We start from the raw sequence: 55,961 nt of genomic DNA on the forward strand, positions 1-55,961 counted from the left end.
CACCGCCGACAAGATCGCGCTGGTGGACCTGCTGTCGGATTGCGGCCTGCGCCGGATCGAGGTGACGAGCTTCGTCAGCCCGAAATGGGTGCCCCAGATGGCCGATGCCGCCGAGGTGCTGGCCGGGATCGTGCGGCGGCCCGGCGTGTCGTATGCCGCGCTGACCCCGAACCTGAAGGGGTTCGAGGCGGCGCTGGCGGCGGGGGTGGACGAGGTGGCGGTGTTCGCATCGGCGTCCGAGGGGTTCTCGCAGGCCAACATCAACTGCTCCATCGCGGAAAGTCTGGAGAGGTTTGCCCCGGTGCTGGCGGCGGCGCGGGTGGCGGGGATGCCGGTGCGCGGCTATGTTTCCTGCGTCACCGATTGCCCGTTCGACGGGCCGGTGCCGCCTGCCGCAGTCGTGCGGGTGGCGGTGGCGCTGCGCGACATGGGCTGTTTCGAGGTGGCTTTGGGCGACACCATCGGCCACGGCACGCCCGACAGCATCGTCCGGATGCTGGATGCGGTGCTGGAAGCCCTGCCCGCCGGGCAGTTGGCCGGGCATTACCACGACACGCAAGGCCGGGCGCTGGACAACATCGCGGTGTCGCTGGACCGGGGCTTGCGGGTGTTCGATGCCGCCGTGGGCGGGCTGGGCGGCTGCCCCTATGCGCCGGGGGCGGCGGGCAATGTGGCGACCGAGGCGGTGGTGGCGATGCTGGAGGCGCGCGGCCATGCCACCGGGATCAACCGCGCGAAACTGGCAAGGGCCGCCGCCTTTGCAAAGACGTTGAGGACAGCATGAGCGGGTATGAAACCCTGTCGGTCCGGCAGGATGACCGGGGCGTGGCCTATGTCGCGCTGAACCTGCCCGACCGGCGCAACGCGCTGTCGGCGCAGATGATTGCCGACCTGACCGACATGGCGCGCACGCTGGGCGCCTCGCCCGACACGCGGGCGGTGGTGCTGTCGGGCGCGGGCAAGGTGTTCTGCGCGGGTGGCGATCTGGGCTGGATGCAGGCGCAGATTGCCGCCGACCGCGCGGGGCGGATGGCGGCGGCGCGCACCCTTGCCATGATGCTGCACGCGCTGAACGAGATGCCCCGGCCGCTGATCGGGCGGCTGCATGGCGGGGCGTTCGGCGGCGGTGTGGGCCTTGCCTGCGTCTGCGACGTGGCTGTGGCCGGGGCGGGCACGCAGTTCGGGCTGACCGAAACCCGGCTGGGGCTGATACCGGCCACCATCGGCCCCTATGTGCTGGCGCGGATGGGCGAAGGCCACGCGCGGCGGGTGTTCATGTCGGCGCGGATATTCGGGGCCGACGAGGCACGCGCGCTGGGCATTGTGGCGCGCGTGGTGGCGGACGACGCGCTGGATGCCGCCGTCGAGGCCGAGGTGCTGCCCTATCTGTCGGTTGCGCCGCAGGCTGTGGGGGCCGCCAAGGCGCTGGCCCGCGCGCTGGGGCCGCGGATCGACGCGGGCGTGATCGACGACACCATCCGCCGACTGGCCGACACCTGGGATGGCGAAGAGGCCGCGCATGGCATCGCAGCCTTTCTGGGCAGGACCCCGCCGCGCTGGGCTTGAGCGCCGGTCAGGCGGGCAGGATCAGGATGGCGCGGAAATCGTTGACGTTGGTCAGCGTCGGCCCGGTGATCACCTGTCCGCCGATGGCGGCGAAAAATCCGTGTGCGTCATTCGCGGCCAGGGCCGCATCGGGGTCGCGGCCAACGGCACGGGCGGCGGCCAGCGTTTCCGGGCCGATGCACGCGCCCGCAACTTCGGCGGCACCATCGACGCCGTCGGTGTCGCAGGCCAGCGCGTGGATGCCGGGGGCGCCCTGCAAGGCCAGCGCCAGCGCCAGGCAGTATTCGGCGTTCGGCCCGCCGATGCCGCTGCCCCGCCGCGTCACGGTCAGCTCGCCGCCCGAGAGCAGCAGCAGCGGGGCGTCGCCGGGGCGCATTCCGGCCTGAAGGCGCAGGGCTTCCGCGCCGTGACGGGCGGCGACCGCGCGCGCCTCGCCTTCCAGCGCGTCGCCCAGCAGGCGGACCTCGCAACCCGCGTCGCGCGCGAGGTCCGCCGCGGCGGCCAGCGATTGCGCGGGGGCGGCGATGATGCGGTTTTCCGTCCGGCTCAGCCGCAGGTCGTCGGGCGGGATGACCGACGATCCCGCCGCCAGCGCGGCGCGCACCGCATCGGGCACCGGCACCTGCCACTGGTCCAGGATCGCCGCAGCCTCGGCCGGGGTCGAGCCTTCGCCCACCGTGGGGCCCGAGCCGATGAAGGCCGGGTCGTCGCCCGGCACGTCGGAAATCAGCAGCGTCACGAGCCGCGCGGGCCAGGCCGCCGCCGCAAGCTGGCCGCCCTTGACGCGCGACAGGTGCTTGCGCACCGTGTTCATCCTGTCGATCGGCGCGCCAGAGGCCAGCAACCCGGCATTCAGCGCCTGCTTTTCGGCCAGGCTGACGCCCGGAGCCGGTGCCACCAGCAGCGCCGATGCCCCGCCCGAAATCAGCGCCAGCACGAAATCATCCTGATCCAGCCCCGCCAGCAGCGCCAGCATCTGCGCCGTGGCGGCGAGCCCCGCGGCATCGGGCACCGGGTGCGCCGCCTCGACGATCCTGATCCCGCGGCAGGGGCGGCCGTAGCCGTAGCGGGTGATCACCAGCCCCTCGCAGGGGCCCCAGGCGGCCTCGACCGCCTCGGCCATCCGGGCCGATGCCTTGCCGGCACCCACGACCACCACCCGCCGGTCGGGCCGGGGCGGCAGATGCTGCGCCAGCATCTGCATCGGGTCGGCCACCGCAACTGCCCGGTCGAACAGTGCGCGCAGGAAGGGTGCGGGGGTCCGGGGTGTCAGCATGGGCTGCCCCGGAGGCCGGAGACGCGACCCACCTTCGCAGGACCGGTGAACCGCGGCACGGCGCGGCGAACCAGTCCCGCCCCCACCGGCCCGGTCTCGCGCGCCCGCAGCGTTTCGGCGTGTCCGGCCTTGCCCCGACCGGCCTTCGCCTGTCGGGGGATCGGGCGGATTTCCATCCGGGCCGGCGGGCTGGTCCGCGACAGCAGGCCGAGGGCGGTCAGCGAAACCCCGGCCTTGCGCGTCACGTCGATGATGGTCGGTCTGCGGCTCATGTCTCATCCCCCGATCAGGCAAGCCCTATGCCGTGCAAGGTCGGCAGCCGCCGCTTCCGCGCCCCGGCCGCGCGTCCCGGTCGGCATAGCAGAATCCGCCGGTCCCGAACAGTGACGCGGCCAACGCGGGCCAAAAGGTATCGTGCCACCGGCGGAATGGTCTTGCCAGGCTTGCCGCGCGCGAATGGTGGCGCAAGCGTGAAGGTTCGCGACTGCGGGCGTCGGCCCCGGTTCGCCGTGACCGTCCCGCCCTGGGTCAGGCCAAGGGGTCCGGCTGCGCCGCCAGAGCGAACAGGTCGAGAAACGCCTGCGCGGCGGCCAGGTCGCCCTCGGCCCGGACGACCCCCTGTGCGGCCAGAAACGACAGGGGCGCGGGGCCGTAAACCGCCCTCGCCAGCGCGTTGCCGCTGCCCGACAGGACAAAGGGCGCCTGCGGGCGCAGGACGGCCGCGGTTTCCACCCGCCGCCCCCGCACCTGCATCTCGAAGGCCTCGCTGCCGAAATCGAAGCCTGCCACCCGGTCGCCCCCCAGGGCACGGCCGCGCACCAGGGTCACGCCCATCGAGATCATCAGCGCCGAAGGGCTGATGTGCCGGACGGGGTCGTGCCCCGGCACCGTCAAGGCCCAGCGGCACAGGGATTCCAGCACCGGCAGCAGCCCCCGCCCGGCATCGGTCAGCGCATAGATGCCAAGCCTTTCGTCATGCCCGACGACCGCCGCAAGCTGCAACTGCGTCAGCCGCCCGTTCAGCACGCTGGCCGTGATGCCGGGCAGACCGGCGCGGATCATCTGGAACCGCTTTGGTGTGAACATCAGTTCGCGCACCACCAGCAGCGCCCAGCGGTCACCGATCAGGTTCAGCGCATGTGCCGCCAGGCAACCTTCGTCATAGCGAATGCGCGGGGATCTGCCTTTGTCTTTCATGTTTTCCTACTATCAGTTGTAATTTGCTACTGCAATCGGCAAGATCGGACCGGGGGCGGGATTCGCTCCTCAGGGGCCCGCAGGGGAGGAAAATGCGAGATGTCCTATTACACCGGTTCGATCGCGGCGGTTCCGACCGCAAACAGGCAGGAATACATCGACCACCTGTCGGCCGTCTGGCCGCTGTTGCGGTCCTGCGGTGCGTCGCGCATGGTCGAGACCTCGGGCGTGGACGTGCCGCGGGGCAAGGTGACCGATTTCTATCGCGCCGTGGATGCGAAGGATGCGGAAACCATCGTCTTTTCGTGGATCGCCTGGCCTGACAAGGCGACCGCCGACGCCGCCTGGGAAAAGCTGCAGCGCGACCCGGCGATGCAAGCGGCGCCGGCGCTGCCCTTCGACGGGGCACGGATGATCCATGGCGGGTTCTCGCCGGTCTTCGCGCAGGGCACCGACGACGGCGCGGGGTATTTTCAGGGGTTCGCGCTGGCTGTGCCCGAAGGAAACAAGGGTGCCTATGCCACCATGGCCGCCGAGGGATGGCAGATGTTCCACAAGCGCGGCGCGCTCGGGATGATCGAGGGCTGGGGCGTGGACGTGCCGCGGGGCAAGCAGACCGACTTCTACCGCGCCACCGGGGCGCTGGACGGCGAAACCCCGGTTTTCAGCTGGATCGCCTGGCCGGACCGGACCACCTGCGACGCGGCCGCCCTGGCGATGCAGGCCGACTTCGGCGACATGGACATGTCGGCCATGCCGTTCGACGGAAAGCGGGTGATGTGGGCGGGGTTCGAGCCGATCTTCGACCCCAAGGCCGCGTGACCCGCGCGGCGTGCCGGTGGCGTTCCGCCTGCACCGAGCACCTGCCGACATCCCGCAAAGCGGACGCTGTGCCCTGCTGGCCGACCTGCAGGGCACGGGGCTGGGCATACTCCGACCCGACATGAGCGCCACGTCGGCGGCCGAGAGTGCCAGGGCCGAGGTCGGCGAAGGCGCAGCCAGTGGCAGGCGAGGCATGGCAACTGGCGCGAGCTGATGTCCACGACCCCGAAGCGGGTTCGCCGCCCATTCGGCGCCGGTCGGCTGCGCCCTTGGCTACGTGATGGATATGGTCGCAATGGGCACCTGCCAGCTTTCCCGCCGCAAGGGTGTCTTCACCGGCGGCATGACCGGCCTTGGCAATGCCCCGGCGCCGCACTGGCTGCCCTGTTTCGGCATGGACGGCAGCTTTTATAACGAGATCGTCGCGATGAAAGCACTGGCCGAATGCGGTGCGAAGGATTACCTCCACATTGGCAGGCAGACAGGACGAAGATGCAGAAAGTTCACCTTCCCGAACGCCCCGACTGGCGCAAGCAGGCGGCAGACGTGGGTTTCACATTCGCGGACATGCACGGCGAGCCCTATTGGGACGAAACCTCGGCCTATCAGTTCACGTTGCACCAGATCGAGGACGACATCGAAGACCCCGCGACCGAGCTGCACGCGATGTGCCGCGAGGCGGTGGCGACCATCGTCGCCAGCGAAGACCTGATGACCCGCCTTGCGATTCCGCCCGGGCATCACGATCTGGTCGCGGCAAGCTGGCAGCGCGGCGACCCCGAGATCTACGGGCGGTTCGATCTGGCCTATGACGGCGGCGGCCCGGCCAAGCTGCTGGAATACAACGCCGACACCCCGACCTCGCTTTACGAAAGCGCGTCGTTCCAGTGGCAGTGGCTGGAGGATCAGATCGGTCTGGGCGCGCTGGCCCCCGATGACGATCAGTTCAATGGCATCCACGAGGCCCTGGTGGAACGGTTCCGCGCGCTGTTCGCGCCCGACACCGACCTGCATTTTGCCGCCGTGGCCGGGAACCCCGAAGACTATGCCACTGTCGAGGCGATGGCCTGGGCCGCGCGCGCGGCCGGGCTTGGCGCGCATTACACCGACCTGGACAAGATCGGCATCAGCGAGGACGGCCAGTTCACCGACGCCGAAGACCGGGTGATCGGCATCCTCGTCAAGCTTTACCCGTGGGAAGACCTGCTGCGCGACGATTTCGCGCGCCACCTGAAAACCGCGGGCTGCCTGTTCCTTGAACCGGCCTGGAAGGCGGTGCTGTCGAACAAGGGGCTGCTGCCCGTGCTGTGGCAGATGTTCGAAGGCCACCCCAACCTGCTGCCTGCCTTTTTTGAAAGCGACGTGCGCGACGCCCTTGCGGGGCATGGCCCGGCGGCGGGGGGCGTTGCAGCCGCCTTCGACCGGGCGGCGCCGCTGCTGCGGCAGGGGCATGTGGTCAAGCCGCTGTTCTCGCGCGAGGGGGCCTCGATCACCATCCACGAGAACGGCCGCATCACCGAAACCTCGCCCAGCAACGCCTATGCCGACCACCCGAAGATCGTGCAGGCCTATCACCCCCTGCCGGTGTTCGACGGTTTCCGCCCGGTGATCGGCGCCTGGATCGTCGGGCAGACCTGCGCGGGCATCGGCATCCGCGACGACCGCTCGCGCATCACGCAGGACCTGTCGCGCTTCAAACCCCATTTCATCCGAGACTGACCGGAAGGCCGCAACATGACCAAACGCTCCCGCACCGTTGCCCTGTTCATCCTTGGGGCCGCCGCCTTCGCCCTCGCGGGCTGCCGCGAGGAGGAGATCGACGCCCAGGCATTTCCCGATGCCCAAAGCTGCAAGAACGCTGCCAATGCCACCGGAGCCTTTTCGTCGTCGGACTGCGACACGGCCTTTGCCGCCGCGCAGCAGTTGCAGGCCGAAAGTGCCCCGCGCTACGACAGCCTTGAGGTCTGCGAAGAACAGCACGGGGTTGGCGAATGCGGCGACGAAGCGCAGGTCACCGGCGCATCGGGCGGGGGCAGCATCTTCATGCCGCTGCTGGCGGGCTACCTGATCGGCAACATGCTGGCGCGCGGAGCCGCCCCTGCGGCGGTGCAGCCGCTTTACAAGACGCCGGACGGCAAGTTCACCAATGCCACCGGCTCCAGCACCTACCAGACCAACTCGGGTCAGGGAAAGCTGGCCCCGTCGCATTTCGCCAAGGCCCCCTCCACGATCGGCAAGGCCCCGATGACCAAGGCGACCGTCGCCTCGCGCGGCGGCTTCGGCGGCGCCGCCACCGGCCGCACCAGCACCGGCGGCTGATCGCCCCGCCCGCCTCGTGCGGCGGGCGTGGTCGATTTCCGGCCCGGGCCCGGCGTAGCGACCGCCGGGGCCAAGTTTCTGACAAACCCCGCAGATTTCCGTCGATGACACCGCCCCGCTTCGCCGATCGCAAAGGGTGGGGCCGCAAACCGGCCTCACCCCCTCACGAGAACGGTCCGGTTCAGCGCGACACTAGGCCGTCTTTCCGCCCGGGATGCGCAACACCTGCCCGGGGTAGATCTTGTCGGGGTGGCTCAGCATCGGCTTGTTGGCCTCGAAGATCTCGCCGTAGCGGTTTGCATTGCCCAGTGTCTTCTTGGCGATACCTGACAGGGTGTCGCCCTTCTCGACCGTGTGGAACATGGCCTCTTGCGTCAGATCGTCCTCGACTTCGGCCACGCCCACCACGTTGCCCACGGCCAGAATGACCTTTTCGCGTTCTTCCGCGTTCATGCTGCCGCCGGAGATCGTGACCTTGTCACCTTCGACGGTGATCTCGGCGCCTTTGGTATCAAGCCCCAGGTCTGACACTTCCTTCTGGAGTGCAACCGCCGTCGGTGCGCGTTCCTCGTCGTCGGAGATCGTCTTGCCGGATTTCTTCCAGAAATTGAAAAGTCCCATGTGCTCGTCCTTGTTGTCGTCAGCCCCAGGTGGACTGCCGAAGTACAACCTTGTTGCCCGGTAGCGAGTTCCGGGCAGGAATGCCAAGACATTCTGCCGATTGCGTGGCCGGACCGTTCGGCGGCATCGGCGGCAGGCGCGGGCCAGCCTCGCCGGGCCGCATCGTCCTGGACGATTTCCGGGTGCCCCCGGCCCGTTCAACGGCCGAAGGGCGCGGAAATCCCCTGGAAAACGAGGCCGACCCCGGCGGGGGCGCAAACGAATGATTTCATCTGCTTGACGCCTGCGAAGATCACATGCATCCAGATGCCACGCGCAGGACCACCGGACATCCGAGGTCACGGTCAGAACGTGCGGTTTTCCACGAAACAGTCGATCCTCGCGAACCAGTCGGTTGCCAGGCGCCAGTAGGAGTACACCTTGAGGGTCTTCATGCGTTCCATCTTGTCCTGCGTTCTTCTTCTGGCAAGCAGCCCGGCATTTGCCCTTTCACCCGATCAGATCGAAAGCGCGACTTTCGATGGTTCAGACTTGCCGGACGGGCAGTCCGGGCTGACGGTAAAGCTGCAGGTCCTGCTTGATCGTGCGGGCATTTCTCCGGGAATTCTGGACGGCTACAAAGGCGAGATGAGCGAAAGCGCGCTGCGCGGATTTGAAGAGCGTCATGGCCTGCCAGTCGATGGCATTCTGGATGCTCAGGTGTGGTCTGCGCTGATCGGCATCGACGCGATGCCAATTCTCGCTCCCTATACGGTCAGCGCCGAAGATGTCTCCGACCTGACCGAGTCGATACCCGACCACGTGGCCGAAAAGGCCAAACTGGAAAAGCTCGGCTATCTGCGCGTGACCGAGCGTCTGGCCGAACGCTTTCACATGGATGAGGACTTTCTGAAGGCCCTGAACCCGGATGCCACATTCCAGGAGGGCGGCTCGATCTGGGTTGCCGCCCCCGGTGGCCGGATGGAGGCCGAGGTGGCGCGGATCGAAATCCGCAAGTCGCAACGCCGCGCCGTGGCGTTCGACGCGGAGGGGCGCATGGTCAGCAATTATCCGGTCGCGATCGGTTCGACACAGACACCGTCGCCCGAAGGCCTTGTCGAAGTGGTCGCCATCGCGATGGACCCGACCTACAGCTATCTGCCGGAAACCAATTTCGTCGTGGATGGCGTGACGGAGTCCCTGATCCTGCCCGCCGGGCCGAATGGCCCCGTGGGATCGGTATGGATCGACCTGTCCCGGCCGACCTACGGGTTGCACGGCACCGATACGCCGGCAGCCCTGTTCCAGACTGTAAGCCGCGGCTGCGTGCGCTTCACCAACTGGGACGTGGAAGAACTGGCCCATCTGGTGAAGCCGGGCGTGACGGTGGAATTTCTGGAATGATCCGCGCTGCGGCGATGGCGCTGGCGATGGCCATCGCCCTGCCCGCGGCCGCACAGGATGCGGCACCGCTGGCATCCGAACGGCCGAAACCAAGACCTGAACCCGGGCCGGACGTTGAAGCCCCCCGGCAGGCATCCCCCGAGGAGGCCGCTGACAATGGCACCGGCACGGCTGATCCGCCCACCGAAGCCAGGGAGGCAGGACGGCGGGACGTGCTGCGCCTTGACGATGCAAGCCAGGCATCATGCCTTGCCGCGCTGCGCGATCTGGGAGTCGTCTTCCAGGAGGTCGCGGCGGTCGTGCCGGACGACGATGCCGACTGCGGCATCCTGCAACCCGTCAAGGTCAGCGACATCGCGCCGGGTATCACCCTGATCCCCGAAGCCGTCGTGCGCTGTCCGACGGCGCAGGCCATGGCGGCCTGGGTGCAGGACTTCGTTCTGCCCGCCGCCGCCCGGCTGGCTGATCGCGGCGCGCTTGTCGCGATCGAAACCGGCACCGGCTACGACTGCCGCCGGCGCAACGATCAGGCCGACGGAGACCTGTCGGAACACGCCTTCGGCAACGCCTTCGACGTGATGGGCTTTCGGTTCGAACAGGGTCCGCCCTTGAGGATCGAGCCCCGCGCCGCGCAGGGCGACATGGCCGAAGCCTTTCAGGCTGCGGTGCGCGCCTCGGCATGTCTCGATTTCGCGACGGTGCTGGGGCCGGGGTCGAACGCCTTTCACGATGATCATCTGCACCTCGATATCCTGGTGCGAACCAACGGATTCCGGCTTTGCGAGTAGGCACGGAAGACCCGCGCTGAAACCCGGCCCCGATTCCCCCCCCCGCTGCGGCTGCGCAGGACCAACGGCGCCCGTGCCTGTGACCACGGGCGGACACATGTCGCCGGGCGGCATGGCGATACGCTGGGTGGGGCCATCGTTGCGACGACAGCGGGCGATGTTTCGGCATGGGGTTCGGACAAAGGAAACGCCCCCCGTGCAGGCGGGGGCGCCTAGCGCTTCTTGCCCTTGTCCTTCTTGCCGGATCCGCGGCCTTTCTTGCCCCGGCCCTTGCCGGCACCAGGGTTTGCGCGGTCGATACGCAGTGGAGCGCGGTTGATCACCAGAGGCGGGGCTGCGACCGCGTCCTGCAGACTGGTCGCCCCGATGTCGAGAGGGGCGAGTCCGGTTTCCTCTGCCATGAAGGCCTGCCAGATCCGCGCCGGAAGGTCACCCCCCGTCACGCCGGGCATGGGCGTGTCGTCGTCGTTGCCCACCCAGACCCCGACCACAAGCTGATCCGAAAAACCGACAAACCATGCATCTCGGTGGCCCTGGCTGGTGCCCGTCTTGCCCGCGGCAAAGCCATCAAGTGCGGCCTTGCGCCCGGTGCCCTTGCGCACGACGCCCTCAAGCAGCCTGACAAGGTCTGCATGATGATCGAGAGGCTGCGTGGCCTGATGCGGAAGCGCGGCAAGCAGCCCGCCCTTGCCCGTCGTCGGTGCAAGGCTGGAGATTGCCCAGGGCTGAATCGGCATCCGGCCCGCAGCGACCGAGGCGAACGCACCGGTGAGGTCCAGCAGACCGACGCCGGATGTGCCAAGCGACAGGCTGAGATTGCGCTCCAGTTCGGCATCGATGCCAAGGTCACGTGCTGCCGTGATGATGTCGTCGATGCCAACGTCCTGCGCCAGACGCACGGTCGCCGCGTTGAGCGACCGCGCAAACGCCTGATCCATCCGCACCCGGCCGGCGTAGGCCCCACCGTAGTTTTCGGGCCGCCAGTCGCCGATCTCGATCGGGGTGTCGAGCAGAACACTGTCGAGCGTCCAGCCGTTTCGGAGTGCTGCCAGATAGACGAACAGTTTGAACGTCGATCCGGGCTGGCGCCGCGCCTGAACCGCCCGGTTGTACTGGCTGGTCGCATAGTCCCGGCCGCCGACCATCGCCACCACCGCACCGTCCAGTGTCATCGCAACCAGCGCCACCTCTATCGGGCTGCCGTCCGTCGTGTCGGCCAGCTTCTCGGCAATCACGCGTTCTGCCGAAGCCTGCGATTCCGGGCGGAGCGTTGTCTTGGCGCGGACCGACCCCAGAGCGGGCCCGACCATCGCCGATGCCTCGCTCAGGATCCAGTCGGAAAACCAGCTTCCGCCGTCCCGGCGGGGAGCATTGGTGTTGGGCGTCGCGGGCGAAGTTCGCGCGGCCAATGCCTCGGCTTCCGTCAGCACGCCGGAATCGACCATGGCACCCAGCACCACACTGGCGCGTGTCTGCGCGTCTTCCAGGTTGTGCAGCGCATTGGCCTTTGACGGCGCGCGGATGATGCCGGCCAGCATGGCGGACTCGGCAAGGGTCAGATCGCTGACCGATTTGTCGAAATAGGCGAGCGCCGCCGCCCCGATGCCGACAGCGCCGCCGCCGAAATACACGGTGTTCAGATAGCGCGTCAGGATCTCGTCCTTGGACAGCCGCGCTTCCAGCCGCAGCGCGATCAGCGCCTCATCCGCCTTGCGCTTCATCGTGCGTTCACTGGTCAGAAACTCGATCTTGGCAAGTTGCTGGGTGATCGTGCTGCCGCCCTCGACCACGCCATTGGCGCGGACATTCCGCCAGGCCGCGCGCGCCACCCCGCGAAGGTCGATGCCCCCATGATCGAAGAAGCGCCGGTCCTCGATGGCCACGATGGCCTTGACAAGGTGATCGGGAAGGTCCGCCCTGCCCGCCGGGGTGCCCCTCAACTCGCCGCGCAGCCCGATCAGGGTGCCGTCGGCGGCTTCGACGATGACCGCCGGTGCGGCTTCGGTTCGATCGGTGGCAAGATCAAGCGGCACGGCATAGACCAGCCACGCCAGGGTGCCCCCGCAGACAAGCGCCGCGACCAAGGTCAGAGCCAGGGCAGCTTTCAGAACCTGTCGGGCACGACGCCGCACGGGGCGCAAGGCGGCGGGAGGCGGATCTTCGGTCATGTCACCCTTGCCCTGAAAGCGGCGCGCTCGTTTGGTACGAACGTCTGATGTGCCGGATTTCTTCATGTTGCGTGAAGAACTGACAGAGCAACCCCGCAGACGCGGCGGGCCCGCTGGTCGCTCCGCGCGAGCCGTCCGCCCTTTGGCCCCGCAAGTCAACGCGAAGTTCTTGCCGGGATTGTCCACCGCCCGTGGATGCAATCACGACTTCGTTTTTTCTTCATTCACGAGCGTTGCGAAGGCGCCCGATCCGCCGTGAGGGTGGCGCTTTTCCCGGCACCGGGCGGCAGACCTTGTTCGGCGCGGCACCGAAGGCTGCAACGCCTGTTCAAGGCGGATCGGCCGAACCTGCTCCGGGGTTTCGCGCTTCGCCTGAGTGCCTGCCTGGCCAGGCAGCTGCCGGTTCGCCGGGGCGGTTCACGTCAGACGGTCACGCCCAGAAGACTCGCGTGGGCGGAAACGATCCGCCAGCCGTCCGGCGTGCGCAACAGGGTCTTGGTCTCGCGGCCGGGACGGTCCTCGCCGTCGCGCTGGTATTCGGCATTGGCCGTGGCGAAATCGTCGCCGTAAGTGGTGATGATCACGTTCAGGAGCCTGCGTCGGAACGGGCCAAGCCGGCCGCTGCGGCGAAAGTCGGAAATCGCCTGCCAGCCGCGCAGGTTCTCTCCGACGCCGTAGCGGGTCGTGCAGGCGTGGTTCCAGAACAGCTCATCCATCACCGGAATGTCGCAGGCCTGAAGGGCCGCTTCGTAGCGTTCGAACACGGCCAGCACTTCCGCCTGAACCTCGGGCCGGTTGATCTCCATGATGCCTCCTGCGGGTGCGAAAGGCCGGGGGCGATGCCGTGCGCCGCCCCCGGTGCTGCGGTCAGGTGAAGCTGGCGAATTGCAGGCGCAGCGCCCCGTCAGGATACTGGACCCAGTCGAGGTTTGCGGTCGAGGCTTGCAGGGTTGCCGGATGGGCCAGGAACAGCATCGGCGCCTCGTCGACGATCAGGCGCTGGATTTTGCCGTAAAGCTCCGCCCGGGTGGCTGGATCGCCGGACGCACGCGCCTCGTTCAGCATCTGGTCGGCCTCGGCGCTTTGCCAGCCGGCAAAGTTGTTCGGCCCGTCCTGCGTGAAGTAGTTGAACATGTTGCCGTCCGGGTCGGACCGTCCCGACCAGGGCGACATGCACAGGTCGAACTCCCGCCCGCGCAGCACGGTGATCAGGCTGGTCGCGTCGATCTGGTTGATGGTCACCTCGAAGCCTGCTTCCGCGACCTGCGCCTGAAGGATTTCTGCGATCCGCACGAAGATCGGCGAATTGGTGACCGTGATCGACACCGCGACCGGCATCGCGACGCCGGCCTCCCCCAGCAGCGCCTTGGCCGCCGCAACATCGCCGCGCACATCACACCCAGCGAGGCTGCGATCTGGATGGTGTCCTCAGCGCGGAAATCCTCGATTTCGTCACGACCGGCCGTGAAGATGAACAGATCGGCCCCGGCCCCGCCCGTCAGCGTGTCGTTGCCGGCGCCCCCGTCCAGCGTGTCGTTGCCGGCCCCGCCGTAAAGATCGTCACGCCCGGCACCATCCAGAAGCCGGTCGTTGCCTTCGCCACCGTAGAGATCATCGCTCCCGCCGTCGCCGCTCAAACGGTCATCGCCGTCGCCGCCCTCGAGATCGTCATTCCCGGCGCCGCCGAACAGCGTATCGTTGCCGACACCTCCATAAAGATCGTCGTTCCCGCCCAGACCGCGGATCAGATCGTTGCCCCCCAGACCGGCGATCCGGTCGATGCCGCCGTTACCGGTCAGCACGTCATCGCCCCGGGTCGCACCGCCCGGTGCGGGTGGAGGGGGAACGGGCGGGGCCGCGGCGAAGCCGAACTGGGCGGCGCTCAGCTGGCCCATCCGGACATCCTCGAGCAGAAGCATGTTGCCGCCGCCAAAATCGAACAGCGTGCTGTCGCCACGCTCGGCGGGCCGCGCCAGCGCCATAAGCGCCGAGAAGCTCGTGATCCCGAGCGCGGGGTCCATTTCGATCCGGTCCTCTGCCCGCAGACCCTCGATCCGATCCTGACCGGCACCATAGCGGAACACGTCGGCCCCAGCCCCGCCGTTCAGCTCGTCGTCCCCCGCGCCGCCGTCGAGGATGTCGTTTCCGTCACCGCCATACAGATCATCGTTGCCGCCCATTCCCAGCAGGGTATCGTTGCCTGCCCGACCCTCGATATCGTTGCGGGCGTCGTTGCCGGTCAGCATGTCGTTTCCGGGCGTGCCATAGATTTCCATCTGACTGTTGCCTCCTCTGGTCATCGTTGCCTGACCGGAAGGAATCACCTCTCCGGCCATGACCAGACTGATGCCCGACTCGTCTGACCGCAGTCTGACGAGGTTGCCGCGTCAGGCCGCCGGAAAGCCTAGCTGAAAGATCGCGCCCTGACCGGGTGCCGGACCAGCCGTGACCGTGCCGCCATGGGCCCGCTGGATGCGCGCGACAATGGCAAGGCCAGGCCCTGCCCCACCCCGGGCTGCGCCCTTGCCGCGGCGGAAGGGTTCGAACAGATCACCCGCCCCGTCCGGCAGGCCCGGGCCATGGTCGCGCACCGCAATGTCGGGCCCCGGGCCGACCCTTACCTCGATGCGGCCGGGCGCATGGATGATCGCGTTCTCGATCAGATTGGTGAGCGCCAACCCGATGGCGCTGCCAGACCCGCGCACGAGCAGCGGTCCTTCGGCCGGAAACAGGTCGATCTCGGCCCCGTTTGCATCCGCATAGGGCACAAGCTCGGTCACGACACGGCGCGCCACGGCATTCAGATCGGCGCGCTGGTCGTCGGTGATCTCGAGCCTGTCGGCACCGGCCGAGGACAGGAATTGCGTCACCATCCGCGAAAGGGCCCGCACGTCCCTGCGGACGAGGTCGAAGGCCGGGCCGGCGGGCAATTCGTCCAGGCGCGCGACAAGCACCGCGACCGGCGTGCGCAGGGCATGGGCCGCCTCGGCCGCGCGGCGCTGTTCGGCGCTCAGTTCCGCGTCCAGACGCGCGATGCTGCGACGCACGGCCTCGGTCATGTCAAAGATCTCGGCCGGCGCGTCGGTCTGATCCAGCGGCGGCACCACGCGGCCCGGCTCGATCGACCGCGCCCAGGCGGCAGCCTTGGCCACTGGTCGCAACGCACGCCGCAGGGTCAGCAGCGTTCCGCCGATAAGCAGGGCCGCGATGGGCAAGAGCGGCAGCCACACATGCCCGCGGAACTCGTCCCAGACCTCTTTGCCCAGCAGTTCGGCCGGATCGGCGGCCATGAAGAGAACCACGCTGACCGGCGGCGCGCTGTCGGCGACGTTGTGCGTTGCCACGACCGGCAGAAGCCCCACCCCATTCGGCCAGGCCAGCCAGTCGGTGGCAAAGGGGCCGGGGCGCAGCATGTCCGGCGGGATAAGCCCCAGATTCCGGCCGTCGATCACCGCTCCGTCCGCCTCGATCAGGGCAAAGGCATAGGCTCCGGGGTGGTCGATGTAGATCTGGCCGGGGTCGGACACCAGCGCAGCCGCCTGCATGATCTTCGACGAGCAGCGTTCTCATGACGTGATCCCAGAACCTCAGATGGCCGTTCCGCCCGCTGACATGATAGCGCATCACGCCTTTGACCAGAGGAGGTCAGACGCCTGTGCCATCCGCTCCGACGAATGGCCGTTCCGCGAGCGAGGCGCGGGGCGGGGACACCCGCTGAACGGCTGCTTGCCGCCCATAGCGTAGGTGTGCCGAACGCGCGCGAGGTTGGCGCCGTTCCAGTGTCCGGTCTGACCAGGTTGCGTCTTGTCGAGGGTCCGGGCGTGGCCGCCGGCCAAGCCCTGCCAGTGAAAAGTGCATCGAGATTGGTCGGCGCCAGTTTCGGGCGCCGACAGGGGGCGGGTTTCCGGTGCCGAGCGTCTGGCACTCAGGGCGCCGCTTCGGCCTGCATCCGCGGGCCATACGTCGGCCTGCGCGCGACGAAGTAGGGGTTCTGGCGATGGGCGCCGAAGGTGCGCTGGTCGACGATGTCGAAGCCCGCGTCGTGGAAAGCCTGCGTGAGTTGTGCCACGCTCAGCGCCGCGGCGGCCGGGAACAGGCCGAAGGCGTGCAGCACGCGAAACAGAAGGCGCAGCTTCAGCCCCATGTCGGCAAAACACCAGGTCTTGCTGATCAGCAGCCCGCCGGGCTGCAGATGGGCGTGGATGAGGGCCAGCGTGCCGGGCAGATCGCCCACCAGGTGCAGCACGTTGAAGGCGCAGACGGCGTCGAACGGGCCGCCATCGAACGCATGTTCGGCGTCCGTCACGACGAACCGCAGGTTGGCCGGTCCCGGTTTGGCCGCTGCGATGCGGACCATCTCGGCCGAAAAGTCGGTCGCGGTGAAGGCGGCCACCCCGGGGGCGAGGCGGATCGCAGTTCCGCCGGTGCCGCAACCGATCTCCAGCACACGGTCGCTGGCGCGCAGGCGCGAGGCGGCATCGGCCACCATCGCGTCGAAGGCAGCGACATCCTTGATCGGCCGCGCTGCATAACGCCTGGCGATCCTGTTCCAGAACTTCTGGTCCCTGGTCTGTGGCATGGGTGTTTGTCACTTTCAATGTTGCAGGGCACGCAGATTTGGCATCGCCCCCGGTCGACCGGATCAGGAACGCGCAAGCCGCGTGCTCGTCGTCATGCCCGTGAGGCGCGGCCGGGGGCAAGGTGCCCGCGGCCAGCCCTGCGGCGGCGAGTGCCGGGTCGGAAGTGGCGGCGGCGAAGGGGTGGATCGCCACGTCCTTCAACCCCGCCGAGAAGCCGCCGCGACATCTGGCATGAAGGTCCACGCGCTGTCTGTGATCTGGTCACAATGGCGGGAATTGGCCGTGGCCCGGCCGCTGGTGCAAAAGGCCGCGCGCAGCGCCCCGGCGTGGCGGGAGCCGCGCGGCCGGTGGTGACACTGGGCGGCCCTCGTCGATCTTCGGAGCAGGTTCGGGTTGCGAGACTTTGAACCGGACAGAGATGACGATGGCCTTCACTGTGAAGGAGGCGCATGTCGGCCTTGTCACAGCTGGCCGATGTTCGTCCGGGCCTGTATGCGCGCGAGCCAGAATGACTTCCGACCTGCCGTCGCCGAACCGGCCATGCTCTGAATCTGCCCAGGATGTTGCGCGACAACCATCTTGGCCGGTGCCGACAACCACCTTGGCCGGTGGGGCTGAACGGAAGACGGGCATGCCCGTCTGGAGGGCAGCCCCACCGGCCTGATTGATTTCGGGGAAGGTGCTGGTCGCTGCGGGTTGGTAAGCCGGGTTCCTCTGCCGTCAAACGGAGGATCCGGGTTGGCCTACAAACCCATCAACGACCAGCAATTGAGATTATACATGTCCGACCTCCGATATCACAGTCAGCGCACGTCGGCCGCCCGCGCCGGGTTCAGCGAGCGCACGGCCCGACGGTTCGATGCCAACCCGACGCTGCCCTCGAACCGCAAGATCGTTCACGGGCGCACGGTGGCCGATCCCCTCGAAGGCTTTTGGGAGGGCGACATCCTTCCCTTGCTGGAGAGGGACAGCGCCTTGCAGGCCGTCACCCTGCTGCGCCACCTTCAGGGCCTGCATCCGCTGGCCTTCCCCGATGACCGCATCCGGCGCACCCTGGAACGGCGGGTGCGGCAGTGGCGGGCGCTGAACGGACCCGAGCGCGACATCATCTTCCGCCAGACGCCGGAGCCGGGCCGCATGGCCCAGTCCGACTTCACTCATGCCGAGGAGCTGGAGGTGACGATCGCGGGCCAGCTATTCCCGCATCTGCTCTACCACTTCGTCATGGTCTACAGCCGGTGGGAGCATGTCGGGGTGGTCCTGGGCGGGGAGAGCTTCACGGCCCTGGCCGAGAACCTGCAGCAGGCGCTCTGGTCGCTCGGCGGGGCACCACAGGAGCATCGCACCGACAGCCTCTCGGCCGCTTTCCGCAACCTGACGGCTGACCAGCGCCAGGATATCACCACGCGCTACAATGCCTTCGTCGGCCATTACGGCATGGAGGCCAGTCGCAACAACCGCGGGGAAGCTCATGAGAACGGCGCGGTGGAATCCCAGAACCGGCACCTGAAGAAGGCCATCGAACAGGCGCTGATCCTGCGCGGCAGCCGCGACTTCGCCAGCATCGAGGACTACCGCCGCTTCATCGACATTCTGGTGGCACGGCGCAACCGGCAGCGGGCGGCGGCCACGCAGGTGGAACGGGCGCATCTGAAGCCCCTGCCGCGCCGGCGCACCACCGACTTCACCGAGATCGTGGTGCCCGTCACCCGCACCAGCGGCTTTCTGGTCAAGAGCATCTTCTACAGCGCCCCGTCGCAGCTGATCGGGCAGCGCTTGCGGGTCCACCTTTACGACGATCGCCTTGAGGCCTTTCTCGGCAGCACCCTGGTCGTCAGCCATACAAGGGCGCGTGGTCGCGGCGACGGCCATCGCGTGCATGTCATCAACTACCATCACGTCATCCATGCCCTGCGGCGCAAACCGCAAGCCCTGTGGAGTTCGATCTACCGCGACAGCCTGTTCCCGCGGACCGAATACGCTGCAGCCTGGCAGGTGCTGCAGCGCGATCTGCCCCGCCGCGACGCCTGCCGCCGCATGGTCGACCTGCTGTTCATCGCCCACGACCGGGCCTGCGAGGCGGAACTGGCACATCTGCTGGCAGCAGAATTGGACGCGGGCCGGGTGCCCGATCCCGGACCTCTGGCATCCTGCCTGAACCCGCGGCAAACGGCGCTGCCGAGAGATGTTGCCGTCGCCCATCCCTCGCTCGACAGCTTCGATGCCCTTCTGGGAGCCTGCGCATGACCTCCCGCGAGATCGACATCCACACGCTGCCCGGCATGCTGACCGCGCTGCGCCTGCCCAGCTTCCACAAGCTTTGGGCCGACATCGCCACCCGTGCCGACACCGAAGGCTGGCCCGCTGCCCGCTTTCTGGCTGTCCTCGCGGAATACGAACTGGCCGAGCGCGACATGCGCCGCATTCAGCGCCACATGAACGAGGCACAGCTACCGGCTGGCAAGACGCTGGCGACCTTCGACTTCAAGGCGCTGCCAACCCTGCCGCGCGCCCGGATCGAGGCCTTGGCGGCCGGCGACTGGCTGGAGGGTGGCGGCAATCTGATCGCCATCGGCAATTCCGGCACGGGCAAGACGCACATTCTCTGCGCGATAGGCCATGCCCTGATCGAGCGGGGACACCGCGTGTTCTATACCCGCACCAGCGATCTGGTGCAGCGACTTCAGGCCGCCCGCCGCGATCTGGTGCTCGAAGCCGCGCTCGCCAAGCTCGACAAGTTCGACCTGATCATCCTCGACGACATCACCTACGCCCACAAGGATCAGGCCGAAACCGGCGTGCTCTTCGAACTGATCGCCCGGCGCTACGAATACCGCAGCATCGCCATCGCCGCCAACCAGCCCTTCAGCGGCTGGGACCAGATCTTCCCGGACAAGGCGATGACCGTCGCCGCCATCGACCGGCTGGTTCATCACGCAGCGATCCTGGAGATGAATGCCGAAAGCTTCCGCCAGCGCGCGGCCGCCTCCAACAAAGAGGCGCTGAGCAGACCGCCAACGACAACCATCGCCGACAACAAGGACAAAGGAGAAGGCTGAGCGAAAAACAATTCCAGATACGCCAACCCAGCGGCCTAAAACCGGCCAACGTGGTTGACGGTCACGGACATGCTGGTTGACGCGCTACACCAGGAATCAATGAATCTGGATCATACCATTATCTATTCACTCCGCAGGCATTTGGTGCGCAGTATCCTGCGATTCGGCGAGACACGGCGGGATCTGACGGAAAACTGATCTTGCCGGGGAATTGACGATGAAGACCAACACGGAAAGCTTCTCGACCAGGATAATCGCGACCATCCTGATCACCACAGCGGCAGTAACGCTAGCCGTCGCCCTGCTTGCACTTCAGGCAACGCGCGAGGTGGATGCGGATGCGATCGAACGACAGAAAACCTTCGTGGCGCGCGGCCTGAAGACGGAACTCGACCGGATCCCGGGCGAACAGCAAGCCTCGACGATCTGGGACGAGGCCGTTCGCAGGGTGCGCGCCGACGACCAGGACTGGATGGACGGCAACATCGGCATCTGGATGCACGACTTCTACGGTCACGACCTGACCTACGTTCTGGCACCGGACGGACGGCCGATCCATGGCGCAAGCGCCGGCAGGCGGATGGCACCCGAGGTCGCGGCGCAGATGGCACAGCCGCTGGCCGATCTTGCCCGCCAGACGCGGATGCAGATGGCCAGCGCGCAGCGCAATGCCGAAGATCCCGGCGAAGCCGTGCTTGGCCTTTCGACCACCGCGGTGTTGAGCCTCGGCAAACAGGCGGTCCTTGCCTCCGTCACGCCAATTGTGCCCGACACGCCGGCCGTGACGCAAACCGCAGGAAGCGAGTATCTCCATGTCGCCGTGCAGTATGTGGACGACGCTCTCGCCGCCCGGATCGGGGAAAGCTTCAGCCTTGACGATGCAGCCGTCATCACGTCGGAACCGGGCGCGGCGCTGGCAAGCTACCCTGTAGCCGATGCGGCGGGCAATCCCGTCGCAATGTTTGCCTGGACCCCGGACCGGCCTGGCCTGCGGCTGGCCCGGGAAATGGCACCGGTGTTGACCTTCTTCGGGCTGTTCTGCCTGTTTGTGCTGGTCAGCCTGATTGTGCGGCTGCGGAAGTCCTCGCGCCATCTTCAGGAAAGCGAGGCGGAAGCGCGGTATCTGGCGAACCATGACTCGCTGGCGGGCCTGCCGAACCGGATGCATTTCGAAGACCGGCTTGAGCAGGCACTGGAAGCAGAACAGGTCGGGGGGCCCACGGTGACGCTCCTCAGCGTGGATCTCGACCACTTCAAGATGGTGAACGATACCATGGGCCATGCCGCCGGCGACGAGTTGATCCGTCAGGTGTCAACGCGGATGCTCGCCCATGTCCGCGAGGCCGATACCGTTGCCCGGCTTGGCGGCGACGAATTCGGCATCGTGCTGGTGGGCATGGGCGGGGGTGAAGCGCTGCTCTCGTTCTGCGCGGGCCTGGTCCACATTCTCTCGCTGCCGTACCAGCTGGAGGCGGGACAGGCGCATGTTTCGGCCAGCATCGGCGTGGCGGCGGGCAAGGAGGTTCGCGGCGGGATCGAGGCGGTCCAGCGATCGGCCGATGCCGCGCTTTATCGCGCCAAGGCCGATGGCCGCGGCCGCTACTGCATCTTCACGGAACAGATGGACGACGTGCTGCGCCGTCGGCACGATATCGAAAGGAACCTGCGGGCGGCCCTTCTGTCGGGTGACCAACTCGACGTGGCATTCCAGCCGATCTTCAACGTGGATGGCACGCTCTTCGGCGCCGAGGCGCTGGCACGCTGGCCGGGGGCCCCCGGCGGCCCCCTGTCGCCGGACCTCTTCATAGCCGTCGCCGAGGACTGCGGCCTGATCCAGCAGCTTGGCCTCTGGGTTCTGAAAGAGGCCTGCGCTTTCGCTTCCACCTCCGGGCTCCCGAGGGTCTCCGTAAACGTGTCGTCGGTCCAGCTCCGCTCGGCTGATTTCGCCGCCGAGGTGCTGCAGGTGCTGTCGGAGGCCGGGCTGCCGGCAGCCCGGCTCGAACTTGAACTGACAGAGCGCTCTGCCCTCGATTCCGGTGCCACAACGCACCGGAACCTGAAGGAACTCAAGGTCGCCGGGGTCTCGGTCGCGCTGGACGACTTCGCAACCGGCAAGTCGCTTTTGCAATACGTGCGCGACTTCGACATCGACGTGATCAAGATCGACCATTCCTTCGTCAGTCGGCTGGGTTCCGTCGACGGCACTGACCAGGTGGTGCGTGCGCTCGTCGATCTTGGCCATGCCATGGGGCTCCAGATCGTTGCGGAAGGTGTCGAGACCGAGCAGCAGCGCGAACTGCTCATCGCGATGGGCTGCCATATCTTCCAGGGTTATCTTCTGGGTCGGCCGATGAGCCGGACCGCCTTCACCGCGTTTCGCCCGACCGGGGGAATACCGCGCCTGACCGCGTGACGGTCAGGCTGCATCGGGCACGCCACGCTCACGAATGACGGCACACGATGCCGATCGACCGCTTTATTTCGGGGCAAGGCAGGACAGTTTCCATTGCTGCCGGGGTCCTGGTCCTGTTCGAGGTCATGGGGCGCATCAGGATGTCCGGGCCGGATGCCTGCAGGCAGCGCGGTTCCCGGACCGCACTTCGTCCTGCTGGATGGGCGCATGTAACGAACGTGCGCGTTTCTCCGTAGAGAGGTGCATGGTGTTCACGTTTGACCGAGAGAATGATCGAGATGGATTTTGTTTTTGGCTATGCGGCCGGACTTCTCACCTTGATCAACCCCTGCGTCCTGCCCGTCTTGCCGATCGTGTTGGCCTCTGCCCTTCAGGCCGACCGGCGTGGACCGATATACCTCTGCGCGGGCATGTCTTGCAGCTTCGTGGTGCTTGGTATGGGGTTGGCACAGATCGGGCCGGCCCTGGGTGTGTTCCCCGAAACGGTCGAGCGTGTGGCCGCCCTCGCGATGATGGGATTCGGGCTGGTGCTGTTGATGCCCGTGTTGAATGCGCGCTTCGCAACGGCAACCGCGGGGCTGGCCAACAGCGCCGACGCACGGATCGGCAGGCTGGACCAGTCCAGCCCTGCGCGGATGTTCGGTGGCGGCGCACTGCTGGGGGCGGTCTGGTCGCCGTGCATCGGCCCGACCCTGGGCGGTGCGATTGCCCTGGCGGCACGCGGCGAGACTCTGGCGTCGGCCGCGGGTGTCATGGTCGCCTTTGCCTTGGGGGTGTCGACGGTGCTGCTGGCGCTGGCCTATGGCGCGCAGGCCGGGATCGCCCGGCACCGCACGACCATGATGGCACTGGCCGCGCGGTCCAGGCCGGTCATGGGCGGAGCGTTCCTGCTGATTGGCGCTTCAGTCTGGTTCCGGCTGCATGTCGCGCTTGAAGAATGGGCACTCGACAGGCTGCCACACTGGTTTTCCGATCTATCAATCATGTTCTAGGAAAGGGACTGACATGCTGACACGACGTTTCCTGCTGGCCACCGGCCTTGCGCTGGCCGTCATCCCCTCGGCAGGTTTTGCCAGGATCCGCGCCTATACGCCTGGACTGGCAGAACAGGCCATGCGCGAGGGGAAGCGGATCGTGCTGATCTTTGGTGCGGACTGGTGTTCGACCTGTCGCAGACAGGAACGGATCATCAACGATCTGCGCGCAGCTGTGCCCCGCTATGATGCCGAACTGACGCTGATCCGCGTCGATTGGGATGCCCATGGCACGGGCGATCTGTCGCGCGCCTTGGCGGTTCCGCGCCGGTCGACGCTGATCGCCTTCCATGGCGAGACGGAACTGGCGCGGATCGTTGCGGGCACGCGCGAGGCAGACATCAAGGCGCTGATGGATCGCGCCCTGAGGGGTTGAGGATGGCGGAAACCCTCACCCCCTGCGCCTGCGCCAGTTCACAGATGCAGGGGGAATTGCAGGGTATGTGGTTTGCTGCGGGCGGCCAGTTCAAGGCTTTGCCTTGCCGCTGTCCAACTGCAGCAGGAAGTCCAGCGACAGCCGACCCGGACCTTGAGCAAGTGTCACCAGCAGGGCCACAGCCCAAAGCCCATGCGTGACCCAGGCGTCCGGAAAGACAAGCATCTGGATGACAGCCGTCATGATCAGCAACCCAAGCGCCGAGAACCGGGCGAACAGTCCCAGTATCAGCAGCACCGGCAAGACATGCTCCGCCACGGTGGCAAGAACCGCGGCGGACGCAGGCGGGATGAGGGGCAGCGCATAGACATGCTCGAACAGGGCATGGGTCGAGTCCTTGATCGCAAAGCCGTCGACCTTGGTGCGGGCGGATTGCCAGAACACCATGGCGGGAAACACCCGCGCCGCCAGCGTCACCAGATCCTGCGGGATAAAGCCTGCCAGCCCGTTTGCGTGGCGGATCATGTCGCGACCGCGGACAGCGATGTTTCGAGGAGGTCTTGCGGCGGTGGGATGGGTCATTCGGGCGCTCCTGTTTCTGTGCCGGTGATCAGCCCATGGCGCAGCAAGAGGAACAGGGCTGTGGTCGGGTCGGCCTTGCCTGCGGCTTGGCCGAGTGTTTGCCCGCCGCGCAGGGCCGAAAGCACCGCGAATGTGTCCGGATCGATCGGTTCAATGATCACGGTGAAATCCGGCTGGCGCGCAATCAACGCGTGATCGGGGCCCGGCGCGAGCGGCTTTCGGGTGACGCCCGGCTGATGGGACTGCCAGATCTGCACGGCGGGCGTGCACGCGAAGAACAAGGCAACCGACGGGTGCAGAACCAGCCGCAGCGAGTCAGGATCGGGCACGTTCAGGGTGTCCGGTGCAACCGGGGTGGCATCCGCCGCGTGACAGGCCCGACCACGGGCGTATTCCAGCCGGGCGACATCGCCCAGAAAGGGCAGGTGTGCGACAGGCGGGAACCGGTCCAGAAACGCCGCAAAAGTTTCACCCCATCGCAGCAGGACCGGGTCCGCTGGTGGCGATCGTGCAATGAAGACACGGGCCATGGCGGTAAAGAACTCATCACCGACAAGGTGTTCGATCACGGGAAAGCGTGCCGCCAGGGCGCGCGTCAGGCCATGCTGGACATTGTTGCGATAGACCTTGAAACGCTGCGCGACCTCATCGCGGTCTGGCGCCGTCAAGCCGGCAGGTGCCTCTGGCCGCCATAGCGCAGCATGAAAGTCGTGCTGCCTAGTTGCATGTTTTCGTTCAGGCAGCACGAGCAGGGCCCGCCTTCGCACGCTCCAGAACCGCTTTCGCGCGCGCGGCCTCGCTCAGAAGAACAGGGAAATCGGGGACATCGGTATCCCATTCGATCAGGGTGGGCAGAGGGCCGGCCTGTTCCACCACCTCCGCATAAAGTGCCCAGACCGGATCGGCGACCGGCGCGCCGTGACTGTCGATCAACAGCGGGCCAGAGGGCAACTCCTCGGCATCGTGCCCGGCAAGATGGATTTCGCCGACAGCAGCCAGCGGAAAAGCGGCCAGATAGGCGCGCGGGTCAAATCGGTGATTGGTGGCCGACACGAACACATTGTTGATGTCCAAAAGCAGCCCGCAACCTGTGCGGCGGACCAGCTCGGCCAGAAAATCCGTCTCGGACCATGTTGAACTCTCGAAAGTGACATAGGTGGCGGGGTTTTCCAGAAGCATCCGGCAACCCAGCCTGTCCTGCACCTGATTGACATGCGCGCAGGTCGTGTCGAGCGTCTCTTGCGTATAGGGCAGCGGCAGCAGGTCGTTGAGCCACGCGGCGCCATGACTGGACCAGGCGAGGTGCTCGGAAAAACTTGCAGGCTGATATCGTTCGATCAGCTTGCGCACCCGTTCAAGATGGTCCTGGTTCAGCCCGTCCGCGCCTCCGATGGACAGCCCGACCCCATGGATCGACAGCGCATGATCTGCACGAAGTGCGGCCAGCATCGCGTGGGGCGCGCCGCCATCGCCCATGTAATTCTCGGCATGGACTTCGAAAAAACCCACTGCGCCGGGATCCGACATGATGTCGCGAAAATGTTCTGGCTTGAAGCCAAGCCCGGTCGTGCGGGGAAGCGGGCGCATGATGTTCTCCTTCAAGGAAAAAGGGGCGGGATCCTGCCCCGCCCCGGCAGGCAATCAGGCGGGCGGCAGGTCGCGGTCCAGTTTTTCCAGCGATCCCGTGCGGGCCGTGCCGTCGGCCATGGCGGGCAATTCGATGTCTGCGCAGGTGCCGGCGGCGACCAGTGTCCAGGCATTGCCCTGATAATCCACGGTCGAGGTGCCCGAGCAGGTCGTGCCGGGGCCTGCGGCACAATCATTCGCGCCCGCCAGTGAGATGCCGAAGCATTTGTCCATGGCCGCGGTTTGCGCCTGGGCATGTCCTGCAGAAAGCGCCAGCGCCGCGGCCAGCGACGCGGCGAGCGGAAGCGCGTGGGTTTTGTGTGTCATGAATCTCAACTCCTGTCGGCGGGTGCATCAGTGCAGTCCCACAAGCCGTTACGCGAACGGCCGCGCCGTCATTACACCTGTCACGCGGACGTGATCGAACGCTGGGAGGGTAATCATTTCTGGAAGACCCGGACGCCTTGCTATGTAACAAGCACAGGGCGCAAGCCGAAAAGAGGACATCGCAGAGTGGCAGAGCCTGACGCCCTGGAGGACCTCATGCGCGCGGCAAATCGCGGAGACACGGTCGCGTATCGCCGGTTGCTGACGACGATTGCACCTGTTCTGCGCAAGGTGGTGCGTGCCCGCGGCGCGGCGCTGGGACCAGAGGGGTGCGAGGACGTATTGCAGGACGTGCTGCTGGCGATCCACAGCAAGAGACACACATGGCAGGAAGACGCGCCTCTGCGCCCGTGGCTTTATGCCATCGCACGACACAAGGTTGTCGATGCGTTCCGGGCGCGTGGAAGGCATGTTGAACTGTCGATCGACGATTTTGCCGAGGGTCTTCCCGCGGTTGAAGGCCCTGATCCGATGGACGGGCGCGACATGGACAAGGTTCTGAGCAAGCTGGAGCCGCGCGCGGCAGAGATTGTGCGGGCCTTCGGTCTGAACGGGGAAACGACCGCCGAAACCGCGGCACGCCTGGATATGTCCGAAGGGGCCGTCCGAGTCGCCCTGCACCGGGCCCTGAAATCCATTGCCCGGCTGCGCGAAAGGATGATCGAATGAAAACCGACGAGCTGATCATGGCTCTGGCGGCCGACACACTGCCGCAAAAGTCGGTCCTCCAGCGCCTTGCCCGTGCGCTGCCGATTGCCATGGGAATATCCGTGGCCGCGTTCGCGCTTTTCTGGGGGCCGAGATCCGACATCTGGGCCGCGCTGGGGTCAGCGGCAGTTCTGAAGACCGTTCTGCCGCTGGGGCTTGTGGCCCTGTCGGGGGCGCTTGCGGTCGCGTTGGCCCGTCCGGGGGCGCGGCATGGATACCGCAGTGCTGCCCTTGGCCTGTTGGTCGTGCTGGTTGTCGCGGCCTTCTTCACCGCCCTCGCGCAAGCGGGGTTGGGTGGGCTGGTCGCCGCGCTTTCAACGCCCTTGCTTGTGACCTGTCTGCTCTCGATCCCCGTTCTTGCCCTCCCCTTTCTTGCTGCCGTGTTCTGGGGGTTGTCAGCGGGGGCGGCGCTGCACCCAAGGCTGACCGGCGCGGCGGGTGGATTGATGGCGGGCGGGTTGGCGGCATCGGTTTATTCGATCTACTGCGACAAGGACATGGTTCTGTTCGTGCTGCCTGCCTATTCCGCCGCGATCATGTCCATCTCGCTCCTCGGTGCCATCCTTGGCCCGCGCCTGCTGAAATGGTAGCAGTGTTGCCAGCGACGACACGAAAGCGCCACCGCAAGGCGCAAACTGCCCGAGGCTGAGCTGAATCGCCACAGGCCCCGGGAGGGAGGCGGCAAAGCGCGGGCCACGCCCTCTGCGGCAAGGGCGCGGGCCAGTTGCCTTGCATCACCCGCATACAGCACCGCGATGTCCCGGGCGGCCACGCCCGTCTCGATCAGGGCCCGCGCGCGCGCCGCCGCGAAATCGGCGCCGTCGATCTTGCAGGTTTCGATCAGCGAAGCGATGCGGCCCCGGGTGATGCCGCCTTCGTCGTGGCCGGCCGGCGAAAAGCCTGCACTCGGCCATTCCCGGTCAGGGCCGAAGCGAGCAGCGGGGCCGACAAACGGATAGTTCGAAGTGCGGTCACGGATCAATGTCACATCGGTGGCAGATCGTCTGATTGACGCGCCTCGCGGTCCACCCTGGCCAGCCAGGCGCGGACCGTTGCGAGGGACAAGGGCTCATCGAGAAACGGAATGTGGCCGCGCCCCGGCACGTCGGCCCGGATCATGTCGGGGCGGCGGCGCTGCATTTCGTCGGCGGTGGCCTTGCCGAGCACATCGGAGTTTTCGCCGCGTATCAGCGCCAGCGGCAGGCCGGCGCAGGCATCGAACAGCGCCCACAGGTCGGTGGGCGGCGCCGCCATTGCCGCCTGAAGCGCCTGCCGCAGCGCGGGGTCATAGGGAAAGGCCAGCCCCGCGTCGGTCTGGATGTAGTGGCGCACCGTTTCCTCGGCCCAGCGTTCGGGGGGCACATCGGCAAAGCCCGGCATGGTCATCGGCATCCGGTCGGCCACTTCCTCCAGCGTCGCGAGGGTCGGCGCCATGCCGACATATTCCCCGATCCGCTGCAGGCCGGGGCGTTCCAGCACCGGACCGACATCGTTCAGCAGCAGCCCCGCCACCCGCGGCCGGGCCGTGGCGGCCAGAACCATGCCCAGCAGCCCGCCCCGCGACGAGCCGATGATCGCGGCCTTGTCTAGCCCGAGGTGGTCCAGCAGGGCGACCACGTCGCGGCTTTCCTGCGGCACCGTGTAGGAAGCAGCGCCGGTCCAGGCCGAATCTCCCCTGCCGCGCGCATCGAGCCGGATCAGGCGGCAGCCCTGTAGGTGGCGGGCCAGGTAGTCGAAGTCGCGTCCGTCCCGGGTCAGGCCGGCGAGCGCGATCAGCGGCAGGCCCGCGCCCTCGTCGCGGTATGCCAGCCGCGCCCCGTCTTCGGCGTGAAAGAACTCATGTGACATGCACGGCCCGCCCATCCCCGCTCCGGCCTCCCGCCGGAACCATCAGCCCGCCGACCCTGACGCCAGCACTTCAGACGGCAATCAAGGCCCCGCGACCCGAGCTCCGCGCAGGCTATCCCGCATTTCCCGCGACACGCAACACCGGACGCGATTGCGCACATCCCGGCGCGGGGCGCCTTATCAGGCAAGGGTCATTTCCGGCACATCGTCCGGCACGATCAGCCGCGCCCCCGTGGCGGCCAGCACTTCGGCGACCGACACGCCGGGGGCGCGTTCCAGCAGGACCAGCCCCGCCCCGGTCGGCCGGATCACGGCAAGGTCGGTCACCACCAGATCGACCCGCCGCAGCGCGGTCAGCGGCAGGGTGCAGCGCGGCACGATCTTGGGCGCGCCCCCGGCCACATGCTGCATCGCCACCACGACGCGCTTTGCACCGGTCACGAGGTCCATCGCCCCGCCCATGCCGGGCACCATCCTGCCCGGCACCTTCCAGTTCGCAAGGTGTCCCGCCTCGTCGACCTGCAACCCGCCCAGCACCGTCATGTCGAGATGCCCGCCGCGGATCAGCCCGAAGCTCATCGCGCTGTCGATGCTCGCGGCCCCCGGAACGGCCGAGACAAAACCACCCCCGGCATCGGTCAGATGCGCGTCCTCCATCCCCTCCGGCGGGCGGGAACCAAGGCCGATCACCCCGTTTTCGGCCTGAAAGAACACGCCCAGCCCGGGCGGAACATAGGTTGCGACCAGGCTTGGAAGCCCGATCCCGAGGTTGACCAGCGATCCCGGCAGGACTTCCCGCGCGACACGGCGGGCGATCAGTTCCTTGGCATCCATCTGTCGCTCCTCAGGTCGCGTGGGTCAGCAGGTGATCGACCAGCACGCCGGGCGTCTTGACCGCATCGGGGGGAATGACCCCCACGGGCACGATGCTGTCGGCCTCGGCAATCACCCGGTCCGCAGCCAGCGCCATGACCGGGTTGAGTTCTGCGCTGTCAGCATGTAGGCGAGGTTGCCGACATAATCGGCCTGCCACGCCCCGATCAGCGCGAAATCGGCGCGCAGCGGCGTTTCCAGCAGCCAGCGCTCGCCTTTGATCTCGACCGCCTGCTTGCCCTCGGCCGCCTCGGTGTCCAGCCCGGTCCTGGTCAGCACCCCGCCCAGCCCCATGCCGCCCGCGCGGATGCGCTCGACCAGCGTGCCCTGCGGCGCAAGCTCCACCTCGATCTCGCCCGAGATCATCTTTGCCTGCGTTTCGGGGTTCAGCCCGATGTGCGAAACGATCAGCCGCGAGATGGCACCCGCCGTCACCAGCTTGCCGATGCCCCGGCCGGGGCGCGCGGTGTCGTTGGCGATCACCGTCGCGCCGCGCAGGCCGCGCGCCACCAGCGCGTCGATCAGGCGTTCGGGGCTGCCCACCGCCATGAAGCCGCCGATCATCAGCACCGCGCCATCGGGGATCAGCTCGGCCGCCGCCGCCGGTTTCAACGCGCCCTTCATGTGATGCCCCCCGCCGTGATGCCCACTGCCGCGCGTGCGGCGCGGGCTATCACCAGGTCTTCGTGGGTCGGCACGATCATCACCGTCGTGCGCGCGAACTCCGACGAGACGACCGTGGCGCTTGCGGCATTGCGTCCGTGGTCGATCTCGATCCCCATCCAGCCCAGCCGTTCGCAGATCCGCCGCCGGACGACCCGAGAATTTTCACCGATCCCGCCGCAGAACACCAGCGCGTCGATACCACCCATCGCCGCCGCCATGGCCCCCAGCTCGCGCTGCACGCGGAACACGAAATAGTCGATGGCGCGGTGAGACTCGGCGGTGTCGGCGGCCTCCAGCGTGCGCATGTCGTTGGAAAGGCCGCCCGAAAGGCCCAGCAACCCGCTTTCGTGATAAAGTATCTGGCGAACCTGCGCGGTGGTCATCCCCTCGCGTTCCAGCATGTAGAGCAGCACGCCCGGGTCGACCTGGCCGCAGCGCGTGCCCATCGGAAGCCCGTCGAGCACCGAAAAGCCCATCGAGGACGCCACCGACTGCCCGCGATAGATCGCACACATCGACGCGCCGTTGCCCAGATGTGCCACCACCACCCGCCCCTCCATCAGGTGCGGCGCGATGCGGGCAAGCTCTCCGGTGACGTATTCGTAGCTGAGGCCGTGGAAGCCGTAGCGCCGCACGCCCTGCTCGTAATAGCGGTGCGGCAGGGCGAAGGTGTCGTTCACGAAGGGTTGGCCGCGATGGAAGGCGGTGTCGAAACAGGCGATCTGCGGCACGCCCGGGAAGGACTCGGTCGCGGCGCGGATGCCTGCGATGTTGTGCGGCTGATGCAGGGGGGCGAAGGGGGAAAGGGTCGCCAGATCGGCGAGCACCTTTGGCGTGACCACGACCGGAGCGGTGTAATCCGCCCCGCCATGCACCACGCGGTGCCCGATGGCGGCCAGACGCAGGTCCGGCAGGGCGGCGCGGATGGTGGCGATTGCGGCGGCAAGTGCGGCCTCGTGGCTGTCGATCGTGCCGGGGGCCACGGGCAGCGGCTGGCCAGTGCCATCCTTCAGCGCCAGCACACCCTCGGGGCCGATGCGGTCGGCCTGCCCCGTGACCAGCGGCGCATCATCGAAGGCGGCGTAAAGCACCACCTTCAGCGAGGATGACCCCGCGTTCAGGGTCAGGACGGCCCGGTTGTCAGAAGATGCGGTGTCCCCCATCATTTCCCCCTCGCCGCATGGTGCAGCGCCGCGATGGCACAGGACGCAAGGCGCGACATCGAACTGTCGGACCGCGAGTTCAGGATCACCGGCACCTTCGCGCCCATCATCAGCCCCGCGCCCTCGGCATGGCTGATGAAGGAAAGCTGCTTGGCCAGCATGTTGCCCGCGTCGATGCCCGGCACCACCAGGATGTCGGCCCGCCCGGCCACGTCGGACCGCAGGCCCTTGGTGCGTGCCGCCGCAAGGTCCACCGCATTGTCCATTGCCAGCGGACCGTCGACCAGCCCGCCCCGGATCTGGCCGCGCTCGGCCATCTTGGACAGCAGCGCCGCGTCGATCGAGGACTGGATCGCCGGGTTCACCGTTTCCACCGCCGACAGCACGCCGACGCGCGGCGTGTCGATCCCGATCGACAGGGCAAGGTCGATGGCGTTCTGCACGATGTCCATCTTGGTGACCAGATCGGGGGCGATGTTGATCGCGGCATCCGTCACCATGATCGGATGCGACATCCCCGGCACATCCATCACGAAGACATGGGTGAAGCGCCTGCCGATCCGCAGGCCGCCCACCTTGTCGAGCATCGGGCGCAGCAGGTCGTCGGTGTGCAGGTGGCCCTTCATCACCGCATCGGCGCGGCCTTCATGCACCAGCCGACAGGCCATCTGCGCCGCCGCCTCGGCCGACAGGGCGGCGATGATCTCGACGCCGGACAGGTCGGCGCCCAGTTCCGCGGCGGCAGCCGCAATGCGGCCGGGGTCACCGATCAGGATCGGCGTGATGATGCTTTCCTGCGCGGCCAGCAGGGCGCCGCCCAGCGCGTTCGGCTCCTCGGGGCAGACCACGGCGGTGATCAGCGCGGGCAGCGGCCGCGCCCGTTCCAGCAGCGCCTCGAAGTGGCGGTGGCGCTGCACGATCAGCCCCGGCACCTCGATGTCGCCGGAGCGGAACTTGACGCGGGGGGCCGCCACCACCGCCCGACCCGAAACGATCACGGCATCATCGGCAAGGCGGCGCACCTCGGTGTCCATCACGACGTCGCCCGTCCCGGATTTCGAAACCACCGTGACGCGGGCCACAAGTTCCTCGCCGACATGCGCGCGGGCGAAGAATTCAAGCGACTGGGTGCGGTAGAGCGTGCCCGCCCCCGGCAGCAGGGTGCCCAGCACCGCCGAGATCAGTGAGGCCACGAACATGCCCGGCGCGATGTTGTCCTTGTGGCCGTCGCCGTCGCCGTCCTCGCCGGGGATGTGCATCGGGTTGAAGTTGCCCGAGGCCACGGCAAAGACATAGAGATCGTCCTGGGTGATCAGCCGCCGCAGTTCCGCCGTCTCGCCGGGTTGCAGCTCGTCGAGCGTCCGGTTCTCCAGTCTCATTCGGCGGCGTCCTTCGGTGCGGCGGCCCGGCGGGTGCGGGTGAGCGGCGCTTCCGGCTGCAAGGCTGCGGCCTCCCCGGTCTGCGCGGCGGTGTTCGTTTCGGCAGATGCATCGTGTTCAACAAGTGCCGGAAGGGAAGGCTCTGCCGCAGCGGCCGCGGCCAGATCCCCGATCGGGTCGGTCTCGACATCCGCGATGACCGGCGGCAGCCCCAGAACGTCGCGGAAGCGTTGCAGCATGGCCAGCGTGCGCGGGGTCATTTCGCTGATCTGCCCGGGGATGAACTGCACGAGACGCGCCGCAAGCGCGCGTTCGTCCGGGGATGGCAGCAGCATCGGCAGGGTTTCAATCGCGCGTTCCGTCTCGTAGGTGGCAATCAGCGTCTGTTCGTGGATGATCATCGCGCGCTGGTCGGCCGACATCGACGCGAAGGGCTCGTCCTGCGTCAGCACCTTGTTCGACCGCTCCAGCCGGTCGCGGCGCACCTCGCCCCGGTTCTCGGCCAGCAGGATCAGCATGCGGATCACCGCCTCGGCAAAGCCGCCGCGCTCGATGTTGAACAGGGCGGTCGAAACCTCGGGCTGGCTGCGCAGTTCCGCACCGCTTTTCAGCGTGCGGCGGGCCTCGTGGGTGCGGCCGAAAGACCGCATCCAGGGGTTGGACCACAGCGCGAAGAAGGTCAGTTCATGCATCATGTCGCGCTGGTCGCGCATCAGGTCGATGGCCTGTTCGGTGGCCTTGACCCACAGATCCTCGGCCTTCAGGAACGGGTTGGCGGCGGCGGCGGGCGTGCGGCCGGCCCTGACCCTTTCCGCCATCGATTCCAGCGGCGCCATGGCCGGGTTGCGCGACGAGGCCAGCGCGCGGCTCATCCGGTTGGGGTGAAGCGCGCGACCGAGTTCGGCGGTGGTCTGCGTCACCATCGCCTTCACCAGCGGCCGCAGGAACATGTCATAGGCCTGCGCCTGCATTTCCGACATGCGGGCCACGGCGGCAAAGGGCTGTTCGTCCTCGACGCCATCGTCGAACTTGCGGATGTCGTCCAGTGTCCGTTCCACGAAGCCGACGGTGAAGCGGCGGTCCTCGACCGGGCCGACATAATCCTCGATCACCATCTCGTAGAGCCCGGGGGCCAGCGACTCGATGGTCTTGAGGGTCGATCCGACCTCGGCATGTTCCTTGTTGGCGATCTGCGACGACACGAAGATGCCCAGATGCCCGATCTGGTCATGCGCCATGTAGATGATGCGCTGGCCGCGGATTCGTATCTCGTCCACGCTGGAATAGGTCTCGGCGATCCAGTTCAGCGCCTGCTGCATCGGGGTGATGTTGTCGCCGTGGCTGGCAAAGACGATGATCGGCGCCCGGATCGCCTTGAGGTCGATCGGACGGCCCGGTTCGATGCGGGCCTCGTTCTTGACCAGCCGGTTGCCGATGAACAGCTGCTCGACGATCCAGCGGATCTCGGGTTCCGTCATCAGGAAGTAGCCGCCCCACCACTTCTCGAATTCGAGGAAGCGTTCATCGCCCTTGTCGATGTCGCGGAACAGGTCGGTATACTTGCGGAACAGGGTCCGTCCGGGGTTCAGGGTTTCGAAGTTCATCACCAGGTTGGCACCGTCGAACAGCCCGCCGCCCATGTCCGACATCAGCATCGGCAGCCAGGTGCCGCCCAGAACCCCGGCATTGTAGCGCATCGGGTTCTTGCCGACCTCGCCCGCCCAGGTCGCCACCGGCGCGCCGTTGATCACCAGCGGTCCGGTCAGGTCGGGGTTGGTCGCGGCCAGCAGCAGGGTCGCCCAGCCGCCCTGGCAGTTGCCGGTGATCACCGGCTTGGGCGAGTTCGGGTGCCGTCGCATCACCTCGCGGACAAACTCGGCCTCGGCCCGCGTGACATAGGCAAGATACTGCCCCGGCTCGGGAACGCGCCGGAAGCCGACGAAATAGACCGGATGCCCGGCGCGCAGCGCGACCCCAACCTGACTGTCGGTCTTGAAGCCGCCGATTCCCGGCCCGTGGCCCGCGCGCGGGTCGATGATGATGTAGGGGCGCTTCCAGTCCGGCACCTCGACACCCTCGGGCGGCAGGATCTTCAGCAGCACGTAGTTGCACGGGAAAGGCATGTCCTTGCCATCCATCACCGTCTCGTAATCGTAGACCAGAACCGGCGGGCAGCCCTGCGCTTCATGCTCCAGAAAGATGTCGCCGCGCTTGCGCAGGGTGTCCATCGTCAGGACCATGCGTTCGGCGGCGTCCTTCATGTACGCCGCCCAGTCCGACCCGAGCGTGCCCGCACCCTGCGCCGCGCGCGCCGCATCCACCAGCCCCTGCGTTTCCGCCACGACCTCGCGGCCCCGGGCGGAATGGGTGTCGAGCATCCGCCGCGCATGGGCAAGGGAGGCCGTTGCCTGCGTGTCGCCCGTGCGCGCGACCGCCGAGATTTCCTTTCCGCCCGTTTCCAGAACCCCGTGCAGCGCGGTCAGGATGTCGGTTTCGCGGCGCGAAACGGCAGGTTGCCGGGCGGGATCGAACAGTTCGAAGATGTTGGTCATTTTTCGTGTTCCTTCATGCGGTGATCGAGAACCCGCCGTCGATGTCATGCACACCGCCGGTCAGGTTTCGCGCCCCTTTCGAGGCCAGGAAGGCAGCCATCGCGCCCACGTCTTCGATGGTGACCAGTTGATGCATGGGGGCGCGGCTGGCCGCCGCCTCCATCAGTTCGTCGAAATGGTCGATGCCCGAGGCGGCGCGGGTCTTCAGCGGCCCGGGCGACAGGGCATGGACAGTGATGCCCTTTTCGCCCAGTTCGGCCGCGGCATAGCGCACCGCGCTTTCCAGCGCCGCCTTGACCGGACCCATCATGTTGTAGTGCCGCACGACGCGGGATGACCCGAAGAAAGACACCGAAAGGCAGGTGCCGCCCTGCGACATCAGCGGTTCCGCAAGCCGGATCATGCGCAGGAAGGAATGCACCGAAATGTCCATCGCCAGCGAGAAGCCCTCGGCCGAACACTCCACCACGCGGCCGTGGAGGTCATCCTTGGGTGCGAAGGCAATCGAATGCAGCAGCGTGTCGAGCCTGCCCCAGCGCGCGCCGATCGCGCCGAACACCGCCTCGGTCTGCCCGGGGCGCGAGACATCCAGCGGCAGGATGATCTCGGCCCCCAGCGCCTCGGCCAGCGGCCGGACGTAGGGCTCCGCCCGGTCATTGAGATAGGTGATCGCGAGGTCCGCGCCCTGCGCGCGCAGCGCCCGGGCACAGCCCCAGGCAATGGACTGCTCGTTCGCAACCCCGACGATCAGTGCCTTGTGGCCTTCAAGCCCGAACATGGCGCGCCCTTCCGCAATTTCATTCCGGCGCGATCAGACAGCGCGACTGTGACGGTTTCTTGTGGCCCAGCTTGAAAATGCCGTGACGAGGCTGCGGCATTCTGGAGCCCCCGGTCCCATGCACCGCTGACCAATGAATCCGCCTTTCCGGCCACCCGGCGGAAGCAGGCGTTCCCTGGTCCATGTTTCAGAGAGGCCGGGACGGCGGGCACGTTCACGATCCTTGACCCCGCAACGTGCATCGCCAAGAGCGGCATCGCAACTCGCCTGAAACGTTCGCCCCACCGTCTGACCCAGCACATGGGCCAGCGATCGCACCTCGGCCACGAAGGCCAGCCGCCCGCGCCGGATCTGGCCGATTACCAGGACCGCTATCTGGTGACGGTGCGCGACATCGAGACCGGCAAGGACCAGATCCTGACCGCCTCATGGAGCCACCCGTTTTTTGCCCGCATGCCGGAAAACACGCCGATGCCGGTGGGGGCCGAGGGGCTGGTGTATCAGGGTGCCATCGAGTGGGCGGCCTGGGTTGATGCAAAAGACCTGTAGGCGGGCTATGAGCTGCTGAAACCGGACGATACCGGGCCGAGGTGGTAGAGGTGGAGCGCGTTGTCGCCCCGCTGACGGCCTACAACCTGACGGTGGAGGAATTCAGCACGTTCTTCGTCGCCGCGAACGTGGACGCCGAGCCAGTCTGGGTGCATAATTCATGTAAGACCTACCAAACTTGGATGGAGAATTGTAGCTGGGTTGCGACACGCCGCATGAAAGCAATGCTGCGTGAGGCCAGAATGGAAACGGCAAATACTGGGGATATCGCAATCCCATCTGCCAAAAGGCTCATCGAACCGAGATTATATGCCGAGATTCTGGCGGTTCATGTACCATTTGACTGGGCACCTTATCTCGCATGGCAGGGTGGGCACGATGCTACCCTTTGCGGAGGTCAGGTCGAATGATCCTGAGGCCTTCAGCCGTTTGCAGGGGCCGTCCGACGTGTTTCGTTACATGCTTTGTGATCTACTGATGCGTGGATTGGATCGCATCCCGGCGTCTTTCGATGTACCAACAGACAGATTGAGGCTTCTTGTCGCACAGATACAAGAGTTGCCCTACGAGCTTTCCTGGACTCAGGTCTCCCGGCGTTTCGCGGATATCGGGCTGACCGCACGTCTTGAATGCCAACTTTTGGCAGGGAAGTTCTGCCTGACTCTCGTGGTGTTGCGAGGACGAAACCCGGTCTGGACGAAGGTCATCTTCATCGGTTCACCGGACCCCGTTAGATGGCATTATGTGTTCAAGGATATCGAACTTCAAGGCAATAAACTGGTGGTAACGCGGCGTGTCGGTATGAGTGACGTTAATGGCGTTTTGAACTATGAGTTCTACGCATTGCCGATTGACGAAATTTCTGCATAGATCGTCTTGATCGGGTTGTTTGTCCGAAAATAGGGCGGCGACATTCCGATGGTCGTCGGGGCCGAGGGGCTGGTCTATCAAGTTCAGCCTGAACAAGCCTGAAGCCATTGTCTTTGCGTGATAAGGTGGTGGTTCTACTCGCCTCGGCCTGCCGGATTTCGTAGAATTCGCTCAAGAACCCTGCAATTTCCGGTTTGCGCCATGAAGCACCGCTCGCGTTCTCCCGAGCAGAATGATCTCCTCCGCCCCCGGCTGGTCGATCTCATCGACATGCGCCATGAACTGGTGAAGCTGTCCGCCCTGATCGAACGGACCCATCCCAAGCTGTCAGTCGGGGCGCAGTGCCGCCTGCTGTCGAACTCGAGGTCGTCGTTCTATTACGCGCCGCAGGGCGAGACCGCAATGAACCTCGACCTGATGCTGTTGATCGACAAGCAGTTCCTGGACGCCCCGTTTTCCGGTGTCCGGCAGATGACTTGGCATCGTCAGAACAAGGGCCATGCTGTGACCCAAGCCGCTGACCTCATGAAATACGCGCGCCCTTCCGATAACTTCAACCTCACCAAAGCTTGCAACCGTAGCAGAGGGCAAGGCAACCCTTTTCCATCTTTGAGGGAATGACACGTCAAGACGACGGCCACTTATATCGCAAGATGTGCGGTCGACGCCGGAGAGATTCGGTGCGAAAAATCTGTGTCCTGCCCGAGAAAATATAGTATTCTATGGGTTTAGGGGATGGCTTTGCGGTAGGCCGGATTTCCGCCTTTGTGAACCGAACTGTAAACCGGCCCGTTGATCGGGTTCCGAAGGACAGCAGTCACCTTGAGATCGTTGGGAAAAACTGGTCGGGGCGAGAAGATTCGAACTTCCGACCTACGGTACCCAAAACCGTCGCGCTACCAGGCTGCGCTACGCCCCGACGCGCACTTCCTACAGCCGATCACCCGGATTGGAAAGCCGCTATTGCAGGCAGGGCCAGGCCGCCGTTGCCTGATCCAGCGCGGGGTGGCGCAACTCGGACCCCGGCACGATGCCCAGACGCTTTGCCAGCCCGCCGTTGATCTCCAGCACCGCCAGCACGCCCGGGCCGCCGTCGATCGGGGTTTCGTCCTGCGGCACGGCATTGGAATGCACCCGCGTCACCCGCCCCGCCGGGTCGGCAAAGATCATGTCGAGCGGGATCAGCGTGTTCTTCATCCAGAACCCGGCGCGCTGCGGGCGTTCGTAAACGAACAGCATCCCGGCCGAGGCCGGCATCGACTCGCGGTGCATCAGGCCCTGTGCGCGTTCCGCCGCAGTGTCGGCCACCTCGACGGTAAAACGCGCCTGCCCGCCCGGGCCGCGCAGTTCCACGGTATCGGCGCGGCACCCGGCCATCGCCGCACCCGGCAGGGCCAGCAGCGCCCCGCACAGCAACCACAGGCGGGCGCTCAGCCCGCCGGACGCGACGCCGCTTCCCATGACACCACCTGCACCGCCATGCGGCCCCGCTTGCCGTCGATGATGCGCAGGCAGACCGCCTCGCCGGCGCCAAGGTCGGCAAAGCCCGACAGGCGCAACACCTCGACGTGAATGAACACATCCTCTGTCCGGCCAAAGACATTGGCAAAGCCGAAGCCCTTGCCCTTGTCGAACCACTTGACCCGCGCCGGTTCCAGCGGCCGGGCGGCGATTTCCTCGGGGGTGGCGATGGCGTTGTCATCGCCCAGCGGGAAGGGCAGGCCCTGCGGCGGCTCGATCTTCAACACCTCGACCGCCTGGACGCCGCGCTGCGTCATCTGCACCTTGACGGTGATGCCGGTGCCATCCGCCACCGAGCTTTGCCCGTAGTTGCGCAGGACGTTGGCGTGCAGCAGAATGTCGGCCCCGGCCATATCGGTCACGATGAAGCCGAATCCCTTGGCAGGATCGAACCACTTCACCTTGCCGTGGACGACCTGCGCGGTCCGATCTGCGTCTTCTTCTTCCATTTCGAGAGCCGTTTCCCCGGATGAAGCCCCACTTCTGACTCTTGCCGCTATCCGCGCCGATCTTTCAAGTGAAAAGCGGGTGACGGCTGGATTCTGAATAATTCATATATGTTTTTTCAGGGGTTGAGACGTTCGATCTGCCAGGGATGCGCAGGGCTTTCGCGGGTCCACCGGAACCGGTCGTGCAGGCGAAAGGCGCCGTCGGCCCAGAACTCGATCTCCAGCGGCAGCAGCCTGATGCCGCCCCAGAACGGCGGGCGCGGCGGGTTTGGGCCGCGGGCGGCGGTGACCTTCGCCACCTCGGCCATCAGCGCCATGCGCGAGGCCAGCGGTTTGCTCTGGTCCGACGCCCAGGCGCCCAGGCGGCTTTTCAGCGACCGCGAGGCGTAATAGGCATCCGCAGCCGCCCCCTCCTCGCGTTCGGTCAGGCCGCGCACCCGCACCTGGCGGCGCAGCGACTTCCAGTGCATCACGAAGGCCGCCTTGCCGCTGGAAGCAATCTCCTGCGCCTTTGCGCTGCCGTAATTGGTGTAGAAGACAAATCCGGCGGGCTCGATGTCCTTCAGCAGCACCATCCGCACATTGGGCATCCCGGTCGAGTCCACGCTTGCAAGCGCGATGGCGTTGGGATCGTTCGGCTCCTGCCCCTCGGCCTCGGCCAGCCAGGCGCGCGCGATGGCAAACGGGTCGTCTCCCGCAAAGATCCCGGTCCTGTCCACCTGCCGCTCCTGCCTGTCATGGTTGCCCGTCAGAGGTAGCCCCCCGCCGCGTCTGCGGCAACCCTTGATGCGCGCCGCGTCTGCGGCAACCCTTGATGCGCGCCGCGCCTGCGGCAACCCTTGATGCCCGCCGCGCCTGCGGCAACCCTTGATGCCCGCCGCGCCTGCGGCAACCCTTGATGCCCGCCGCCCTTTCGCCTAATGCTCGTCGCCAAATGGGCGGCGGGGCGAAGGAAACACCATGGCGACAGGACTGCTGGCGGGCAAGCGCGGGCTTATCATGGGGCTCGCGAACGACAAGTCGATTGCCTGGGGCATTGCGAAGGCCTGCGCCGATCAGGGGGCGGAACTGGCGTTCTCGTATCAGGGCGACGCCTTCCGCAAGCGGGTCGAACCGCTGATCGCCACCATCGGCATGTCGGAAATGGTCGATTGCGATGTCTCCGACCCGGCCTCGCTCGACGCTCTGTTCGCGCATGTCGCCGGGCTTTGGGGCAGCATCGACTTCGTGGTCCATGCCATCGCCTATTCCGACAAGAACGAACTGCGCAACCGCTACGTCGAAACCACGCCCGACAACTTCCGCAAGACGATGGATGTGTCGGTCTATTCCTTCACCGCCGTCTGCCAGCGCGCCGAAAAGCTGATGCCGAACGGCGGCAGCCTGCTGACGCTGACCTACTACGGCGCGGAGAAGGTGATGCCGCACTACAACGTGATGGGCGTCGCCAAGGCCGCGCTGGAGGCTTCGGTGAAATACCTCGCCGAAGACCTCGGCAAGGACCGCATCCGCGTCAATGCGATTTCCGCCGGGCCGATCAAGACGCTGGCCGCGAGCGGCATCGGCGATTTCCGCTACATCATGAAGTGGAACGAGCTGAACTCGCCGCTGCGCCGCAACGTGACGCAGGACGAGGTCGGCCAGTCCGCGCTGTATCTGGTGTCAGACATGTCGTCGGGCGTCACCGGCGAGGTGCTGCATGTCGATGCGGGCTTCCATGTCGTCGGCATGAAGGCGGTCGATGCGCCCGATATCGACGTGGTGACGGGGCGCAAGGACGCGCAATGACGCTGGCGGCGCCCTGCCCCGCGCATCGAGGAGAAAGCAATGAACGACCGTCTGCCGCATGAAAAGGGCTTCCACGTCTCGTGGGACCAGATCCACCGCGACGCGCGCGCGCTGGCCTGGCGGCTCGACGGGCGCGGCCCCGATGGCGGCGCCTGGAAGGCGGTGGTCGGCATCACCCGCGGCGGCCTCGTGCCCGCGATGATCGTCAGCCGCGAACTCGACATCCGCGTCGTCGATACCATCAGCGTGAAAAGCTACAACCACCAGGCCCAGATGGCGCCCCGGGTCATCAAGGCGCCGCAGGCCGACCTGATGGGCGACGGCACCGGCATCCTGGTGGTCGATGATCTGGTCGACAGCGGCAAGACGCTGGAGGTGGTGCGCGCCCTCTACCCCAAGGCGCATTTCGCCACCGTCTACGCCAAGCCGTCGGGCCGCCCGATGGTCGACACCTACATCACCGAGGTCAGCCAGGACACCTGGATCTTCTTCCCCTGGGACATGGCGCTGCAATACGTCCAGCCGTTCCGCGGCACCGACTGACGCAGCCGGGCTGCGCGCCACCGCAGCCCGCATTTCCCGCCCGCTGCACCGGCTGTTCGAGGCCGGCCTGATCGTCAAGGCCCTGCGGCGGCAGCCTAGGCGCTGGTCGGCCCCGGCCTGCTGCAGGCCCCGGCCTGCTGCGGACCTCGCGCCGGCTGATCCTGTCCAGCGTCGTCCGGGCCACCCGCGACCAGATCGCCCAGGGTCCGCAGGACGATGTCGCGCTCCGGCCGCAGCAGGCGGCGGCCGCGCTGTCGGACGAGACCCGGCATTTCCAAGCGATTTACCCCCTGGCGTCGGCGCGGCGGCTGGTCCCGGCCTGTCCGGCAGCGGCGGCGGCGCTGCTGGCGGGTTTCGTCACCTCGCAGGTCCACGAATGGACGGTGACACAGGCGCCGCTGGTGCTGTCGGCTTTCGACCCGGTGAGGATCGCGCTGACCCTGCGCGAACACTGCGGCCTGCGCGCGGCGCATCCCCCGCACCCCACGCCGAAGCCTGACCCGGCCCGGCCCGGAAGCAGCTTGCGGCGGCCCGGTTTCCCTGCTCCAAATGCAGCCACCCGCAGCCCCGGAGACCCTGATGACCCTTCCGCTCAACCCCGCCATGGCCGCCACCTCGCCCCCGCCGGTGATGGAGGCGCGGCGCTGGCTCGACGGCGTCACCTTCCCGCCCGATCGGCCGCTGATCAACGTCAGCCAGGCCGCCCCGGTCGAAAGCCCGCCCCTGGGATTGCGTCAGGCGCTGGCCGAGGCCGCGCTGAACGACCCCGCCGCCCATCTCTATGGCCCGGTGCTGGGCCTGCCCGCCCTGCGCGCCGAGATCGCGCAGCAATGGTCGGCAGCCTATGGCGGCACCATCACCCCCGACCAGGTCGCCATCACCCAAGGCTGCAACCAGGCCTTCACCGCCGTGATGTCCACCCTCGCCGGGGCGGGCGATGCGGTGATCCTGCCGACGCCGTGGTATTTCAACCACAAGATGTGGCTCGACATGCAGGGCGTCACCACCATCCCCCTGCCCACCGGCCCGACCCTGATCCCCGACGCCGCGCTCGCCGCCAGCCTGATCACGCCGCGCACCCGCGCCATCGTGCTGGTCAGCCCCAACAACCCCGGCGGCGTCGAATACCCGGCCGCGACCCTCGCCGCCTTCCGCGATCTGGCCCGCGCCCACGACCTCGCCCTGATCGTCGATGAAACCTACCGCGACTTCGACAGCCGCAGCGGCGCGCCGCACGACCTGTTTGCCGACCCCGGATGGGACGACACGCTGATCCACCTCTATTCCTTCTCCAAGGCCTACCGGCTCACCGGCCACCGCGTCGGCGCCATCGTCGCCGCCCCCGCCCGCCTTGCGGAAGTCGAGAAGTTCCTCGACACCGTCGCCATCTGCCCCAGCCAGCTCGGCCAGATCGGCGCGCTCTGGGGAATGCGCAACCTCGGGCAGTGGCTGGCGGGCGAACGCGCCGAAATCCTCGCCCGCCGCGCCGCGATGATCGAAGGCTTCGCGGCCCTTCCCGACTGGCGGCTGCTCGGCTGCGGCGCCTATTTCGCCTATGTCGAACACCCCTTCGCCCTGCCCTCCGACCTGCTCGCCAGACGCCTCGTCACCGAAGCAGGCCTCCTCATGCTGCCCGGCACCATGTTCCAGCCCGAAGGCGCCGCCGCAGGGAAGCGCCAGCTCCGCATCGCCTTCGCCAACGTCGACGCCACCGGCATCGCCGAAATGTTCCGGCGCCTGAAGTCCATCGGCCTCTGACCGCCCCCTCCTTCCCCATTCACCTTGCCCAAATATCCTCGGGGGTGGGGTCCGGGGAGGGGGCAGACAGCCCCCTCCCCGGGGCCGTGACGTTCGGGGCCGCGCTGCGGCCAAAGCGGCGCCGCCGCCATCTTGCCCACCCGCCCCCAACCCTCTAGACAGGCGCGAGGCTTTCCCTTCGCGACAGGCAAAATCATGGCACATTCCGACGACGACGAAACCCCGAGGAAAAAGCGCAAGGGCAAGTCGCTGGTGGTGTGGCTGCTGATGGGGCTGCTGATCCTGGGGCTGGGCGGCTTTGGCGTCACCAATTTCGGCGGCGGCGTCACCGCCATCGGCCAGGTCGGCGACCGCGAGATCGACGTGAACGCCTATTCCCGCGCGCTGCAACAGGAACTGGCGGCGTTCGGCGCACAGGTCGGCACCACCATCACCCTGCAACAGGCGCAAAGCCTCGGGCTCGACCGCCAGGTGCGCCAGCAGCTGATCACCCGTGCCGCGCTCGACAACGAGGCCGCCCGGGTCGGCATTTCGGTGGGTGATGCCCGCGTCGCGCAGGAAATCACCGGCATCCGGGCGTTTCAGGGCACCGCGGGCAGCTTCGACCCGGAAGCCTACCGCTTCACGCTGGAACGCAACAACCTGACCGTCACCGATTTCGAATCCGGGCTGCGCGACGACCTTGCCCGCTCGCTGCTGCAGGGCGCCGTGGTCGGCGGCTTTGCGGCGCCCGCGGTGCTGACCGAGACGCTGCACGCCTATGTCGCCGAACGGCGCGGGCTGACGCTGCTGCGCCTGAGCGCGGCCGACCTGCCCGACCCGCTGCCGACGCCTGCCGCCGAAGACCTGCAGGCCCATTACGCGGCCAACATCGCCGCCTTCACCCGCCCCGAGGCGCGGCGCATCACCTATGCCGCGCTCCTGCCCGAGGCGCTGGCGGCCGGGATGCCGGTTGACGAGGCCGGGGTGCGCGCGCTTTACGACGAACGCATCGACCAGTTCGTGCAGCCCGAACGGCGGCTGGTCGAACGGCTGGTGTTCCCGACCGACGCCGATGCCGAAGCGGCGAAGGCCCGGCTCGATGCAGGCGAAAGCTTCGAGACGCTGGTCGCAGAACGCGGTCTGGCGATCCAGGATACCGACATGGGCGACGTGTCGCGCCAGGACCTCGGCGCCGCCGCCGAGGCGGTGTTCGCGCTGACCGGGCCGGGGGTCGCGGGGCCGCTCGCCTCCGACCTCGGGCCCGCGGTGTTCCGGATGAATGCCATCCTCGCCGCGCAGGAAACCCCGTTCGAGGATGCCCGCGCCGACCTTGCCACCGAATTCCAGCTCGACGCCGCCCGCCGCGCCATCTCCGACCGGACCGAGGCGATCAACGACGCCCTGGCAGGCGGCGCCACGCTGGAAGACCTGGCCGCCGAACAGCAGATGTCGCTGGAAACCATCGACTTCACCTCCGCAAGCGACGAAGGCATCGCGGGCTATCCGGTCTTCCGCGAGGCGGCGGCCAAGGTGGCGGAAGGCGATTTCCCCGAAGCGATCATCCTGGCGGACGGCGGCCTTGTGGCGCTGCGCCTTGATGCCATCGTGCCGCCGACCCCGATCCCGTTCGATGAGGCGCAAGACGCGGTTCTTGCTTCGTGGCAGGCCGAGGCCACGGCGAAGGCCCTGACCGCGCGCGCCGAGGCGATCCGGGCCGAGGTCGCGGCCGGGGCCAGCCTTGGCAGCTACGGCATCCTCGACGTTACACCGGGCATCACCCGCGACGGCTTCATCGAGGACACGCCCGACACCCTGCTCGCCACCGCCTTCAGGATGGCGGAGGCCGAGCTGCGGGTGATCGAGGGGCCGGATTTCGTCGGCCTGCTGCGGCTTGACAGCATCCAGCCGACCGATCCTGCCGGACAGGCGGCGGTGGCGCTGAAAGCCTCCATCGCGGCGCAGGCCGAACAGGCGCTGGCGCAGGATGCCTTCACGCTGTTTTCCGCGGCACTCAGCGACGAGGCGGGCATCACGCTGAACGAGGCGGCGATCAACGCCGTCCACGCCCAGTTCCAGTAAGGGGATCATCATGGGTCTGACGCCGACTTTCGAGGAGTTCGAGCGCGGCTGGCTGGCCGGGCGGAACCAGGTGCTCTACGCCCGCCTTGCCGCCGATCTCGACACCCCGGTGTCGCTGATGCTGAAACTGGCAGAGGCGCGCACCGACACCTTCATGCTGGAATCGGTGACGGGCGGCGAGGTTCGGGGGCGCTATTCGGTGGTGGGGATGAAGCCAGACCTGATCTGGCGCTGCCACGGCACGCAAAGCCAGATCAACCGCGAGGCCCGCTTCGACCCGGCCGCCTTCACCGCGCTCGACGGTCCTCCGCTCGACACGCTGCGCGCCCTGATCGCCGAAAGCCGGATCGAGATGCCGGACGACCTGCCCGCCATCGCGGCCGGGCTGTTCGGCTACTTGGGCTACGACATGATCCGGCTGGTGGAACATCTGCCCGGGGTCAACCCCGACCCGCTGGGCCTGCCCGACGCCGTGCTGCTGCGCCCCTCGGTCGTGGCGGTGCTGGATGGCGTCAAGGGCGAGGTGACGGTGGTGGCCCCGGCTTTCGTCGGCGCTGGGCTTTCGGCACGGGCGGCCTATGCCCAGGCCGCCGAACGGGTGATGGACGCGCTGCGCGACCTTGACCGCGCCCCCCCCGCGCCGCGCGACTTCGGAGAGCCGACGCCGGTCGGAGAGATGGTGTCGAACTTCAGCCACGACGGCTACATGGCGGCGGTGGAAAAGGCGAAGGATTACATCCGCGCGGGTGACATCTTCCAGGTGGTGCCGAGCCAGCGCTGGGCGCAGCGGTTCACCCATCCGCCCTTCGCGCTCTACCGCAGCCTGCGGCGCACCAACCCGTCGCCCTTCCTGTTCTTCTTCAACTTCGGCGGCTTCCAGGTGGTCGGGGCCAGCCCCGAGATCCTGGTGCGGCTGCGCGACGGCGAAGTGACCGTCCGCCCGATCGCGGGCACCCGCAAGCGCGGGGCCACCCCCGAGGAGGACCGCGCGCTGGAGGCCGACCTGCTGGCCGACCCCAAGGAGCGTGCCGAACACCTGATGCTGCTCGACCTGGGGCGCAACGACGTGGGGCGGGTGGCGCAGGTCGGCACCGTGCGCCCGACCGAGCAGTTCATCATCGAACGCTACAGCCATGTGATGCACATCGTCTCGAACGTGGTCGGCCAGATTGCCGAGGGCGAGGACGCGCTGTCGGCGCTGCTGGCGGGGCTGCCCGCGGGCACGGTCTCGGGCGCGCCCAAGGTGCGGGCGATGCAGATCATCGACGAGCTGGAGCCGGAAAAGCGCGGCGTCTATGGCGGCGGCGTCGGCTATTTCGCGGCGAATGGCGAGATGGATTTCTGCATCGCGCTGCGCACCGCCGTGCTGCAGGACGAGGTGCTGTACATCCAGGCCGGGGGGGGCGTGGTCTATGACAGCGACCCCGAGGCCGAGTATCAGGAAACCGTGAACAAGGCCCGCGCGCTGCGCCGGGCGGCCGAGGATGCGGGCCTTTTCGCCCGGCGCGGCAACGGCTGACAGGGCGGAGCGGGGGGCTGTCTGCCCCCCGCTCCCCCCGAGGGTATTTGGGCCAATGAGAAGGGGCGCCGGGCCTTCGAGAGCATCCTTGGCCGGACAACGCGGCAGCGTCGTGCCTGCGCGGATAACGACCGGGGAGACCCCGGCCTGCAGGCGCGGCCAGAACCCTATCCGGTGCCGGTCTTGCGCAGGTCGCCGGTGGTGCGCGCCACAAGCACCTGCCCGCCCACCGGCGCGGTCGCAGCACTGTCGGCGGCCAGCCGCACCGCCCGCATCCCGCGATGCTGGCCCAGCTTGCCGACGGCCAGCGACCCCCCGTCCAGCCCTTCCAGCCCGATCCGGTCCAGCGCGGCCAGCGGCAGCGGCAGCACGTCGCCGGGTTTCAGCGTCATCACCGCCGCCAGCGGCAGCGTCAGGCGCTGCAGCACGGCGTCGAGCACGCAATCCACCGCCAGCACCTGCGCCCGGAGCGTTGTCTGGAACAGCAGCGCCGCCGACGGGTCGGGATGCGACTCGTGGTGATAGGCCGGGCGCCGCCCCCGGCCGATTGCGGGCAGCGCCAGCAGAATCTCGCCGGTTCGCGCGCCGTTTTCCAGCGCCACCTCGGCCCGCAGCACGCGGAAATCGCCATCCTCCAGCAACAGCCCCAGGGGCCGCGGGTCTTCAAGGAACGAGGCGTAGCGAAAGCCCCCGGCCCAGACCAGGTCGGCTTCCTCGGCCAGCGCCTCTTCCAGACCTTCCAGCGCCGCGTCGATGAAGCCTGCCACCATCGCGGCATCGGTGCGGGTGGGCTTGCGCGTCTGCGGCTGGTTGGACGACAGCCTGCCGATGGTCTGCATCTCGATCAGCCCGGCCAGCATCGGCGGCGACAGCGCCAGCACGCCCAGCCCCTCGCAGGGGCCGTCGAGCACGGCGATCAATGCGCGGTCGGGCGGCATGTCGAGCAGTTCCGTCAGCGACCGGCGCTTCACGTCGAGCTTCGGCACCTCAAGCACCAGATCCATCATGGCGCGGGCGGTGCGCGCCAGCGCCAGCGGCCACTGCCTGTCGGCCCCGCCATGCGACAGCAGCGCCGCCTGCGCCAGCGCCAGTTTCCGCCGTATCACGCCCTGATCCACCGCCTGCCCCGAAGTCGCTGTCACCTGCCCCAGTGCTGGCAGATCTTCCTTGCCAAAGCGTTACCGCGCCCCGGCGTCAGGCCGCCTTTTCCAGCCGGAGCGGCAGCGTCACCCGGAAGGCCGCGCCGCCCTGCCCCGGCAGATAGCCGATGGTGCCACCCAGATTGGCCATCACCTCGCGGCAGATCGCAAGGCCAAGGCCCGCGCCGCCTGCCCGGGTCTGGTCGGTCAGGCGGGCGAATTTCTCGAAGATCAGCGCCTGCGCCTCCTGCGGGATGCCCGAGCCGTTGTCGATGAAATCGACCGTCACCCGCCCGCCCTTCTGGCGCACCGTGATGCGCAGTTCGGGCTGGGCGGCGTCGCAGTATTTCCGCGCGTTCGAGATCAGGTTGATGAACACCTGCACCAGCCGGTCGGCATCGGTGCGCAGGTGGATGGCCTCGGCGGTCGGGTCGCGGTGGATGGTGAACACCCGTTCGGCCCGGGTATGGCTGGCGGCCTGCAATGCGCGGTCGAGCATCTGTTGCAGGCTCGCCAGATCGAGGTTCAGCTGCACCGAGCCGTTTTCCAGCACCGACAGGTCCAGGAGGTCATCCAGCAGCCGCGTCAGCCGGATCGCCTCGGCATGGATGATCTGCGCATAATGCGCCGACATCGCGGCGGGCAGGTCGCCCTCCATCAATATCTCGGAAAAAGCCCGGATCGAGGTCATCGGCGTGCGCAGCTCGTGGCTGATCTGGCTGAGGAAGGCATCCTTCTGCACCGAAAGCTGGGTCAGCTTCTCGTTCACCTCGCGCAACTGTCGCGCGGTGCGGGTCAGCTCTCCCTGCTGGTTTTCCAGCCGCGCCGAATATTCCATGATCTGCGCCGTCTCGTTGGCCACGGCCATCAGATCCTCGACCGACACCGCCGCCCGCCCGGCAAGCTGGCTGATCATCGCGTGCGCCGTGGCCGCGCCGACCGACCCGGCCAGCCGCCGTTCCAGCCCGGCGATGAAGCCGGGCGACGGGTCGGGCAGGTAACCCTCCTTGCCCTGCGCCCGTGCCCCCGCCTCGAAGAAGGCCAGCGCGGTTTCCTCGCCCATGATGCGCTGCGCCATCACCAGCAGGTCCTCGGGCTTGGCGCGCCCCTGCGCCCAGCCGCGCGGCCGCGCGTCCTCGCGGTCGAAGACATTGACGAAGGCCGCACTCTGCACCCGTTCGACCGGGCCGGGGAAGGTCAGCAGCGAGCCGACAAGAAAGCCGATCACGTTCAGCACCAGCGACCAGAACACCGCATGAAGCAGCGGGTCCATGCCGTGAACCCCGAACAGCGCCTGCGGCCGCAGCCAGCCGATGCCGAACGGCCCCTCGGCCATCACCCGCGCCGAGATCACCGCATCCGGCCCGAAAGACGGCAGGAACAGCGCATAGGCCCAGATCGTGAAGCCGATGGTCAGACCCAGCGCCGCCCCGACCCGCGTCGCCCCGCGCCAGAAGATGCCCCCCAGCATCGCAGGCAGGATCTGCGCCACCCCGACAAAGGAGATAAGCCCGATCGCCGCCAGCGCCGCCGACCCGCCCGACAGCGCGTAATAGGCATATCCCAGCCCCAGCACCCCGGCGATCGAAAGCCGCCGCGCCAGCAGCACCACGCGCCGCACATCCCCCGACACCGGCCGGGCCGGACGCAGCGACAGCCAGATCGGCATCACGACGTGATTCGACACCATGGTGGCAAGGGCAATGGCGGCCACGATCACCATCGAGGTCGCGCTGGAAAACCCGCCCAGAAAGGCCAGCATCGCAAGGCCCCCCTGCCCCGAGGACAGCGGCAGCGTCAGCACGAACAGGTCGGGGTTCGACCCCGGCGGCATCAGTTCCAGCCCCATCACGGCAATCGGCACCACGAACAGGCTCATCAGGAACAGATACAGCGGAAAGGCCCAGCTGGCGGTTGCCAGATGCCGCTCGTCGGCATTCTCGACCACCAGCACCTGGAACATGCGCGGCAGGCAGATCACCGCCGCCGCCGACAGGAAGATCAGCCCCGCCCAGCGCCCCGGCTGCAGATCCCAGTCCGAGATCGGTGAAGCGTCGATCCGCGCGATGATGTCGGCCGGCCCCGCCGCCAGCCCCCAGACGACAAAGATCCCCACCGCCAGCAGCGCCACCAGCTTGACCACCGCCTCGACCGCGATCGCTGTCACCACGCCGGTGTGCTGCTCGTTGGCATCCAGGTTGCGCGTGCCGAACAGCACGGTAAAGATCGCCAGCCCCCCCGCGACCCAGATCGCCGTGCTGTCCCGGTCGGGCAGCGCCCAGCCGTTGGGCGATGCGCTGGCGAACACCCCGAACGACAGTGTCACCGATTGCAGTTGCAGCGCGATATAGGGCGTCGCCGCCACGACCGAGATCAGCGTGACGATCACCCCCAGCAGGTTCGACTTGCCGTAGCGGTTCGAAATCAGGTCGGCAATCGAGGTCACCCGCTGTTGCCGCCCGATCCGCACCAGCTTGCGCAGCACCCACCACCAGCCGATAAAAACCAGCGTCGGGCCAAGATAGATCGTCAGGAACTCCAGCCCCGACCGCGCGGCATAGCCCACCGCGCCATAAAAGGTCCAGGCGGTGCAGTAGATGCTCAGCGACAGGGTATAGACCAGCGGCGAGCGCAGCCAGCCCGCCGCCCCTGCCGCCGCCCGACGCTCGACCTTGAAGGCCACAAGAAACAGCAGCGCGACATAGGCAAGGCAGGCAAGGACCAGCAGGTTGAACGGCATCAGGTGTCTTCCTCGGTGCCGACCGGATCATCGACCGAGCCCTCGGCCAGAAACGGTGCCAGAACGGCGGCCACGACCACAAGCCCGAACCAGATGACGAACAGGTAGATCCCGTCGGGGGCGGTGTCGCGCGCCTCGGTCCCGGCCGGTGCCCAGAGGATCGGCAGCAGGAACAGGAAGGCCCCGAACACCGGCAGCAGCCGCGCCGCATCGCGGATCCGCCGCCGCCGGTAGCTGCGCCGGGCCACGAACAGCGGGCTGCGCGGCCGCGTCACCGCGCCACCAGCGCGCGCACCGAGGCCAGCATCTCGGCATTGGAAAACGGCTTTGCCATGAAGATATCCACCCCGGCACGCTCGGCCGCCTCGCGGTCGCGCCCCTGACCCTTGGCGGTCAGCATCATCACCGGCAGACCGGCCAGCGCGGGGTCGGCGCGCAACGCCTCCAGGATCTCGAAGCCGCCGCACCCCGGCAGCATCACGTCCAGAATGACCAGATCGGGCCGCGTCGTCTGCACCAGTTCCACCGCCCCCGTCCCGCAGGCCAGGCTCGACACCTGCCAACCATCCCGGCTCAGGATGAACCGGATCGCCTCGACGATGTTCGGCTCGTCCTCGATCAGCACCACATGCTGTCCCATGCCGCCTTCCCCCCGCCCCCGGTGCCCGCCCCGGCACCATCTTCCCCAAGCAGCGGCACCGACCCCCGGCACCTGCTTTCCCCAAGCAACAGCGCGGCCCCGGCCCCCTCTCCTCGACGACCGATGCCGCACCCGGCACCTTCTCCCCGTGCCAAGTATCGGCATAAAGCCGCCGGCTGTCAAAAGCCCTCTCGCCTCATCCCACCGTCTCCGACAGGATTGACGGCTCGCGCCGCGCCGGGCAGCCGCCGCGCGGGCAGATCCGGCAACTGGTGCCGATCGGCAGCGCCGCCCCCCCCGATCCCTCCCCACCCCATCCCGGCCCGCCCTGCGGCTCCGGCTCGATCAGCATCGCCGCCTCGCGCACTTCCGGGCCGCCGAAACCCAAAGGGTGGCGCGGCCGGCAGAAGGCCTTGATGCGGTAGCGCTGCCCGCCCCGCCCCGCCGTTTCGACCACCGCCTCGACCGGGCTCATCGGCCGCGCCAGCGCGGTGAACAGCGGCCACAGCGCGCAGGCTGCCCCGAACCGCGGCAGCGCAAAGCCCTCGGCCGGCTTGCGGAAGATCAGCGTCCCCGAGGCATCGCATTCCACCAGCCCGGCCCGAGACCCGGGCCAGGTCGCCAGCCGCCGCATCACGGCGGGCACCTCGGCCCCGAAACGCTGCGCCAGCAACATCGGCTCCGCCCCCAGTTCCGCCAGCGCCGCGCCGAACGCCCCGGCAGGCAGCGCCCTCGCATCGGCCATCGCCTGCGCCACCAGCGCCTCGCCCAGCACCCGCGCGGCCCCCGAGGCCAGCTCGCCCAGCCCCTCGCCATCGGCCACCTGCCAGCCGCGCGCCTCCGCCCAGGCGTCAACCTCCTCCTGCGGCGAGGCGTCGCCCTGGTCCGCCGCCTGGTCCGACCCGTCGAGATAGGCCACCAGCGCCTCGGCCCCCAGCGCCAGCCGCTCGCTGTCGCCATGCAGGTTGCGGTGGAACCGCGCCCGCCACTCGGGCTCGATGTCCTCGGTCTCGGCCAGGATCGCGGCGGTCGAGCGCACCGAACTCACCGCCGAAAGCATCTCGTGCAGCGCCGAGGACAGGTGCGGGTCATGCGCGATCCGATCGTTCAGCGCCCCCACCGCCCGCTCAAGCTGCCCGAGGCGGCGGTGCTGCGCCGCCATCAACCCGGCCCAGCCGGGAAAACGCCCGAGGAAATCGTCGATCCGGTCCAGTTCCGGCCGGTCCAGCACCGAAAGCGCGCCTTCCGCCGCCGCCGCGCGCAACTCGTCGCTCAGCGCGGCCTCCGCCCCCGCCCCCAGCGCCTCGACCCCGATCCCCAGCGCCGCCGCCAGCCGCCCCAGCACCTCCGGCCCGATCCTCCGCCGGTTGTGCTCGATCAGGTTCAGATACGATGCCGAAATGGCCGCCGTCCGCGCCAGGTCCGCCTGCCGCAACCCCAGCGCCAGACGCCGCTCGCGCACCCGGCTGCCGGTCAGTGCCGTCATCGGCATGGCACGCCCCCCTTGTCCCCACGCGCAATTTACAAGCCCAGGCCCAATTCACAAAGCCGGAAAACCCCTCCCGGTTTCTCTTTGGCCCAAATACCCTCTGTCTCGCCGCAAACCCCATGCAAAAAGGCGCGCCCGACCCGGACGCGCCCCCATTCTTGCGACCAGACGCCTACTTCAGCGCCAGATCGGTGATCGCATGGCTCCAGGCCCCTTCCGGCGCCTTCGAGATCACGGGGTCCGACCCGCCCGCCAGCAACTTTTCGACGGTGCGCTGGTAATCCGCCTCGTCCAGCGCGCCGTTCGAGCCTGCGGTCAGCTTGGCAATCTCGCCCATCATCCGCTTCTGGTGCGCCTCGGTCTGCGCGCCGGTCTCGTCGTTGTCGAGCACGATCATCGCCGCCTCGTCGGGGTTGGCCTCGGCCTCCTTCCAGCCTTTCATCGAGGCGCGCACGAAGCGCACCATCTTGTCGGCAAAGGCCGGATCTGAAAGCTTGTCCTCCATCACATAGAGGCCATCCTCCAGCGTCGCCACGCCCTGATCCTCATACTTGAAGGTCACAAGATCATCGGGCGTCAGCCCGGCGTCGATCACCTGCCAGTATTCGTTGTAGGTCATGGTGGAAACGCAGGCCGCCTGCTTCTGCAACAGCGGGTCGACGTTGAACCCCTGCTTCAGCACCGTGACGCCGCCCTCCGAGCCGTCGGTCTTCAGACCCAGCGAGGACATCCAGTTCAGGAACGGATACTCGTTGCCACCGAACCAAACGCCCAGCGTCTTGCCGGCAAAGTCGGCGGGTGTGGTGATGCCCGACTCCTTGAGGCAGGTCAGCATCATGCCCGAAGACTTGAACGGCTGCGCGATGTTGACCAGCGCCAGCCCCTTCTCGCGCGCGGCCAGCGCCGAAGGCATCCAGTCCACCACCACGTCGGCCCCGCCGCCGGCGATCACCTGGGTCGGCGCCACGTCCGGCCCGCCGGGCAGGATGGTGACGTTCAGCCCCTCGGCCTCGTAAAAGCCCTTGGCGGCGGCCACGTAATAGCCCGCGAACTGCGCCTGCGTCACCCATTTCAGTTGCAGCGTCACATCGTCCGCCGCCTGCGCGCCGGTTGCGGCAAACGCCGTCATCAACGCACCGGTCACAAGTTTCTTCATCTCAACCCTCCATGTTGCCGCCCCTTGAACGGGGCCCTGTCAATTCCGTTGCGAGGGGTGCCAGAAGGTCACCGCCCGCTCGATCAGCGCAATCGCCCCATAGAAGGCCGATCCCGCCAATGCCGCAACCGCAATCGTCGCCCAGATCATGTCCAGCCCAAGCTTGCCGATCTCGGCGGTGATGCGGAAACCCATGCCGCGCGTCGGGCTGCCGAAGAACTCGGCAACGATCGCGCCGATCAGCGCCAGCGTCGCCGCGATCTTCAAACCGTTGAAGATGAACGGCATCGCGGCGGGCAGCCGCAGCTTGCGCAGGGTCTGGCCATAGCTGGCGCTGTAGGTCGCCATCAGGTCGCGCTGCATCGCCTCTGTCGCCTTCAACCCCGCCACCGTGTTCACCAGCACCGGAAAGAACACCATCACCACCACCACGGCGGCCTTGGAGTGCCAGTCGAACCCGAACCACATGACCATGATCGGCGCGATGCCGACAATGGGCAGCGCCGCGACAAAATTGCCCACCGGCAGCAGGCCGCGCTGCAGAAAGACCGAGCGGTCGATGGCAATCGCCACCGCCACCGCCGCGCCGCAGCCGATCACATAGCCCGACAGCGCGCCTTTCAGGAACGTCTGCACGAAGTCGCCCCACAGCACCGGCAGGCTGCCGACCAGCCGCGCCCCGACGGCCGAGGGCGGCGGCAGGATCACCGGGCTGACCCCCAGCCCGCGCACCACCCCCTCCCACACCACCAGCAGCGTCACGCCAAAAACCGCAGGCACCACCAGCCGCAGCACCGGATACCGCGCCGCCCGCCGCGCCAGCGCCGCATTCAGCGCCACCGCCGCCACCCAGAACGCCAGCGCCCCCCACAGCCAGATCATCGCGCCATCCCCATCCGCCGCAGGGTCATCGCCTCGATCCGCCCGACCACCCCCACCAGCACCGCCGCCATCGCGGCAGCGGCGAACAGCGCCGACCAGATCTGTACCGTCTGCCCGTAGTAAGACCCGCTCAGCAGCCGCGCGCCCAGGCCCGCAGGCTGGTTCAGTTCTCCGACAATCGCCCCCACCAGCGCCGCCGCGATCCCGACCTTCAAGCTGGCAAAAAGATAGGGCATCGACGAGGGCAGCCGCAGCGACCAGAACACCCGCGACGCCGGCGCCGAATAGGTTTTCAGCAGGTCAAGCTGCATCGCATCGGGGCTGCGCAGCCCCTTGACCATCCCCACCACCACCGGAAAAAAGCTCAGATACGCGCTGATGATCGCCTTGGTCACCATGGCACTTGCCCCCAGCGCGTTCATCACCACCGCCAGCATCGGCGCAATCGCGATGATCGGGATCATCTGGCTGGCAATCGCCCAGGGCATCACGCTCAGGTCCATCGCCTTGTTGTGCAGGATGCCCACCGCCAGCAGCACCCCCAGCCCGGTGCCGATCACGAAGCCCAGGAGCGTGCCCGACAGCGTCACCCAGCCATGATAGACGAGGCTCCGCCGCGAGGTCACCGCCTGCCCCGTCACCCCCTCCCACAGCCCGGCCACCACCTGATGCGGGGCGGGCAGCACCGGGCGG

General features: G+C 67.4%; 54 protein-coding genes, 1 tRNA gene and 2 pseudogenes (1 of these 57 running past the window's edge). 23 read left to right on the forward strand and 34 right to left on the reverse strand.

The window, feature by feature from the left end; all coding sequences use genetic code 11:
* Together RNZ50_00890 and RNZ50_00895 are read left to right on the forward strand one after the other, a co-directional pair.
* Positions 1–784: hydroxymethylglutaryl-CoA lyase (locus RNZ50_00890; GenBank protein ID MDT8853609.1), on the forward strand; the 784-nt coding region annotated here is incomplete at its 5' end.
* Complete coding sequence (locus tag RNZ50_00895) at positions 781–1,566, forward strand: crotonase/enoyl-CoA hydratase family protein (GenBank protein ID MDT8853610.1); 786 nt, start codon at positions 781–783, stop codon at positions 1,564–1,566. The genes RNZ50_00890 and RNZ50_00895, both read left to right, overlap by 4 nt.
* A 7-nt stretch (positions 1,567–1,573) precedes the next feature.
* Here RNZ50_00895 and RNZ50_00900 read toward each other — a convergent pair whose 3' ends face one another.
* The 3 genes from RNZ50_00900 to RNZ50_00910 all read right to left on the reverse strand — a co-directional run bounded on the left by RNZ50_00900 (position 1,574) and on the right by RNZ50_00910 (position 4,039).
* Positions 1,574–2,842, reverse strand: coding sequence for a glycerate kinase (locus tag RNZ50_00900; GenBank protein MDT8853611.1), 1,269 nt, complete (start codon positions 2,840–2,842; stop codon positions 1,574–1,576).
* Positions 2,836–3,114: a hypothetical protein gene (locus RNZ50_00905; protein MDT8853612.1), complete on the reverse strand. Its 279-nt coding sequence runs from the start codon at positions 3,112–3,114 to the stop codon at positions 2,836–2,838. The genes RNZ50_00900 and RNZ50_00905 overlap by 7 nt, the downstream gene beginning before the upstream one ends.
* 256 nt (positions 3,115–3,370) lie before the next feature.
* On the reverse strand, positions 3,371–4,039 hold the full coding sequence (locus tag RNZ50_00910) for a helix-turn-helix domain-containing protein (protein ID MDT8853613.1): 669 nt from the start codon (positions 4,037–4,039) through the stop codon (positions 3,371–3,373).
* 99 nt (positions 4,040–4,138) lie between these two features.
* Here RNZ50_00910 and RNZ50_00915 point away from each other — a divergent pair, with 99 nt between their 5' ends.
* The 3 genes from RNZ50_00915 (at position 4,139) to RNZ50_00925 (ending at position 7,180) form a co-directional block, all read left to right on the forward strand.
* Positions 4,139–4,861: a DUF1428 domain-containing protein gene (locus RNZ50_00915; protein ID MDT8853614.1), complete on the forward strand. Its 723-nt coding sequence runs from the start codon at positions 4,139–4,141 to the stop codon at positions 4,859–4,861.
* Positions 4,862–5,353: 492 nt separating this feature from the next.
* Positions 5,354–6,580, forward strand: a complete 1,227-nt coding sequence (locus RNZ50_00920; GenBank protein ID MDT8853615.1) for a glutathionylspermidine synthase family protein — start codon at positions 5,354–5,356, stop codon at positions 6,578–6,580.
* A gap of 15 nt (positions 6,581–6,595) precedes the next feature.
* Entirely contained in the window at positions 6,596–7,180 is a 585-nt protein-coding gene (locus tag RNZ50_00925) for a DUF1190 domain-containing protein (protein ID MDT8853616.1), read from the forward strand.
* A gap of 192 nt (positions 7,181–7,372) precedes the next feature.
* Here RNZ50_00925 and lysM read toward each other — a convergent pair whose 3' ends face one another.
* Complete coding sequence (gene lysM, locus RNZ50_00930; protein ID MDT8853617.1) at positions 7,373–7,801, reverse strand: peptidoglycan-binding protein LysM; 429 nt, start codon at positions 7,799–7,801, stop codon at positions 7,373–7,375.
* A 531-nt stretch (positions 7,802–8,332) separates the two neighbouring features.
* Here lysM and RNZ50_00935 point away from each other — a divergent pair.
* On the forward strand, positions 8,333–9,184 hold the full coding sequence (locus RNZ50_00935; GenBank protein ID MDT8853618.1) for a L,D-transpeptidase: 852 nt from the start codon (positions 8,333–8,335) through the stop codon (positions 9,182–9,184).
* Positions 9,181–9,972 (forward strand): extensin family protein, encoded by a 792-nt coding sequence (locus RNZ50_00940; GenBank protein MDT8853619.1) that lies wholly within the window; start codon positions 9,181–9,183, stop codon positions 9,970–9,972. Before RNZ50_00935 ends, RNZ50_00940 begins: the two co-directional genes overlap by 4 nt.
* Before the next feature lie 212 nt (positions 9,973–10,184).
* Here RNZ50_00940 and RNZ50_00945 read toward each other — a convergent pair whose 3' ends face one another.
* The 6 genes from RNZ50_00945 to RNZ50_00970 all read right to left on the reverse strand — a co-directional run bounded on the left by RNZ50_00945 (position 10,185) and on the right by RNZ50_00970 (position 16,719).
* Positions 10,185–12,140: a PBP1A family penicillin-binding protein gene (locus RNZ50_00945; protein ID MDT8853620.1), complete on the reverse strand. Its 1,956-nt coding sequence runs from the start codon at positions 12,138–12,140 to the stop codon at positions 10,185–10,187.
* A gap of 422 nt (positions 12,141–12,562) precedes the next feature.
* Positions 12,563–12,946: an oxalurate catabolism protein HpxZ gene (hpxZ, locus tag RNZ50_00950; protein MDT8853621.1), complete on the reverse strand. Its 384-nt coding sequence runs from the start codon at positions 12,944–12,946 to the stop codon at positions 12,563–12,565.
* A gap of 61 nt (positions 12,947–13,007) precedes the next feature.
* Positions 13,008–13,478 (reverse strand): ABC transporter substrate-binding protein, encoded by a 471-nt coding sequence (locus RNZ50_00955; GenBank protein MDT8853622.1) that lies wholly within the window; start codon positions 13,476–13,478, stop codon positions 13,008–13,010.
* The gene (locus tag RNZ50_00960; protein ID MDT8853623.1) at positions 13,379–14,440 is read right to left on the reverse strand and encodes a calcium-binding protein; all 1,062 of its coding nucleotides are present in this window, start codon (positions 14,438–14,440) and stop codon (positions 13,379–13,381) included. The genes RNZ50_00955 and RNZ50_00960 overlap by 100 nt, the downstream gene beginning before the upstream one ends.
* An 87-nt stretch (positions 14,441–14,527) precedes the next feature.
* A complete protein-coding gene (locus RNZ50_00965; protein MDT8853624.1) occupies positions 14,528–15,685 on the reverse strand; it encodes a HAMP domain-containing sensor histidine kinase in 1,158 nt (385 codons plus the stop codon).
* Positions 15,686–16,065: 380 nt separating this feature from the next.
* Complete coding sequence (locus RNZ50_00970) at positions 16,066–16,719, reverse strand: class I SAM-dependent methyltransferase (GenBank protein MDT8853625.1); 654 nt, start codon at positions 16,717–16,719, stop codon at positions 16,066–16,068.
* Positions 16,720–17,458: 739 nt separating this feature from the next.
* Between RNZ50_00970 and istA the strand changes: the two genes are divergently transcribed.
* The 5 genes from istA to RNZ50_00995 all read left to right on the forward strand — a co-directional run bounded on the left by istA (position 17,459) and on the right by RNZ50_00995 (position 23,602).
* Complete coding sequence (gene istA, locus RNZ50_00975) at positions 17,459–18,967, forward strand: IS21 family transposase (protein ID MDT8853626.1); 1,509 nt, start codon at positions 17,459–17,461, stop codon at positions 18,965–18,967.
* Positions 18,964–19,779 (forward strand): IS21-like element helper ATPase IstB, encoded by an 816-nt coding sequence (gene istB, locus RNZ50_00980; GenBank protein ID MDT8853627.1) that lies wholly within the window; start codon positions 18,964–18,966, stop codon positions 19,777–19,779. The genes istA and istB overlap by 4 nt, the downstream gene beginning before the upstream one ends.
* Before the next feature lie 217 nt (positions 19,780–19,996).
* A complete protein-coding gene (locus RNZ50_00985; GenBank protein ID MDT8853628.1) occupies positions 19,997–22,192 on the forward strand; it encodes an EAL domain-containing protein in 2,196 nt (731 codons plus the stop codon).
* Between the two features lie 278 nt (positions 22,193–22,470).
* A complete protein-coding gene (locus tag RNZ50_00990) occupies positions 22,471–23,184 on the forward strand; it encodes a cytochrome c biogenesis CcdA family protein (GenBank protein ID MDT8853629.1) in 714 nt (237 codons plus the stop codon).
* A 13-nt stretch (positions 23,185–23,197) separates the two neighbouring features.
* The gene (locus RNZ50_00995; protein ID MDT8853630.1) at positions 23,198–23,602 is read left to right on the forward strand and encodes a thioredoxin family protein; all 405 of its coding nucleotides are present in this window, start codon (positions 23,198–23,200) and stop codon (positions 23,600–23,602) included.
* Between the two features lie 90 nt (positions 23,603–23,692).
* Here the strand turns inward: RNZ50_00995 and RNZ50_01000 are convergent, their stop codons facing one another.
* From RNZ50_01000 to RNZ50_01015, 4 genes are read right to left on the reverse strand one after another with little or no spacing between them, the layout of a single operon-like run.
* Complete coding sequence (locus RNZ50_01000) at positions 23,693–24,184, reverse strand: DoxX family protein (protein MDT8853631.1); 492 nt, start codon at positions 24,182–24,184, stop codon at positions 23,693–23,695.
* Positions 24,181–24,951, reverse strand: coding sequence for a DNA-binding domain-containing protein (locus RNZ50_01005; protein ID MDT8853632.1), 771 nt, complete (start codon positions 24,949–24,951; stop codon positions 24,181–24,183). Before RNZ50_01005 ends, RNZ50_01000 begins: the two co-directional genes overlap by 4 nt.
* On the reverse strand, positions 24,920–25,771 hold the full coding sequence (locus RNZ50_01010) for a DUF692 domain-containing protein (protein ID MDT8853633.1): 852 nt from the start codon (positions 25,769–25,771) through the stop codon (positions 24,920–24,922). The genes RNZ50_01005 and RNZ50_01010 overlap by 32 nt, the downstream gene beginning before the upstream one ends.
* A 54-nt stretch (positions 25,772–25,825) precedes the next feature.
* A complete protein-coding gene (locus tag RNZ50_01015) occupies positions 25,826–26,137 on the reverse strand; it encodes a DUF2282 domain-containing protein (protein ID MDT8853634.1) in 312 nt (103 codons plus the stop codon).
* 186 nt (positions 26,138–26,323) lie between these two features.
* On the opposite strand from RNZ50_01015, the gene RNZ50_01020 reads away from it, so the two are divergent.
* Both RNZ50_01020 and RNZ50_01025 read left to right on the forward strand, forming a co-directional pair.
* A complete protein-coding gene (locus RNZ50_01020) occupies positions 26,324–26,866 on the forward strand; it encodes a sigma-70 family RNA polymerase sigma factor (protein MDT8853635.1) in 543 nt (180 codons plus the stop codon).
* The gene (locus tag RNZ50_01025) at positions 26,863–27,495 is read left to right on the forward strand and encodes an NrsF family protein (GenBank protein ID MDT8853636.1); all 633 of its coding nucleotides are present in this window, start codon (positions 26,863–26,865) and stop codon (positions 27,493–27,495) included. Before RNZ50_01020 ends, RNZ50_01025 begins: the two co-directional genes overlap by 4 nt.
* A 394-nt stretch (positions 27,496–27,889) precedes the next feature.
* On the opposite strand, the gene RNZ50_01030 is transcribed toward RNZ50_01025, so the two are convergent.
* The 8 genes and pseudogenes from RNZ50_01030 to RNZ50_01065 form a co-directional block, all read right to left on the reverse strand.
* Positions 27,890–28,753 (reverse strand): alpha/beta hydrolase, encoded by an 864-nt coding sequence (locus RNZ50_01030; GenBank protein ID MDT8853637.1) that lies wholly within the window; start codon positions 28,751–28,753, stop codon positions 27,890–27,892.
* A gap of 180 nt (positions 28,754–28,933) precedes the next feature.
* The gene (locus tag RNZ50_01035) at positions 28,934–29,587 is read right to left on the reverse strand and encodes a 3-oxoacid CoA-transferase subunit B (protein ID MDT8853638.1); all 654 of its coding nucleotides are present in this window, start codon (positions 29,585–29,587) and stop codon (positions 28,934–28,936) included.
* 10 nt (positions 29,588–29,597) lie between these two features.
* Positions 29,598–30,250 (reverse strand): annotated as a pseudogene (locus RNZ50_01040) (3-oxoacid CoA-transferase subunit A).
* Positions 30,247–31,455 carry an acetate/propionate family kinase gene (locus tag RNZ50_01045; protein ID MDT8853639.1) on the reverse strand — a complete coding sequence of 403 codons (1,209 nt, stop codon included), beginning with the start codon at positions 31,453–31,455 and terminating at the stop codon, positions 30,247–30,249. Before RNZ50_01045 ends, RNZ50_01040 begins: the two are co-directional and overlap by 4 nt.
* Positions 31,455–32,834: a bifunctional enoyl-CoA hydratase/phosphate acetyltransferase gene (locus RNZ50_01050; GenBank protein ID MDT8853640.1), complete on the reverse strand. Its 1,380-nt coding sequence runs from the start codon at positions 32,832–32,834 to the stop codon at positions 31,455–31,457. Before RNZ50_01050 ends, RNZ50_01045 begins: the two co-directional genes overlap by 1 nt.
* Complete coding sequence (locus tag RNZ50_01055) at positions 32,831–35,386, reverse strand: DUF3141 domain-containing protein (protein ID MDT8853641.1); 2,556 nt, start codon at positions 35,384–35,386, stop codon at positions 32,831–32,833. The genes RNZ50_01050 and RNZ50_01055 overlap by 4 nt, the downstream gene beginning before the upstream one ends.
* 13 nt (positions 35,387–35,399) lie before the next feature.
* The gene (fabI, locus tag RNZ50_01060) at positions 35,400–36,164 is read right to left on the reverse strand and encodes an enoyl-ACP reductase FabI (protein MDT8853642.1); all 765 of its coding nucleotides are present in this window, start codon (positions 36,162–36,164) and stop codon (positions 35,400–35,402) included.
* Positions 36,165–36,389: 225 nt separating this feature from the next.
* Positions 36,390–36,524 (reverse strand): annotated as a pseudogene (locus RNZ50_01065) (DUF2163 domain-containing protein).
* Between RNZ50_01065 and RNZ50_01070 the strand changes: the two are divergent.
* The 4 genes from RNZ50_01070 (at position 36,465) to RNZ50_01085 (ending at position 38,204) form a co-directional block, all read left to right on the forward strand.
* Complete coding sequence (locus RNZ50_01070) at positions 36,465–36,713, forward strand: hypothetical protein (protein MDT8853643.1); 249 nt, start codon at positions 36,465–36,467, stop codon at positions 36,711–36,713. The pseudogene RNZ50_01065 and the gene RNZ50_01070 overlap by 60 nt on opposite strands.
* Before the next feature lie 50 nt (positions 36,714–36,763).
* A complete protein-coding gene (locus tag RNZ50_01075; GenBank protein MDT8853644.1) occupies positions 36,764–37,123 on the forward strand; it encodes a hypothetical protein in 360 nt (119 codons plus the stop codon).
* Positions 37,092–37,583, forward strand: coding sequence for a hypothetical protein (locus RNZ50_01080; GenBank protein MDT8853645.1), 492 nt, complete (start codon positions 37,092–37,094; stop codon positions 37,581–37,583). The genes RNZ50_01075 and RNZ50_01080 overlap by 32 nt, the downstream gene beginning before the upstream one ends.
* 201 nt (positions 37,584–37,784) lie before the next feature.
* Entirely contained in the window at positions 37,785–38,204 is a 420-nt protein-coding gene (locus RNZ50_01085; GenBank protein MDT8853646.1) for a hypothetical protein, read from the forward strand.
* Positions 38,205–38,425: 221 nt separating this feature from the next.
* On the opposite strand, the gene RNZ50_01090 is transcribed toward RNZ50_01085, so the two are convergent.
* The 4 genes from RNZ50_01090 to pdxH form a co-directional block, all read right to left on the reverse strand.
* Positions 38,426–38,502 (reverse strand) — tRNA-Pro (locus RNZ50_01090).
* 41 nt (positions 38,503–38,543) lie between these two features.
* Positions 38,544–39,044 (reverse strand): DUF192 domain-containing protein, encoded by a 501-nt coding sequence (locus RNZ50_01095; GenBank protein ID MDT8853647.1) that lies wholly within the window; start codon positions 39,042–39,044, stop codon positions 38,544–38,546.
* Positions 39,014–39,553, reverse strand: coding sequence for a cold shock domain-containing protein (locus RNZ50_01100; protein MDT8853648.1), 540 nt, complete (start codon positions 39,551–39,553; stop codon positions 39,014–39,016). Before RNZ50_01100 ends, RNZ50_01095 begins: the two co-directional genes overlap by 31 nt.
* Before the next feature lie 116 nt (positions 39,554–39,669).
* Positions 39,670–40,272, reverse strand: coding sequence for a pyridoxamine 5'-phosphate oxidase (gene pdxH / locus RNZ50_01105; protein ID MDT8853649.1), 603 nt, complete (start codon positions 40,270–40,272; stop codon positions 39,670–39,672).
* Positions 40,273–40,513: 241 nt separating this feature from the next.
* Between pdxH and fabI (RNZ50_01110) the strand changes: the two genes are divergently transcribed.
* From fabI (RNZ50_01110) to trpE, 5 genes are all read left to right on the forward strand, one after another.
* Positions 40,514–41,341: an enoyl-ACP reductase FabI gene (fabI, locus tag RNZ50_01110; protein MDT8853650.1), complete on the forward strand. Its 828-nt coding sequence runs from the start codon at positions 40,514–40,516 to the stop codon at positions 41,339–41,341.
* 39 nt (positions 41,342–41,380) lie between these two features.
* Positions 41,381–41,884, forward strand: coding sequence for a xanthine phosphoribosyltransferase (gene gpt, locus RNZ50_01115; GenBank protein ID MDT8853651.1), 504 nt, complete (start codon positions 41,381–41,383; stop codon positions 41,882–41,884).
* Positions 41,885–42,463: 579 nt separating this feature from the next.
* Positions 42,464–43,642 (forward strand): aminotransferase, encoded by a 1,179-nt coding sequence (locus RNZ50_01120; GenBank protein ID MDT8853652.1) that lies wholly within the window; start codon positions 42,464–42,466, stop codon positions 43,640–43,642.
* Positions 43,643–43,837: 195 nt separating this feature from the next.
* On the forward strand, positions 43,838–45,703 hold the full coding sequence (locus tag RNZ50_01125; GenBank protein MDT8853653.1) for a SurA N-terminal domain-containing protein: 1,866 nt from the start codon (positions 43,838–43,840) through the stop codon (positions 45,701–45,703).
* 10 nt (positions 45,704–45,713) lie between these two features.
* The gene (gene trpE, locus RNZ50_01130) at positions 45,714–47,222 is read left to right on the forward strand and encodes an anthranilate synthase component I (GenBank protein ID MDT8853654.1); all 1,509 of its coding nucleotides are present in this window, start codon (positions 45,714–45,716) and stop codon (positions 47,220–47,222) included.
* 167 nt (positions 47,223–47,389) lie between these two features.
* Here the strand turns inward: trpE and RNZ50_01135 are convergent, their stop codons facing one another.
* The 8 genes from RNZ50_01135 to RNZ50_01170 form a co-directional block, all read right to left on the reverse strand.
* Entirely contained in the window at positions 47,390–48,364 is a 975-nt protein-coding gene (locus tag RNZ50_01135; protein ID MDT8853655.1) for a FliM/FliN family flagellar motor switch protein, read from the reverse strand.
* A gap of 52 nt (positions 48,365–48,416) precedes the next feature.
* On the reverse strand, positions 48,417–51,101 hold the full coding sequence (locus RNZ50_01140; GenBank protein MDT8853656.1) for a sensor histidine kinase: 2,685 nt from the start codon (positions 51,099–51,101) through the stop codon (positions 48,417–48,419).
* The gene (locus tag RNZ50_01145; GenBank protein MDT8853657.1) at positions 51,101–51,376 is read right to left on the reverse strand and encodes a hypothetical protein; all 276 of its coding nucleotides are present in this window, start codon (positions 51,374–51,376) and stop codon (positions 51,101–51,103) included. The genes RNZ50_01140 and RNZ50_01145 overlap by 1 nt, the downstream gene beginning before the upstream one ends.
* Positions 51,373–51,741 carry a response regulator gene (locus RNZ50_01150; protein MDT8853658.1) on the reverse strand — a complete coding sequence of 123 codons (369 nt, stop codon included), beginning with the start codon at positions 51,739–51,741 and terminating at the stop codon, positions 51,373–51,375. Before RNZ50_01150 ends, RNZ50_01145 begins: the two co-directional genes overlap by 4 nt.
* A gap of 196 nt (positions 51,742–51,937) precedes the next feature.
* Entirely contained in the window at positions 51,938–53,233 is a 1,296-nt protein-coding gene (locus RNZ50_01155; protein MDT8853659.1) for a short-chain fatty acyl-CoA regulator family protein, read from the reverse strand.
* A gap of 169 nt (positions 53,234–53,402) precedes the next feature.
* On the reverse strand, positions 53,403–54,386 hold the full coding sequence (locus tag RNZ50_01160; GenBank protein MDT8853660.1) for an ABC transporter substrate-binding protein: 984 nt from the start codon (positions 54,384–54,386) through the stop codon (positions 53,403–53,405).
* Positions 54,387–54,425: 39 nt separating this feature from the next.
* Positions 54,426–55,268, reverse strand: coding sequence for an ABC transporter permease (locus RNZ50_01165; protein MDT8853661.1), 843 nt, complete (start codon positions 55,266–55,268; stop codon positions 54,426–54,428).
* Positions 55,265–55,961 carry the 3' portion of an ABC transporter permease subunit gene (locus tag RNZ50_01170; protein MDT8853662.1) on the reverse strand. Its footprint extends 161 nt past the window's final position, so only the last 697 of its 858 coding nucleotides appear in the window; the start codon falls outside the window, past its right edge; it ends in the stop codon at positions 55,265–55,267. The genes RNZ50_01165 and RNZ50_01170 overlap by 4 nt, the downstream gene beginning before the upstream one ends.

Source organism: Paracoccaceae bacterium Fryx2 (assembly GCA_032334235.1).
GTDB lineage: Bacteria > Pseudomonadota > Alphaproteobacteria > Rhodobacterales > Rhodobacteraceae > JAVSGI01.

Bases quoted from the DNA above. Each gene is read 5' to 3' on its own strand.
- RNZ50_01050 (MDT8853640.1), bottom strand. From the start codon at position 32,834: ATGAGACTGGAGAACCGGACGCTCGACGAGCTGCAACCCGGCGAGACG.
- fabI (MDT8853642.1), bottom strand. From the start codon at position 36,164: ATGTTCGGGCTTGAAGGCCACAAGGCACTGATCGTCGGGGTTGCGAAC.
- RNZ50_00915 (MDT8853614.1), top strand. From the start codon at position 4,139: ATGTCCTATTACACCGGTTCGATCGCGGCGGTTCCGACCGCAAACAGG.
- RNZ50_00900 (MDT8853611.1), bottom strand. From the start codon at position 2,842: ATGCTGACACCCCGGACCCCCGCACCCTTCCTGCGCGCACTGTTCGAC.
- RNZ50_01085 (MDT8853646.1), top strand. From the start codon at position 37,785: ATGAAGCACCGCTCGCGTTCTCCCGAGCAGAATGATCTCCTCCGCCCC.
- RNZ50_00920 (MDT8853615.1), top strand. From the start codon at position 5,354: ATGCAGAAAGTTCACCTTCCCGAACGCCCCGACTGGCGCAAGCAGGCG.
- RNZ50_01100 (MDT8853648.1), bottom strand. From the start codon at position 39,553: ATGGAAGAAGAAGACGCAGATCGGACCGCGCAGGTCGTCCACGGCAAG.
- RNZ50_01095 (MDT8853647.1), bottom strand. From the start codon at position 39,044: ATGGGAAGCGGCGTCGCGTCCGGCGGGCTGAGCGCCCGCCTGTGGTTG.
- RNZ50_01160 (MDT8853660.1), bottom strand. From the start codon at position 54,386: ATGAAGAAACTTGTGACCGGTGCGTTGATGACGGCGTTTGCCGCAACC.
- RNZ50_00895 (MDT8853610.1), top strand. From the start codon at position 781: ATGAGCGGGTATGAAACCCTGTCGGTCCGGCAGGATGACCGGGGCGTG.
- istB (MDT8853627.1), top strand. From the start codon at position 18,964: ATGACCTCCCGCGAGATCGACATCCACACGCTGCCCGGCATGCTGACC.
- RNZ50_01120 (MDT8853652.1), top strand. From the start codon at position 42,464: ATGACCCTTCCGCTCAACCCCGCCATGGCCGCCACCTCGCCCCCGCCG.
- gpt (MDT8853651.1), top strand. From the start codon at position 41,381: ATGAACGACCGTCTGCCGCATGAAAAGGGCTTCCACGTCTCGTGGGAC.
- RNZ50_00940 (MDT8853619.1), top strand. From the start codon at position 9,181: ATGATCCGCGCTGCGGCGATGGCGCTGGCGATGGCCATCGCCCTGCCC.
- RNZ50_01150 (MDT8853658.1), bottom strand. From the start codon at position 51,741: ATGGGACAGCATGTGGTGCTGATCGAGGACGAGCCGAACATCGTCGAG.
- RNZ50_01010 (MDT8853633.1), bottom strand. From the start codon at position 25,771: ATGCGCCCGCTTCCCCGCACGACCGGGCTTGGCTTCAAGCCAGAACAT.
- RNZ50_00970 (MDT8853625.1), bottom strand. From the start codon at position 16,719: ATGCCACAGACCAGGGACCAGAAGTTCTGGAACAGGATCGCCAGGCGT.
- RNZ50_01055 (MDT8853641.1), bottom strand. From the start codon at position 35,386: ATGACCAACATCTTCGAACTGTTCGATCCCGCCCGGCAACCTGCCGTT.
- fabI (MDT8853650.1), top strand. From the start codon at position 40,514: ATGGCGACAGGACTGCTGGCGGGCAAGCGCGGGCTTATCATGGGGCTC.
- RNZ50_00955 (MDT8853622.1), bottom strand. From the start codon at position 13,478: ATGCCGGTCGCGGTGTCGATCACGGTCACCAATTCGCCGATCTTCGTG.
- RNZ50_00945 (MDT8853620.1), bottom strand. From the start codon at position 12,140: ATGACCGAAGATCCGCCTCCCGCCGCCTTGCGCCCCGTGCGGCGTCGT.
- RNZ50_01015 (MDT8853634.1), bottom strand. From the start codon at position 26,137: ATGACACACAAAACCCACGCGCTTCCGCTCGCCGCGTCGCTGGCCGCG.
- lysM (MDT8853617.1), bottom strand. From the start codon at position 7,801: ATGGGACTTTTCAATTTCTGGAAGAAATCCGGCAAGACGATCTCCGAC.
- RNZ50_01045 (MDT8853639.1), bottom strand. From the start codon at position 31,455: ATGGGGGACACCGCATCTTCTGACAACCGGGCCGTCCTGACCCTGAAC.
- RNZ50_01035 (MDT8853638.1), bottom strand. From the start codon at position 29,587: ATGGATGCCAAGGAACTGATCGCCCGCCGTGTCGCGCGGGAAGTCCTG.
- RNZ50_00990 (MDT8853629.1), top strand. From the start codon at position 22,471: ATGGATTTTGTTTTTGGCTATGCGGCCGGACTTCTCACCTTGATCAAC.
- RNZ50_01070 (MDT8853643.1), top strand. From the start codon at position 36,465: ATGGGCCAGCGATCGCACCTCGGCCACGAAGGCCAGCCGCCCGCGCCG.
- RNZ50_01155 (MDT8853659.1), bottom strand. From the start codon at position 53,233: ATGCCGATGACGGCACTGACCGGCAGCCGGGTGCGCGAGCGGCGTCTG.
- RNZ50_00965 (MDT8853624.1), bottom strand. From the start codon at position 15,685: ATGCAGGCGGCTGCGCTGGTGTCCGACCCCGGCCAGATCTACATCGAC.
- RNZ50_00985 (MDT8853628.1), top strand. From the start codon at position 19,997: ATGAAGACCAACACGGAAAGCTTCTCGACCAGGATAATCGCGACCATC.
- trpE (MDT8853654.1), top strand. From the start codon at position 45,714: ATGGGTCTGACGCCGACTTTCGAGGAGTTCGAGCGCGGCTGGCTGGCC.
- RNZ50_01165 (MDT8853661.1), bottom strand. From the start codon at position 55,268: ATGATCTGGCTGTGGGGGGCGCTGGCGTTCTGGGTGGCGGCGGTGGCG.
- RNZ50_00905 (MDT8853612.1), bottom strand. From the start codon at position 3,114: ATGAGCCGCAGACCGACCATCATCGACGTGACGCGCAAGGCCGGGGTT.
- RNZ50_00960 (MDT8853623.1), bottom strand. From the start codon at position 14,440: ATGACCAGAGGAGGCAACAGTCAGATGGAAATCTATGGCACGCCCGGA.
- RNZ50_01140 (MDT8853656.1), bottom strand. From the start codon at position 51,101: ATGCCGTTCAACCTGCTGGTCCTTGCCTGCCTTGCCTATGTCGCGCTG.
- RNZ50_00925 (MDT8853616.1), top strand. From the start codon at position 6,596: ATGACCAAACGCTCCCGCACCGTTGCCCTGTTCATCCTTGGGGCCGCC.
- RNZ50_01025 (MDT8853636.1), top strand. From the start codon at position 26,863: ATGAAAACCGACGAGCTGATCATGGCTCTGGCGGCCGACACACTGCCG.
- RNZ50_01030 (MDT8853637.1), bottom strand. From the start codon at position 28,753: ATGTCACATGAGTTCTTTCACGCCGAAGACGGGGCGCGGCTGGCATAC.
- RNZ50_01125 (MDT8853653.1), top strand. From the start codon at position 43,838: ATGGCACATTCCGACGACGACGAAACCCCGAGGAAAAAGCGCAAGGGC.
- RNZ50_01080 (MDT8853645.1), top strand. From the start codon at position 37,092: ATGCTACCCTTTGCGGAGGTCAGGTCGAATGATCCTGAGGCCTTCAGC.
- RNZ50_00995 (MDT8853630.1), top strand. From the start codon at position 23,198: ATGCTGACACGACGTTTCCTGCTGGCCACCGGCCTTGCGCTGGCCGTC.
- RNZ50_01000 (MDT8853631.1), bottom strand. From the start codon at position 24,184: ATGACCCATCCCACCGCCGCAAGACCTCCTCGAAACATCGCTGTCCGC.
- RNZ50_00910 (MDT8853613.1), bottom strand. From the start codon at position 4,039: ATGAAAGACAAAGGCAGATCCCCGCGCATTCGCTATGACGAAGGTTGC.
- hpxZ (MDT8853621.1), bottom strand. From the start codon at position 12,946: ATGGAGATCAACCGGCCCGAGGTTCAGGCGGAAGTGCTGGCCGTGTTC.